The following is a 56,840-nucleotide window of genomic DNA, read 5'->3' on the forward strand; positions in this document are numbered from 1 at the left end:
GAGCGACTGCGCATCGGTGTTGGCGCAGATGAACTCCACGCCCTGCACGCTGCGCGCGATCATGTGCTCGACCGCGTTGCCGCCGCCACCGCCCACGCCAATGACCTTGATCTGGGTGCCCAGGTTGAATTCTTCGACTTCAATCATTTCGATGCTCATGGTGTGCTCCTTGTGTGCCTGTTGATGGGCGCTTGTGATTCAAAAACGTTCGGATTCGGATTCGGGTCGAGGTCGGGGTTATCCAGGCGGTCCGGTGTGTTCGGCACACCGTCCTCGTCGTCGCCTTCGAACGCCAGGGTCCAGTCCAGAGGCACCGAGGAACCGGCTTTGCCGGGCCTCAGGTGCCGCCCCCTTCAGGGGGTCACGCGCAGCGTGGCGGGGGTGTTTCATTAAAAGGTCCCCACAAACCAGTTTTTCATGCGTTCCAGTGCGCCTTGCACGGAACCTGCCTTTTGTGAAACCTTGTGCCCGCGCACACGCGCCAGGCGCGCTTCTTCGAGCAGACCCATCACCGTGGCCGCGCGGGTCTGCGCCACCATGTCGGACAGTGCGCTCGCGTAGTTGGGGATGCCACGGCGCACGGGTTTCAGAAAGATGTCTTCGCCGAGTTCCACCATGCCGGGCATGACGGCGCTGCCGCCGGTGAGCACGATGCCCGAGGACAACATTTCCTCATGGCCCGAATCGCGCAGCACCTGTTGCACCAGCGAGAAGATCTCTTCCACGCGCGGCTCGATCACGCCGGCCAGGGCCTGGCGACTGAGCATGCGCGGGGCGCGGTCGCCCAGACCGGGCACTTCCACCTGCGTGTCCGGGTCGGCCAGCAACTGCTTGGCGCAACCGCTTTCCACCTTGATGTCTTCGGCGTCTTTGGTAGGCGTGCGCAGCGCCATGGCGATGTCGCTGGTGATCAGGTCGCCCGCGATCGGGATCACCGCGGTGTGGCGGATCGCACCGCCCGAAAAGATCGCCACGTCGGTGGTGCCGGCGCCGATGTCGACCAGCGCCACGCCGAGTTCCTTTTCGTCGTCGGTCAGCACCGCTTGGCTGGAAGCCAGCGGATTGAGCATGAGCTGGTCCACCTCGAGGCCGCAGCGGCGCACGCACTTGATGATGTTTTCCGCTGCGCTCTGCGCACCGGTCACGATGTGCACCTTGGCTTCCAGCCGGATGCCGCTCATGCCGATCGGCTCCTTCACCTCCTGGCCGTCGATCACGAACTCCTGCGGCTCCACCAGCAGCAGGCGCTGGTCGGTGGAGATGTTGATCGCCTTGGCGGTCTCGATCACGCGCGCCACGTCGGTGGCGCTGACTTCGCGGTCCTTGATCGCCACCATGCCGCTGGAGTTGATGCCGCGGATGTGGCTGCCGGTGATGCCGGTGTAGACGCGTGCGATGCGGCAGTCGGCCATCAGCTCCGCCTCTTTGAGCGCTTGCTGGATGCTCTGCACGGTGGCGTCGATGTTGACCACCACGCCACGTTTCAAACCGTGGCTGGCGGCCACACCGAGGCCCGCGAGCTTGAGTTCGCCGTTGGACTGGACCTCGGCGACCACCACCATGATCTTGGCGGTGCCGATGTCGAGTCCGACCACCAAATCCTTGTATTCCTTGGCCATGATTGCTTCTTGATTACCGTGTGGGTTGCGTTGTGGTGGGGGCGATGTCGGTGACGGTGGTCACGCCGCGCAAGCGCAGGGCGTAACCGTTGGGGTAGCGCAGATCGACCGACTGCAGCGCGCCGGCGTAGCGCTCGGTGAGCTGGGACAGGGTGGCGCTGAAGCGGCGCGTGCGCGCCAGCAGTTCGTCCGGCGTGCCCCGGCCCAGTTCGACCTGCGCACCGTTGTCCAGCTGTGCGCGCCAGCCGCCGCGCTCGGTGAGTTCCAGCCGCTCCAGGCCGAGTTCGAGCGGTGCGAGTTCGGCTTGCAGCCGCTGGTACAGCGCCCACACCTGGGCCGACTGTTCAGCAGGCCCAGCGAGTTCGGGCAGGTTGTCGCTGTCGTCGGGGCTGGCTTCAAACACTTCACCGAGCTGGCTGACCAGCCGGCCCGAACCCGACTCGCCCCACCACGCCACGGCCTGGTGCTCCTGCAGCGTCACGCGCAGGCGGTTGGGAAACTCGCGCTGCACCACGGCCTGGCGCACCCAGGGCACGCCCTCGAACAGCTCGCGCACCTGCTGCAGATCCACCGTGAGGAAGCTGCTGGACAGGCGTGTCTTCATCTGCGTGGCCAGTTGGGCGCGAAAGCTCACCGCGTTCTGGTGCGTCACGTCACCCTGCACCGTGATGGCCTTCACCGTCCACACCGGGTGGCGCACCAGCCAGGTGCCTAAAGCGCCCAGGCACAGCACGGCAAACAGCACGACCAGCGCGTGCGTGAGCGCGGTCATGAGCTTGACGTCCAGGGGCATGGGTGTGGTGGCCATGGGGTGGTGCGGCGATCAGGCCGGGTTGTCCAGCGCGGCGCTGGCCAGCAGCGAGAAGCACAGGTCTTCGTACGACAGACCGGCCGCCTTGGCCGACATCGGCACCAGCGAATGACCGGTCATGCCGGGCGAGGTGTTGATCTCCAGCAGGTACGGCTTGCGCGTCTTCGCGTCGATCATCACGTCGGCACGCGCCCAGCCACGGCAGTCGAGCGTGCGGAAGGCCTTGAGCACCAGCGCCTGGATCACCGCCTCCTCACCTTCGGGCAGACCGCAGGGCACGAGGTATTTCGTGTCGTCGGTGAAGTACTTGTTCTGGTAGTCGTAGTTGCCTTCGGGCGCCACGATGCGGATCACGGGCAAGGCCTGCGCGGTGTCGCCCGTGCCCAGCACCGGGCAGGTGACCTCGTCCCCGGCGATGAACTGCTCGCACATGACCAGCGGGTCCTGCTTCGCGGCCAGCTCGTAGGCGGCAGCGCACTGTGCTTCGCTGGTGACCTTGGTCAGGCCAATGGTCGAGCCCTCGCGCACGGGCTTGACGATCATGGGCGAGCCCAGGGCGCGGTACGCGGCCACGGTTTGCTCGGCGCTGTGCACCTGGCGCCAGGCCGGCGTGGCCAGGCCTTCGGCCATCCAGATGCGCTTGGTCATGAGCTTGTCCATCGCCACGGCCGAGGCCATCACGCCGGGTCCGGTGTAGGGAATGCCCAGCAACTCAAGCGCGCCCTGCACCGTGCCGTCTTCGCCGAAGCGGCCATGCAGCGCGATGAAGCAGCGGCTGAAACCTTCGCGCTGGAGCTCGTCCATGCTGCGCTCGGCCGGGTCGAAGGCGTGGGCGTCAACGCCCTTGGACTTCAGCGCGGCCAGCACGCCGGTGCCCGACATCATCGAGACCTCGCGCTCGGCCGAACGCCCGCCCATCAAGACCGCCACCTTGCCCAGCGCCTTCGGATCGATCACCGTGTTGTCCTTTGTGTTCATGCTGCAGCTCCATCCGCCAGTTCCATCACGCGGCCAGCCACCGCGCCCACGGTTCCCGCGCCCATGCACAGGATCACGTCACCGTCCTGCGCGTTGTCCAGCACCGCCTGGGGCATGGCGTTGATGTCGTCCACGAAGACCGGCTCCAGCTTGCCGGCCACGCGCAGCGCCCGCGCCAGCGAACGGCCATCAGCCGCCACGATGGGGCTCTCGCCCGCGGCGTAGACCTCAGCCAGCAGCACCGCGTCGGCGTGGTTGATCACCTTCACGAAGTCTTCAAAACAGTCGCGCGTGCGGGTGTAGCGGTGCGGCTGGAAGGCCAGCACGAGCCGGCGGCCCGGGTAGGCGCCGCGCGCCGCCGCCAGCGTGGCCGCCATCTCCACCGGGTGGTGGCCGTAGTCGTCCACCACGGTGCAGTGGCCGCCGCGGGGCAGCGCGGCTTCGCCGTAGCGCTGGAAGCGCCGGCCCACGCCCTTGAACTCGGCGAGTGCCTTCACCACGGCGGCGTCGTCCACACCGAGCTCCACCGCGATGCCGATGGCGGCCAGTGAGTTGAGCACGTTGTGATCGCCCGGCAGGTTCAGCACCACGTCGAGATCGGGGAGCTCCACGCCGTTGCGCCGCTGCACCGTGAAGTGCATCTGCGTGCCCACCGCACGCACGTTGATGGCGCGCACCTGTGCGTCTTCAGAAAAGCCGTAGCTGGTGATGGGCCGTGCGATCAGCGGCAGGATTTCGCGGATGGCCGCGTCGTCCACACAGACCACGGCCGCGCCGTAGAACGGCATCTTGTGCAGGAACTCCACGAACGCGGCCTTGAGCTTGCCGAAGTCGTGGCCGTAGGTGTCCATGTGGTCAGCGTCGATGTTGGTGACGACCGAGAGCACCGGCAGCAGGTTCAGAAACGAGGCGTCGGACTCGTCGGCCTCGACCACGATGTACTCGCCCGAGCCCAGCGCGGCATTGACGCCCGCGCTGTTCAGGCGCCCGCCGATCACGTAGGTCGGGTCCAGTTCGGCGGCGGCCAGCACACTGGCCACCAGGCTGGTGGTGGTGGTCTTGCCGTGCGTGCCCGCGATGGCCACGCCCTTCTTCATGCGCATGAGTTCGGCCAGCATCACGGCGCGCGGCACCACCGGCACCAGCTTGGCGTGGGCGGCCACCACCTCGGGGTTGTCTTCCTTCACCGCGGTGGACGTGACGATGGCATCAGCCCCTTCGATGTGCGCGGCGTCGTGGCCGATGAACACCTCGGCACCCAGGGCCACCAGGCGGCGCGTGACCGTGCTCTCACCCAGGTCGCTGCCGGAGATGCGGTAGCCCTGGTTCAGCAGCACCTCGGCAATGCCGTTCATGCCGGCGCCGCCGATGCCGACGAAGTGGATGTGTCGAATGGCGTGTTTCATGTTGTCTGGACTTTCGCGAGTTGCTCGCAGGCGGACACCACGGCCGCCACGGCTTCTGTTTTCTGCATCTGTTTGGCCTTCTCGGCCATCGCCACCAGTTGTTCGCGCTGCACGCTTTGCAAGCGCAGAGCGAGTTGTTGGGGGCTGAGTTCGGTTTGTGGCACCAGCCAGGCCGCGCCCGCGTCCACCAGGAAGCGCGCGTTGGTGGTCTGGTGGTCGTCCACCGCCGACGGGAACGGCACGAACAGCGCGGCCGCGCCCACGGCGGCGATCTCGGTCACGGTGCTGGCGCCGCTGCGACAGACGATGAGGTCGGCATCCGCGAAGGCCTGGGCCGTGTTGTCGATGAAGGGCGTGAGTTCGGCGTGCACGCCGGCGGCGATGTAGTTGGCGCGCAGGGCGTCGATCTGCTTCTCACCGCTCTGGTGGACCACCGTGGGGCGTTGCGGCTCGGGGATCAGCGCCAGCGCCTGCGGCACCACGTCGTTGAGCGCCTTGGCGCCCAGGCTGCCGCCCACCACCAGCAGACGCAGCGGACCGCTGCGGCCGGTGAAGCGGTCGGCAGGTGGAGGCTGGTGCAGGAACGGCGCGCGCAGCGGGTTGCCGACCCACTGAGCCTTCTTGAACACGTTGGGGAAGGCGGTGAACACCCGGTCGGCCACACCGGCCAGCACCTTGTTGGCCATGCCGGCCACCGAGTTCTGCTCGTGCAGCACCAGCGGTTTGCCGGCGAGCACGCCCATCATGCCGCCAGGGAAACTGATGTAGCCACCCAGGCCCACGACCACGTCGGGCTTCACGCGGCGCACCACCTGCAGGGCCTGCCAGAAGGCGCGCAACAGGCGCAGTGGCAGCAGGGCCAGCGTGATCACGCCCTTGCCGCGCACACCACCGAAGTCGATGGTCTCCAGCACAAAGCCGCGCGGCGGTACGAGCCGGCTTTCCATGCTGGCGGGCGCGCCCAGCCAGTGCACGCGCCAGCCGCGCTCGCGCAGGGCTTCGGCCACGGCCAGACCGGGGAAGATGTGGCCGCCGGTGCCACCGGCCATGATCAACGCGCAAGGGGTCATGAACGGCCCCCCTTCATCATCTGGCGGTTTTCGTAATCGACTCTGAGAACAATGGCGATGGCGACGAGGTTCAACAAGATGGCCGAACCGCCGTAACTCATCAAAGGCAACGTCAGACCCTTGGTCGGCAAGGCACCCAGGTTCACCCCGATGTTGATGAAGGCCTGGAAGCCCATCCACAGGCCCACGCCCTGAGCCACCAGACCGGAAAACACCTGATCGAGCGCAATCGCCTGGCGACCGATGTGCATGATGCGGCGCGTGAGCCACAGGAACAGGGCGATCAACACCACCACGCCGAGCAGGCCGAACTCTTCGCCGATCACGGCCAGCAGGAAGTCGGTGTGGGCCTCGGGCAGCCAGTGCAGCTTCTCCACGCTGCCACCCAAGCCCACGCCAAAGATCTCGCCGCGGCCGAACGCGATCAACGAGTGCGAGAGCTGGTAGCCCTTGCCCAGCGCGTGCTCCACGCTCCAGGGGTCGAGGTAGGCAAACACCCGCTGGCGTCGGAACTCGCTGGTCATGACCATGAGCGCGAACGCACCCACGACGACCAGCGCCATGAGGAAGAACATGCGCGCGTTCACGCCCCCCAGGAACAGGATGCCCATGGCGATCACCACGATCACCATGAAGGCGCCCATGTCGGGCTCTGCCAGCAGCAACATGCCGACCACGGCCACGGCCACGGCCATCGGCGCCACGGCCTGGAAGAAGCGCTGCTTCACATCCATCTTGCGCACCATGTAGTCGGCGGCGTAAATCAGCACGGCCAGCTTGGCCAGCTCGGACGGCTGGAAGTTCATGATGCCCAGCGAGATCCAGCGGCGGGCACCATTCACACCCTTGCCGATGAAGGGCAGCAGCACCAGCGCCAGCAGCACCAGCGCGATGGCAAACAGGAAAGGCGCCATCTTTTCCCAGCTGCGCAAAGGGAACTGGAACGCCACCACGCCGGCCACCAACCCGATGGCCATCGAAATCGCGTGGCGCAGCACAAAATGGGTGTGGGCGTAGTTGGCAAAGCGCGGGTTGTCGGGCAGTGCGATCGAGGCCGAATACACCATCACCAGACCCCAGGCGAGCAAGGCCACCACCACCCACAGCAGGGGCTGATCGAAGCCGAGCTCGCGCACAGCGACGTTGCGCGTGCCGGCGTAGGTGCGGTTGGACAAGCGCACCGGCAGTCCATCGCGCGACGAGCCGCCCGCGAGCGCGCCTGCAAGGTCTCGACCCAACAAGCGCGGATTGAGCGCGGCCAGTCCTTCGCGCAGGCGCTGCGACCAGGTCAGCGTGGGCACGGTTCTCTTTTTCACAGCCCCCCCTCCAGGCTCATGCCCCGCTCCGCGGCCAAAGCGGCGACCGCGTCAACGAACACGCGGGCGCGGTGCTCGTAGTTGTCGAACATGTCCAGGCTGGCGCAGGCGGGCGACATGAGCACCGCGTCGCCCGAGCGGGCCTGCTCTGCGGCGAGCCCGACGGCCTCGGGCAGCGTGGCGGCATCGAGTTGGGGCACATGGTCCTCGTCCAGCGTATCGCCCACCGCTGCGCGGATGCGCGCGGCGTCGCGGCCGATGTAGACCACGGCGCGCGCAAAGCGCGCCAGCGGCTCGGCCAGCGGCGCGAAGTCCTGTCCCTTGCCGTCGCCACCCAGGATCACGACCAGCCGGCGCTCGGCGCCCAGACCGTTCACCGCCGCCAGCGTGGCGCCCACGTTGGTGCCCTTGCTGTCGTCGAAGTACTCGACCTCGTCGATGATGGCCACGGGTTCGACGCGGTGCGGTTCACCCCGGTACTCGCGCAGGCCGTGCAGCATGGGGCCGAGGGCAGCGCCGGTGGAGGTGGCCAGGGCCAGCGCGGCGAGCGCGTTGGCCGCGTTGTGGCGGCCGCGGATGCGCAGCGCGTCGACGGGCATCAAACGCTGGAAATAGATTTCCTCGGCGTCATCGGAGGCACGACCCCGTTTGCGCGTTTCGTCCAACGCCAGGGCACGCACCAGCCAGGCCATGCCGTTGAGCGACTCGATGCCCCAGTCGCCGGCGCGCGTGGGTGCGTCCAGCCCGAAGCTGGCCCAGGGCCGTGCGCTCTGCTGGCGGTTGCGGTTGCCCACCTTCACCGTCACCAGGCCAGGTTGCAGCGCCATGACCTGCGGGTCGTCGCGGTTGAGCAGCATGAGGGCCTGGGTACCGAACACGGCGGCCTTGGCCTGCGTGTAGGCGGCCATGCTGCCGTGCCAGTCCAGGTGGTCTTCGGTGATGTTGAGCACGCTGGCGGCGGTGGGTACGCGATCCCAGTCGGTCCCGGCCGTGCCGTCGAGCTGGAAGCTGGAGAGTTCAAGCACCCACACGCGGGGCAGGTGCACCGGCTGCGGTGGCTCGATGGGGGGCGGCACGAGCATGACCGGGCCCTCTTCATCGGCTTCGGCAGCAGGCGCTGGTGCTTCGTCATCAGCGGGTTCAGACTCGTCGACATCACCTGGTTCCGCGTCCATCACCGCGTCTGCCAACGGTGCAACGGCCAATGGTGCTTCGACCAAAACCTCGGCGGCTGCGCGCTCGTCGTCGGCCTGCTGGGCCACGGCTTCCGCGTCGAGCGCGGCGGACAACACGTCCAGCAGCGCCGGTCCGATGTTGCCGGCCATGGCCACGTGCACACCTGCGCGCTGCAGCAGCAGGGTGGTGAGCGAGGTGACGGTGGTCTTGCCGTTGGTGCCGGTGATGGCCAGCACCTTGGGGCGGTAGGGCAGGCGCTCGCGCTCGGCGAGGGCCTTCAAGGCGCGTGCAAACAGGCCCAGCTCGCCGAGCACGGCCACGTTGTGGGTCTGTGCCCAGCCGAACACCGCCCGCAGCGAGGCCGGGGCCAGGCCGGGGCTGCGCGCGATCAGCGTCCAGTCCTGGCGCGCCAGGAGCGAATCGTCGAAGGCGCCGCTCACGAAGTTGGCCCCCGGGCATTCGGTGCGCAGAGCAGCCAGCTGCGGCGGCTGTTCGCGTGTGTCGGCCACGGTCACGCTCGCACCCTGGCGCACGCACCAGCGCGCCATGGCCAGGCCGGAGGCGCCCAGGCCGAGGATGAGGACGTGTTGGTCGTGCATGTTCAGCGCAGCTTCAGCGTGGACAGGCCCACGAGGCACAACAGCATGGTGATGATCCAGAAGCGCACGACGACCTGCGTCTCCTTCCAGCCCTTTTTCTCGAAGTGGTGGTGCAGCGGTGCCATCTGGAACAACCGGCGACCAGTGCCATGGCGGCGCTTGGTGTACTTGAACCAGGTCACCTGCAGCATCACCGAGAGCGCTTCCACCACGAAGATGCCGCCCATGATGGCCAGCACGATTTCCTGGCGCACGATGACGGCGATGGTGCCCAGGGCGCCGCCGAGCGCGAGCGCGCCCACGTCACCCATGAAGACCTGGGCCGGGTGGGTGTTGAACCACAGGAAGGCCAGGCCCGCGCCGGCCATGGCGGCGCAGAAGATCAACAGCTCACCGGCGCCCGGGATGTGCGGCAGCAGCAGGTACTTGGCGAACACCGCGTTGCCGGTGACGTAGGCGAACACGCCCAGGGCCGAGCCCACCATCACCACCGGCATGATGGCCAGGCCATCGAGACCATCGGTGAGGTTGACCGCGTTGCTCGACCCGACGATGACGAGATACGTCATGACCACGAAGCCGAACACGCCCAGCGGGTAGCTGATCTCTTTGAAGAAGGGCACGAGCAAACCGGCTTGTGGCGGCAGGTCGAGCGTGAAGCCGGACGAGACCCAGGCAAAGAACAACTGCAGCACCCGCAGGTTGCTGGTCTCGGACACGCTGAACACCAGATAGAACGCAGCGACCAGACCGATGATCGACTGCCACATGTACTTCTCGCGCGAGCGCATGCCCTCCGGGTCCTTGTTCACCACCTTGCGCCAGTCGTCCACCCAGCCGATGGCGCCAAAACCCAGCGTGACCAGCAGCACGATCCACACGAAGCGGTTGGACAGGTCGAACCACAGGATGGTGGAGAGCGCAATGGAAAACAGGATCAGCACACCGCCCATCGTGGGCGTGCCGCCCTTGCTGATGTGCGTCTGCATCGCGTATTCGCGGATCGGTTGGCCGATCTTGAGCGCCGCGAGACGACGGATGAAGTAAGGGCCGACCGCCAGACCCACGAGCAGCGCGGTGAGCGCGGCCATGACGGCTCGGAACGTGAGGTACTGGAACACCCGCAGGAAACCGAAATCGGGCGACAGGCCTTGCAGCCACAGGGCCAGGCTAGGCAGCATGGGCGTTGTCCTTCTTGTTGTTGTGTTGTGCGGGATCGAGCGCCAGCAAAGCCTGCACCACGCGCTCGGTGCGCATGAAGCGCGAGCCCTTGACCAGCACGCTCTGGAACACGGGGCGGTCGTCGCTCACGGCGGCGCACACCGCGCCGGCCATGGCGGGCACTTCGTTCCAGTGCGTGACGGCGGGCCACACCTTGGCGGCCTGGCCCATCCAGTCACCAGCCACGTGCACAGCTTCTATGCCGCGTTGGCGCGCGTGAAGCAGCACCTCTTCGTGGAACGCGAGGCCTTGTTCACCCACTTCGCCCATGTCGCCCAGCACCAGCAGGCGCGGCGCGGGCAACTCGGCCAGCACATCGATGGCGGCGCGCACCGAGTCGGGGTTCGCGTTGTAGGTGTCGTCGATCAAGGTGAGGGTGCGGCCGTCGAGATGCAGCGCCAGCGCGCGCGAGCGTCCGCCCACCGGCTCGAACGCGTCGAGCCCGCGCACCACGGCATCCAGCGTCACGCCAGCGGCCAGCGCGCAGGCGGTGGCGGCCAGAGCGTTGCGCACGTTGTGCCGGCCGGCGATCTTCAGGTGCACCGTGCCCTTGCCGGCGGGCGAAGTGAAGCACAGCGTCCAGGCGCCGTCCTGCCACTCGGTCTTGAGCGCCATCACGTCGGCTGCCGGATCGGTGTCGCTGAAGGTCATCACGCGGCGGCCCGCGGCAAGGCCGCGCCACAGTGGCGTGTAGGTGTCGTCAGAGGGGAACACGGCCACGCCCTCGCCCGCCAGCGCCTGGATGACCTGCCCGTTTTCGAGCGCCACGGCTTCCACCGTGGCCATGAATTCCTGATGCTCGCGCTGCGCGTTGTTGACCAAGGCCACCGTGGGCAGCGTGAGTGCAGCGAGTTCGGCGATCTCACCGGGGTGGTTCATGCCCAGCTCAACCACCGAGAGCTTGTGCGTGGCGCTCAGGCGCAGCAAGGTGAGCGGCACACCGATGTCGTTGTTGAAATTGCCCTGCGTTGCGTGAGCCGCATCGCCCACCGCCGCACGCAGGATGAACGCGATCATCTGCGTCACCGTGGTCTTGCCGTTGCTGCCGGTCACGGCGATCAGCGGCAGATTGAACTGGGCGCGCCACAGACGGCCGAGCTCGCCGAGGGCGCGGCGCGTGTCGGGCACTTCCACACCGGGCAGGCCGGCCTGCGCCAGGCCGCTGTGCGCGATGGCCGCCACGGCGCCCTGCGCTGCTGCCTGTGGCAGGAAGTCGTGCGCATCGAAACGCTCACCCTTGAGCGCGACGAACAGATCGCCCGGCTGCAGACTGCGGGTGTCGGTGTGCACGCGGGTGATGGCCACATCGGGCTGGCCCACAACGCGGGCGCCGCTGAGTTGGGTGAGCAACTGACCGAGCGTCTTCATGCGTGGACTCCCTGCGCTGCGCGATCGGCCAGCGCCTGGCGTGCGTGAACCAGATCGGAGAACGGTTTCTTCACACCCATCACCTCCTGGTAGTCCTCGTGACCCTTGCCGGCGATCAGCACGACGTCAGCTGCCTGGGCACGCGCCACGGCCATCGCGATGGCCCCAGCACGGTCGGGCTCAACCAGCGCAGCACCGGGGTGGGCGAGGCCTGCGACCATCTGGCCCAGGATGCGGATCGGGTCTTCGCTGCGCGGGTTGTCGCTGGTGAGCACGGCATGCGCCGCTTCGCGTTCGGCCACGGCGGCCATGATCGGGCGCTTGCCGGCATCGCGGTCGCCGCCGCAGCCCACCACCACCCACAGTGCACCGCCCCGTTGGGCCGCCAGGGGCTGCAGGGCCTGCAGCGCTTTTTCCAGCGCATCGGGCGTGTGCGCGTAGTCCACCAGCACCAGCGGCTGATCGATGGCGGCGGCTTCGGCCTGCTCCATGCGCCCGGGCACTGGTGTAAGCGCGCCGCAGGCCTTCACGGCTTGTTGCAGCGAGATACCCAAGCTGCGGGCCGCCGCGAGCACGCACAACAAGTTGGACACGTTGTAGCGACCCACCAAAGGCACTTGCAAGGTGTGGCGTTCGAGCTCGACGCCCTGCAGATCCCGCTCCACAACGCCGAAGGCCATGCCGGCGCGGGTGAAGGTGATGTCCACGGCGTTCAGCCGGGCCGTTGAATCGATGCCCACGGTCCACAGGTCCAGCCCGTGTCCATTCGCACGAGACGCCAGTTGCTCGCTTCGGGCATCGTCGGTATTGACCACCGCTGCGCCCAGACCAGGCCAGTCGAACAGCGCGGCCTTGGCCTCCCAGTAGGCGTCCATGCTGCCGTGGAAGTCGAGGTGGTCCTGGGTGAAATTGGTGAACACGGCCACGCGCACCTGCGTGGCGTTCAGGCGTCCTTCGATCAAGCCGATGGACGAGGCTTCGATCGCACAGGCTTTCATGCCTTCGTCCACGAACCGGCGCAACTGCTGCTGCAGCATCACCGGGTCGGGCGTGGTGAGACCAGTGGGCACCAGCGTCGAGCCCGGCTGACCCATGCCCAGGGTACCGACCACGGCGCAGGGCCGCGCGCAGACCGAGAGCAACTGCGCGGTCCACCATGCGCACGAGGTCTTGCCGTTGGTGCCGGTGATGGCCACCACATCGAGCGCTGCGCTCGGGTGGTCGCAAAACCCGCTGGCAATGGCGCCGGCCTGCGCCTTGAGACCACGCACAGCCAGCACGCGTTCATCGTCCAGCGCAAAGGCCTCGACACCATCCCGCTCGACCAACGCCGCCACGGCGCCAGACGCCAGGGCACCGCCCACGTAGCGGCGCCCGTCGGTGGCCGCACCGGGCCAGGCGACGAAACCATCACCTGCCTGCAAGCGGCGGCTGTCGCAATGCAGCGCGCCGGTCACGCTCGCACGCAGCCAGGCGGCGACGTCAAGGGGTTGGTCCTGCGTCTTCATCAAAACGACTCCTCGACCACTTCGGTGACGATCTGCGGCTTCACGCTCATGTCGGGTTGCACACCGAGGATGCGCAAGGTCTGCTGCACCGTTTCGCTGAACACGGGCGCCGCCACCAGACCACCGTAGTACTGACCGTTGGTGGGTTCGTCGACCATCACGGCCACCACGATGCGTGGCGCCTCCACCGGCGCCAGCCCCACGAAGAAGCTGCGGTACTTCTTGTCGGCGTAGCCCTTGCCTTCCTGTTTTCGCGCGGTGCCCGACTTGCCACCCACCGAGTAGCCCATGGTCTGTGCACGCGAGCCCGTGCCGCCGGGGCCGGCCGCGAGTTGCAGCATGGCGCGCACGGCGACCGCGTTCTTCTCGCTGAACACGCGAACGCCACCCACCGGCTCCTCGGCCTTCTGCAGCGTGACCGGGATCAACTCGCCGTCGCGCGCGAAGATGGTGTAGGCCTGCGCGAGCTGGAACAACGAGGCCGAGAGGCCGTAGCCGTAGCTCATGGTGGCCTGCTCGATCGGACGCCAGGACTTGTAGGGACGCAGGCGGCCGGTCACGGCACCGGGGAAAGGCACCTGGGGCTTCTGCCCGAAGCCGGCCTGGGCGTAGGTCTCCCACATCTCGCGCGGGCTCATCTGCATGGCCAGCTTGACGGTGCCCACGTTGCTCGACTTCTGGATGACCTGGGCCACGGTCAACACATCGTTGGGATGTGAATCGCTGATGGTGGAGCCACCGATCGTGATGCGGCCGGGCGCCGTGTTGATGGGTGTGGTGGGCTTGACCAGCCCCTTGTCCAGCGCGAGTGCGGTGATGAAGGGCTTCATTGTCGAGCCGGGCTCGAAGCTGTCGGTGAGCACGCGGTTGCGCAACTGCTCGCCGCTGAGGTTCATGCGCCGGTTGGGGTTGTAGCTGGGGTAGTTGGCCAAGGCGAGCACCTCGCCGGTCTGGGTGTCGAGCACCACCACGCTGCCCGCGCGCGCCTTGTGGGTCAGCACCGCTTCCTTGAGCTTCTGGTAGGCGAAGTACTGCACCTTGCTGTCGATCGAGAGCTGCAGGTCCGGGCCGTCCACCGGCGGCACCACGTCGCGCACGTCTTCGACCACGCGGCCCAGTCGGTCCTTGATGACGCGGCGCGAACCGTTCTTGCCCGAGAGTTGCTGGTTGAACGCCAGCTCCACGCCTTCCTGACCCCGGTCTTCCACGTTGGTGAAACCGACCACGTGCGCGGCCGCTTCACCTTCGGGGTATTGGCGCTTGTACTCGCGGCGCTGGTAGACGCCCTTGATGCCCAGCGCGGCGATCTCCTTGGCCACCGGCTCGTCCACCTGGCGCTTGACCCACACAAAGGTCTTGTCGTCCACCAGCAGGCGCTTGCGCAGCTCGGCCAGGGGCATGTCCAGCAGCTTGGCCAGCTGCTTCAGCTTGGGATCGGCGCGGTCCACGTCTTCGGGGATGGCCCAGATGCTTTGCGCCACCACGCTGGAGGCAAGGATCAGACCATTGCGATCGAGCACACGGCCCCGGTTGGCCGGCAGCTCCAGGGTGCGCGCAAAACGCACCTCACCCTGGCGCTGGAAAAAGTCGTTGCCGAACACCTGCACATACGCCGCACGGCCGCCAAGGCCTGCGAACGCCACCGCCAGCGCAGCGACGATGAACTTGCTGCGCCACACCGGCGTCTTGCTGGCCAGCAACGGGCTGGCGCTGTAGTTGATGCTGCGGCTCATTTCGCCACCTCCGCAGGTGCTGCGGGCTCGAACACCGTCACGTACTGCGTGATGCCCGGTGTAACCGGGCGCATCTGCAACTGGCGAGTGGCGAGCTGCTGCACCCGCGCCGGCGTGGCCTGCGCGCGCTTTTGCACCTGCAGCTGTTCGTGCTCGGATTCCAGCTTGCGCGACTGCGCCTGCGCCTTGTCGAGCGCGGCGTACAGCCGGCGCGACTCGTACTGGGTGTGCACGAGGTAGAAGGCGCTGGCGACCACGGCCAGCAGCAGGACGAGGTTGAGGCGAATCACGGCAAAGCCCCCACGCTTGTCACTGCGTGGACTACGCTGCCCCCCGAGGGGGCGCGAGCTTGCTTGGGGCGGCCCTGCGCTGCGCTCATGCCTGCGCCTCCGTGCGCTCAGCCACTCGCATCACTGCACTGCGGGATCGCGCGTTGGCCTTGACCTCTTCATCCGACGGCATCACACGCTTGAGCCCCCGAAGCGCCATGGGCGCGGGCTCGGCAAACGGCACGCGACGGTCCACCACGGCGCGCGAATGGCGCGCCATGAACTGCTTGACCATGCGGTCTTCGAGCGAGTGGAAGCTGATCACCACCAGATTTCCTCCGGGACGCAACACCTGCAGGCTGGCCTCTAGCGCTTGTTGCAGCTCTTCAAGCTCGGCGTTGATGAAAATCCGAAAAGCCTGAAATGTGCGCGTTGCAGGGTCCTTGCCCGGCTCGCGGGTTTTGACCGCGCCAGCCACGACTTCGGCCAGCTCGCGGGTGGTTCGAAAAGGGCCCCGTTCCTGTCGGCGACGATCAATCGCCTTTGCAACCTGTTGAGCAAACCGTTCTTCGCCATATTCACGGATGACCTCCGACAGGGTGGATACATCGGCCGTTTCCAGCCACTGAGCCACGCTCTGGCCGCGCGTGGTATCCATGCGCATGTCCAGAGGACCATCGTGGCGAAAAGAAAAACCCCTCTCGGGGTCGTCGATCTGCGGCGAACTCACGCCGAGGTCCATGAGCACACCATCCACACTGGTCGCCCCCAGTTCGCCCAGGTGGGAAAAGCCCTCGTGGCGGATGGAAAGGCGTGCATCGCTGGCGGCGAGCGCCTGCGCCGCTTCCACGGCTTGAGGATCCTTGTCGAAGACAGTCAGCCGCCCTTGACGGGACAGCTGCTCGAGAATCAATCGAGAGTGGCCGCCGCGCCCGAAGGTGGCGTCCACATAGTGACCGTCCGGGTTGATCGCCAGTGCTTGCACGGCTTCGTTCAACAGGACGGTGTGGTGAATCCATGTGCCTTGCACCATCACCCTTAGAAAGAGAAGTCCTTGAAGACATCGGGCATGTCGGCCTTCATGGCTTCGGCTTCCTGGGCGGCGTAGACCTGCGCGTCCCACAGTTCGAAATAGGCGCCCATGCCGAGCAGCACCACGTCCTTGCTGATGCCGGCGGCCGCGCGCAGCTCGGGCGAGACAAGCACGCGACCGGTGCCGTCCATCTCCACGTCCATGGCATTGCCCAGGAAGATGCGCTTCCACCACTGGGCCTGCATGGGCAAGGAGGCGATACGTTCGCGGAACTGCTCCCACGCGGTGCGCGGGAAAATCATCAGACAGCCGTGGGGGTGTTTGGTGATGGTGAGCTGACTCGCGCCCGCGCTCAGGACGTCACGGTGCCGGGTTGGCACCGAGAGCCGACCCTTGGCGTCGAGACTGAGAGAAGAAGCACCCTGAAACACCGCGATCAATCCTTGGAAAACACTTTTCACCACTTAAATGCACTTTTTTCCACTTTATCAGGAAAACCAAGGCGTGCAACTCAGCGGAGACAAATTTTTTCCAATGAAATCAACCACTTAGGATCGATTTTGAAGATCGCGACGAGTCAAAACTGCATTAAAAGCAAGCACTTACAACCGGCTTTGCATGTGAAGCTTCAAAACCCTGTCGGGTCCGGGGTCGTCCGAACGGGCCCAGGGATCGGCATGGGCCGACCAACGGCTTGCGTCGGTGGCCGTCGGCGTCAATGGACCGGCGTGCAGCCCCGTGACGGTCAGAGGATGTAGCGCGAGAGGTCTTCGTTGCGGCTGAGCGCGGCCAGGCGCCCGTTCACGTAGGCCGCATCGATGGTGATGGTCTGGCCTTGCAGCTTCGTGGCGTCGAAACTCACCTCATCCAGCAGGTGCTCCATCACGGTGGCCAGGCGGCGCGCGCCAATGTTCTCGGTCCGCTCGTTCACGTCGCAGGCGATCTGTGCCAGCTGACGGATCCCCTCGGGTGAAAACTCGAGCGTGACGCCTTCGGTGGCCAGCAACGCCTGGTACTGGCGCACCAGCGACGCATGGGTCTGCGTGAGAATCGCCTCGAAGTCGTCAACCGAGAGCGACTGCAGTTCGACGCGGATAGGAAAGCGCCCCTGCAGTTCAGGAATCAAATCGCTCGGCTTGCTCAGGTGGAACGCGCCGCTGGCGATGAAGAGAATGTGGTCGGTCTTGATCACGCCGTACTTGGTGGACACGGTCGTGCCTTCCACCAGGGGCAGCAGGTCGCGCTGCACACCCTGACGCGACACCTCGGCACTGCCGGAGTCGTTGCGCGAGGTCACCTTGTCGATCTCGTCAATGAACACGATGCCGTTCTGCTCCGCGTTGTGAAGCGCACGTGTCTTGATCTCGTCGTCGTTGACCAGCTTGCCCGCCTCTTCGTCGATGAGGAGCCTCATCGCCTCTGCGATCTTGAGTTTGCGGGTCTGGCGCTTGCCGGCACCGATCTGACTGAACATGCCGCGCAATTGCTCGGCCATGTCCTCCATACCGGCCGGACCCATGATCTCCATGGTCGGGCGGGGCTCCAGCAAATCGATCTCGATCTCGCGGTCGTTCAAGTCGCCTTCGCGCAGCTTCTTGCGGAAGTTCTGCCGGGCCGTGCTCTCGGGCAGCGGGACCACATTGGTCACTGGCTCGGCACTGCGGGCCGGGGGGATCAGGATGTCGAGAATGCGGTCTTCGGCAGCGTCTTCGGCACGCACGCGCTGCTTGCGCATTTCCACCTCGCGCGTCTGCTTGATCGCGATCTCGGCGAGGTCGCGGATGATGCTGTCCACATCCTTGCCCACGTAGCCCACTTCGGTGAACTTGGTGGCCTCGACCTTGATGAAGGGCGCATCAGCCAAACGCGCCAGGCGGCGCGCAATCTCGGTCTTGCCCACGCCGGTGGGGCCGATCATTAGGATGTTCTTGGGCGTGATCTCGGGGCGCAACTTTTCGTCGACCTGCTGGCGCCGCCAGCGGTTGCGCAGCGCAATGGCCACGGCGCGCTTGGCGCCCTTCTGGCCAATGATGAAACGGTCGAGTTCGGAAACGATTTCCTGAGGGGTCATTGAGGACATGGAACCCCCACGCTCGTCACTGCGTGTACTTCGCTGCCCCCCGAGGGGGCGCGAGCTTGCTTGGGACGGCCCGGCGCTGCGCTCATGGTGTTCATTCCAATGTTTCGATGGTGTGGTTCATGTTGGTGTAAATGCACAATTCACCCGCAATGCCGAGGGAGCGCCGCACGATGTCTTCTGCGCTGAGTTCGGTGTGATCGAGCAGGGCCTTGGCCGCAGCCTGCGCATAGGCGCCACCCGATCCGATGGCCACAATGCCGTGCTCGGGCTCCAGCACATCACCGTTGCCGGTGATGATCAGCGAGGCACTGTGGTCGGCCACGGCGAGCATGGCCTCCAGACGGCGCAGCACGCGGTCGGTGCGCCAGTCGCGCGTGAGTTCGATGGCCGCGCGCACCAAGTGGCCCTGGTGCTTCTCCAGCTTGGCTTCGAAACGCTCGAACAGCGTGAAGGCATCTGCCGTGGCGCCGGCGAAGCCGGCCAGCACCTTGTCGTGGTGCAGCTTGCGCACCTTGCGGGCCGTGCCCTTGACGATGATGTTGCCCAGCGTGACTTGGCCATCCCCACCGATGGCGACCTGCACCCCGGCGGGTGTCTGGCGGCGCACGCAGATGATGGTGGTTCCGTGAAATGATTCCATGGCGTTCAATTGGGGTTGATCGGGAGCCATGCAACAGCACCCGGCATCGTTGTTTGAAACAACGTGTAGGACCCGCTCAGCGCAGATCAGTCGTTGCGGACCACGACCTTGGCGTATTCGGTGATGCCGATCACGTGAAAGAACGCCGACACCAGGCGGTGGGCGTCCACGAACTGCACCAGCCGACGTTCAGCGTGGTGCTGAGACACCCAGTTGAGCAAGGTGCCCGCCGCAGAAAAGTCCACCCGAATCAGGTTGCGACAGGAGATGATCAGCACGTCTGCGCCCATCAGGCGGCGCTCAAGCATGTCCAGTGTGGCTTGCGGGTCGCCCCGGATCTCCCCCGAGAGTTCAACCAGGCCGAGCTGGTTGAACTCGGAGGTCTGACCTTCAAGCACCGATTCGCTCGGATAGGCCGAAGGCACCGACTCCAGCACAGCTTCGCTCAGGACGGACTGCCCCGCGTCTTCGGGCCGATCGGCCGCGATGGACGTGACGTGGCAGCGTGGACGCTCCCAACCCGGTGGTGACACTTCGTAGGTCACGCAAAAATCCAGAGCTGTCAGCTCGAATTCGTCCGGCCGGTTCATGACCCGAAGCACGGCCATGCGCAGTTCCCACCAGAGCTGCTCGACATCCCGCCGACCCGATGGGGTGAAGTGCTTGAGCAGATCGCGGAACACGGCCGAACCCAGAAATCGCAGTTCCACGTCCTGGTCGCCCCAGAGCGTGAAGATGCCGAGCAACGCCCGTGCCGCCTTGAGGTCCATGGACTCCATGGGCGTCCAGTCGAGCACCCAGGGTTGTTTGGCACGCAGCAAGACGTTTTGCAAGGTGCCCACCGCATGGGCATCGAGTTCGGCCTCGCTGACCCAGACCGCCCGGTTGTTGCTGGTCGTGGGCGTGAAGGTCTTGCCGGTCATGGACGACACCGTTTCGGGCATGTCGTACCACTGGGGGGCAGACCGGTTGAAGCGGTTGGCAAAGTCGACCGCGCGGCTCTCGAAGGGAGCCAGCTGACCGGTGGCCCGGTACAGATCGAAGAGGGCGAGCCAGTCGTCGATCTGGTCGACTTTCGAACCGCCTTCACCCAACACCTCCATGAGGCCTTGCTCGGCACCGGCATCATCGCCATTGGCAAACCGGATGGCGGCTTCTTCGACATCCGGATCCTGAACGATTTCCTGCACGTCGAGCGAGAAAAAATGGGATGCGGAAAAACCGCCTCCGCGAGAATTCGAACTGGAGAGTTCGCTGGGCTGTGTCGGCGCCATCAAGCCGGTGCGGGACGGGCTGGCAGGCGTGGTCTTGCCGAACTCCACGATGTCCCTCGCATTGACAGCCGGATTGCGTGTGTCCAGCGGATTGATCGCAGCCAGTGAGGGCGTTGCGTTCGCTGCAACGGGCAGCGGAGCGGGCTCGGTCTCGTCGTACTGCGCCTTGCGCTGACGGGCCACGGCATCTGGCGCAGCGCCCATCACCGGAACGTCTTCCTTGTTCTTGAGCGGCGTGCCCCCCGTGCTGTGCGCACCGGTATTGAGGCTGGATCCGGTGCTGACCAGAGAATCCGGGCCCTTGGTTTTCCACCACTGCATCGACATCTGGGCTTCGATTTCGTCGATCTTCTTCAGCGTCTCGGCGCGATCGTCCGGCTTGGAGGGCAGGCTGCTCTGGAAGAAAGAAGGCCGCATGCCCGGACCCTCGGGGCTCGTGCCCTCGCGGCTGCGAATCTTGCGCAGCATGTCGAACTCGCGCTTGCGCACGAAGTCGTTGCGCCGCTTGCGCTCGATCATCTCCTTGAGCGCGGCCTTGCTGTACTCACTTTCGCGATCGGCCTGACGGGTGTCCAGATCGGCCCAGCTCGTGGTCGGATGACGCACGAACTTCACCACCTTGGAGAGGAAGCCGCCGTTGGAATCGTCCTTGGACATGGGTCAGTGGTTGCCGAAAATGAGTCGGATCGGGATCGATGGAGGTCGTTCAGTCCCCGAACATTTTCTGCTTGAGCTCGCGCCGCTGCTGGGCTTCGAGCGAAAGGCTGGCGGTCGGCCGGGCCATCAGGCGGCCAACGCCGATGGGCTCACCGGTTTCTTCGCAATAACCGTAGTCACCGGAGTCGATGCGCACGATCGCCTGTTCGATCTTCTTGAGCAGCTTGCGCTCGCGGTCACGGGTGCGCAACTCCAGGGCGTGCTCTTCTTCGATGGTGGCGCGGTCTGCTGGATCGGGCACCACCACGGTATCTTCACGCAGATGCTCGGTGGTCTCGCCCGCGTTGGCGAGCATGTCGGCCTTGAGCTGCGACAGCTTGCGGCGGAAATAGGCCAGCTGCAGGTCGCTCATGTATTCGCTGTCAGGCATGGCCTGAACATCCTGATCGGTCAATTGATCGGCAGGCAGGGTTTTCCAGTTGTTGGCCCGCTTGGGGTCCTTCTGGACGGATGAGGGGACGGGAGGGGTCATGACGGCACGTTCGTTCATATGAGAAAAAGTCGCCTTGGCGGCATCGGGTGCATGGGTCGGCACCACCGCAGCCTGGGTCATCTGCTCCATCATGACTTTTTTCGCGGCCCGCTTGCCCAATGGGCGAGGGGTGGGCTCAACAACCACGGGAGCAGACGCCGGGGCGCGCTTGGCGCTGGCAGCTTTGGAGACAGGAGCGGCGGACGCCGCCCGGGGAGCAGAAGAAGTCACGGTGGGGACAGCCGCCTTGGCGGCGGGCTGTGCCTTGGATTTGGCGGTACTCGCCGGAATGGGCTTGACCGCGGGTGTGCGGGAAGGCGTGGGCTTGCTCGCAACAGTGGGCTTGCCCACTGGCTTGGATGCGGCTTTCGCGGGAGGCGAAGCGGTTTTCTTGGACGGCGCGGGTACTTTCGATGGGGCAGGTGCCTTGGCCACTGGTTTGGCCGCGGCTTTCACTGGCAGCTTGGCCGCGGTTTTCATGACGGGCTTGGATGACGCCTTGGTGGCTGCTTTCGCTGGCACCCGGGCAGCCGGCTTCGCGGCGCTCTTGGCTGCGGGCTTGCGCGCCGCAGACACCACGGCCTTGGCCGCCGACGTGCGCCCCTTCGTGGCCGAAGCGGCGGGCTTGGCTGATTTTGCTGACTTGGTAGCCGGGGCTTTCACAACGGGTCTCCTCTCAGTGCCTGACGGTGCTTGATCTGGGTCCGGTGTGCGGGTTTGGCCGCATCAACCTGTGTCGGCGTGGCCGACGGATGCGTGGTTATACCCTTACCGGAACCGAGATTCAGCCGTGGGCGAACACCAGTTATGGAAGACCGCCGGGCCACCGGCATGGGGCGCGATTGTAACGAGATGGCGGCGGCACTCCCGGAATCCGGTCGGATGGGAAAACCCATGCGTTGGAGAAGCGAGACAAACAGCACGGCGCGCCGGCTTCAGACCAGGCTCTGGTCCAGCCCCTGCACCAGGATGTCGCGCGGCAGGTCGATGCCGATGAACACCATCTTGCTGGTGCGCTGCTCGCCCTCGGCCCACGGTGGACCGAGATCGCTGCCCATCAGCTGGTGCACGCCCTGGAAAATCACCTTGCGGTCGGTGCCCTCCATATCGAGCACGCCCTTGTAGCGCAGCATGCGCGGGCCGTACACCTGCACGATGGCGCCCAGGAAGTCCTCGAGCTTGGCGGGGTTGAACGGACGGGTAGCACGGTAGACGAAGCTCTTCACATCGTCGTCATGGTGATGGTGGTGACCCTGCCCTTCGTGGCCATGGTCGTGATCGGGTTGGTGCGAAGGGTGGTCGCAGTGCTCGCCGTGCTCGTGCTCATGGTGTTCGTGACCATGGTCGTGCTCGTCGGTCTTGAGGAAATCGGGGTCGATGTCGAGCTTGGCGTTGAGATTGAAACCCCGCAGGTCGAACACCTCCTTGAGCGCCACTTCGCCGAAATGCACCGGGCGCATGGGTGCGCGCGGATTCATGTGTTTGAGTCGGTGCGTCAGCGCGTCGAGGTCTTCGGCGCTCACCAGGTCGGCCTTGCTGATGAAGATCTGGTCGGCAAAGCCCACCTGGCGGCGCGCTTCCTGGCGGTCATTGAGCTGCTCGGCCGCGTGCTTGGCGTCCACCAGCGTGAGGATGGAGTCCAGCAGGTACTGCTCGGCCACCTCGTCGTCCATGAAGAAGGTCTGAGCCACCGGGCCAGGATCGGCCAGGCCGGTGGTCTCGATCACCACACGATCAAAGTCCAGCTCGCCCTTGCGCTTCTTCTCGGCCAGGTCGTGCAGCGTGGCGCGCAGGTCGTCACGGATGGTGCAGCAGATGCAGCCATTGCTCATCTGGATGATGTTTTCGGTGGTGTCGGCCACCAGAATCTCGTTGTCGATGTTCTCTTCACCGAACTCGTTTTCGATCACCGCGATCTTCTGTCCATGCGCCTCGCTGAGCACGCGTTTGAGCAGCGTGGTTTTGCCCGAGCCGAGGAAACCGGTGAGGATGGTGGCAGGGATGAGGGACATGGCGGGCGCGACGGTGTCGGAGGTGGACAGAAGGTGGGCAATCGAAAGAAGCGCGCAAGTGTATGCGAGCCCTCCAAGGTCTGCACACCCTACTGTTTTTTCATGACGATCAGGCCCTTGAGGTACTCGCCCTCAGGGAAATTCACGGTCATGGGGTGGTCGCTGGCGCCCCCCAGGCGCTGCAGGATGGCACCATCCACACCAGCATCTAGTCCGGCAGAAGCAACGATCTTGTGGAACAGCTCCACCCCGATGCCGCCCGAGCAGGAAAAAGTGAACAGCACGCCGCCGGGTGTGAGCAGTTTGAAGGCCAGGCGGTTGATGTCCTTGTAGGCGCGGGCGGCGCGTTCGGCGTGCGCCACGGTGGGGGCGAGCTTGGGCGGGTCGAGCACGATGGCGTCGAACTGGCGCCCCTCAGTCACGAACTGGCGCAGCGAGGCGTTCACATCGGCGTCCATGAAGGTGGCACGCGCGGCGTCGAAGCCGTTGAGCGCCACATTGGCCGCCGCCTGCTGCAAGGCGGGCGCCGACGAATCGATGGAAGTGACGTGCCCCGCCCCGCCCGCCAGCGCGGCCACGGTGAAACCGCCGGTGTAGCTGTAGCAGTTGAGAACCTGCTCAAAGTTCAGACGGCGGGCGTACTGGCTGCAGGCCAACCGGCTGTCGCGCTGGTCCAGATAGAAGCCGGTCTTGTGGCCCTGGGCGATGTCCAGGCCGAGTTGCCAGCCGTGTTCTCGCACGACCAGCGCGGTGGGGCCGGTGCCGCGCAGCCAACCGGTGACCTCGGGCAGGCCTTCGAGCTTGCGGCTGCTGGTGTCGGAGCGCTCGTACAGGCGCGGACAGCCGGTGAGTTCGATCAAGGCGTCGGCGATCACTGCCTTGTGGCGCTCCACGCCGCAGGCGGTGAACTGGGCCACCAGCGTGTCGCCATAGCGGTCGACGATGAGTCCGGGCACGCCGTCGGACTCGCCGTGCACCAACCGCACACCGTCGCTCTCGATGCCCAGACGCGTGCGCAGCGCAATGGCGCGCGCCAGGGTGGCGCGCAGGAAGTCGGCATCGATGCGTTGGGTTTCGTCAAAACTCCAGGCACGCACGCGGATGCGTGATTCGGGCGAGAAAGCACCCCAGGCGAGAAACTGCCCCTCGGCACTCTCCACGCGCACGGTTTCACCGGCATCGCCACCGCCTTTGGCAATGGCGCCGTCGAACACCCAGGGGTGGCGTCGCAGGAGAGAACGGTCTTTGCCGGGCTTGAGGCGGATGGTTTTCATGCGGGTATTGTCGGCCCCGCCTTCAAGCTCCTCAGCCCTTGGGCGGTTTGCCCTTGGCGTGCGCACGCGGGTGCGCCGCGTCGTACACCTTGGCCAGGTGCTGGAAATCCAGCCGGGTATACACCTGCGTCGTGCTGATGCTGGCGTGGCCCAGCAATTCCTGCACTGCTCGCAAATCGCCGCTGGACTGCAGCACGTGACTGGCGAACGAGTGGCGCAACATGTGCGGATGCACCGGTGTGGCGAGACCCGCCAGGCGCGAGCGCCGCTTGAGGCGCACGCGGATGTGCTGCGGCGTGAGGCGCTGCCCGCGCGAGCCGATGAACAGGGCGGCGTCGGATCCCGCCCAGGTGGCGCGTTGTTCAAGCCAACGCGCCAGCGCCGCCAGAGCGGCCTTGCCCACCGGCACGCTGCGCCGCTTCGAGCCCTTGCCCAGCACGTGCGCTTCGCCGTCCTGCACATCGATCCAGCCGCGGGCGCCCCCGCTGGCCACCACGTCCAGGCCCACGAGCTCGCCAATGCGCAGGCCGCAGCCGTACAGCAGTTCGGTGATACAGGCGTCGCGCGCTTCCAGCGCGGGGTGGTCGGCCTCTTCCACGTGGGAGGCGAGTTGCACCGACTCGTCCACGCCCAGCGCCTTGGGCAGTGGCTTGCCGGCCTTGGGGGCGCGCACGTCCTGCACCGGGTTGTGAGCGATCAGACCTTGTCGTCCGAGCCAGACATAGAAACCGCGCCACCCGGAGAGGATGAGCGCAATGCCGCGCGCGCTGCGCCCGGCGCTGTGCATCTGCGCAATCCAGCGCCGGATGTGCGCGTTCTGGATGTCCTTGAGGCCGACACGGGCCTCTGCGGCGTGTGAGCAAAGCCGCTGCAGATCGAGTGTGTAGAGCACCACCGTGCGCTCGGCCAGGCGCTTTTCCACCTTGACGTGGTTCAGATACGCCTGCACCAGCGCGCCATCGTCACCCGTCGGGGCGTCGATGGCGGCTGGCACAGGCAGGTCCATTGAGAACTTACTCGGGGCGCAGGCGCGAGAGTGCCGCGCTGGTGATCTCGCCGATGCGCTCCAGGAAGTCGGTGCCCATGTCGCTGGCGAAACGCTGTTGGTCAGCCGAGGCCAGCACCAGCAGGCCAAAAGCCTGTGGCGAAATGCCGGCGCGCAGCGGAATGAGCGCGAGCGACACGGCGCTTGAGGGATCGTCCAACCAGCCTGCGGCTTCCAGCCCCGGGTTGGCGCCGCAGTAGGGTCGGGTGAGCGACGAGGCAAAGGCTTTCACGTCATCGCTGGCCCCTTGAGCAAACGGCTGGTCTTCGAACGCCGGTGCCACGCCCCAGACTTTGATGGCGACCTGCGGCACCATGAACTGGTTGGCGATCTCGCGCACCGCCACCACAGGCAGCGCGGCAGGCTCGCGGGTCAGCAGCAGCGCGCGGGTCCAGAGCTGCAGTTTGTCGGCGATGGTGGTGTTTTCGTGACCGTTGCGGATCATCTCGGCCGCCTTGAGCTCCAGCCCCTTGATCTTTTCGCGCAGCATTTCGGCCTGGCGCTCCTGCAGGCTCACCGCGCGGTGTCCGTGCGGGCTGGTGAGCTGCACGGCGGCCAGCAGGCTGGCGTGGCGCTCGAAGAAGTCGGGCGTGTTGGCCAGGTAGTTGGCAATGTCGTCTTCGGTGATGGGTGGGATGCTGTTGGTGTTCATGGGTCTTTGGATTCGGAGCTGGGTTCAGCCGATGTCGGGAATGTCGATCTCGCCTTCGAACACGGTGGTGGCCGGTCCGGTCATGAAGACGGCGTTGTCGTGGCGGCGGCTGTCCTGCCATTCGATGGTGAGCACGCCGCCCTGGGTGTGAACGTGGACGCGTGCATCGAGCAGACCCAGCCGGATGCCGGCCACCACCGCCGCGCAGGCCCCGGTGCCGCAGGCCAGGGTTTCGCCGGCACCGCGCTCGAACACACGCAGCTTCACCTCGGTGCGGCTCACCACCTGCAAAAAGCCGGCGTTGACGCGCTGGGGAAAACGATCATGCCGCTCGATCATGGGCCCCCAAGCCTGCACCGGTGCGCTCTTGACATCGTCCACCATCAGCACCGCGTGCGGGTTGCCCATGGACAACACGGCTACCGGCACATCGCCCGCATAGGGCAGCGCCAGTGGCCAGCGCTCGAAGTTGCCCATTGCCTGGGGTTGCAGGTCGTGGGCCAGGAAGGGCACGCGGTCCAGGGCAAACACCGGCGGCCCCATGTCCACGGTCACCCCACCGTCCTGGTGGGCATGCAGCTCCAGCTCGCCATTGGCGACCTTCACCCGCAGGGGATTGCGCTGGCTCAGGCCCTTGTCGTGCACGAAGCGCACGAAGCAGCGCGCGCCGTTGCCGCAGTGCTCCACCTCGCCGCCATCGGCGTTGTGGATCACGTACTCGAAGTCCAGCTCGGGCTCCATGGAGGCCCGTACGCTGAGGATCTGGTCGGCGCCCACGCCGAAGTGCCGGTCGGCGAGGAAGCGGTATTGGGCCGCGGAGAGGCCCAATCGGCCGCGCGTCTCGTCGAGCACCACGAAGTCGTTGCCCGCGCCCTGCATCTTGGTGAATCGAATGTGCATCGTTCAATTATCGGCGCAGGTCTGCAGCCGAGACCACAAGTACCCTGGCTTCCCGCAAAATGCTTCCATGGTCAGACCCACCCAACTCCTGCATTCACAACGCCCACCCGCACCGCTGCGTGCGGCCGCCACCGTCCTGCTGCTGCGTGACAGCTCCGATCCCACCCACCCGGGCATTGAAGTTTTGATGACACGCCGCTCCCTGACGGCGAGCTTCGCGCCAGGGGCTTACGTGTTTCCGGGCGGTGGCATCGACGCGGCAGATGCCCAGTCGCACGGCATTGCCACGCGCCGCGCCACGCAGAGCGACCTGCACCTCACGCAGGCCATTGCGGCCATCCGCGAGAGTTTTGAAGAGCTGGGGGTGCTGCTGGCCCACCGGGCCGATGGTTCGCCGGTGGACGACAGCGACATCGCCACGCTGGACCGCCAAGCCCCGTTTGCCGCGCAATGCCAGGCCAAGGGTCTCACGCTCGACGGCGCAGGCGTGTTCGTGCTGGCCCACTGGATCACCGACCGCGACCTGCCGCGCCGCTTCGACGTGCCTTTTCTCGTGGCCCGCATGCCCGAGGGTCAGGCTCCCGTGGCCGATGAGGCGGAGCAGTTCGAGGCGGTGTGGGTGCGTGCGGCCGATGCGCTGGCGCGCCACGAGGCCGGCGACTTCTTCATCATCTTTCCCACCATCCGCACGCTGGAGCGCCTGAAGGCCTACGCAACGGTGCAGGACGTGCTGGAGGCGTGCGCCGTGAACGATCAACCGCTTTGGACGAGCTGTCCCAGAGCAGGCATGCTGGCCGGGCGCGAATCTCGCCACATGGAACACGAGCCGCCGTTCGGCGAACTCGCGATGGTGTGCCCAGACGGGCTCATCGCGCACAGCCTGGACTGGCAGCACGAACAGCCCGTGCAGTTGCTCAAAAACGTGCAACGCCTGACCGCGCCCAACCCCGGCTTCATGACCGGTCCGGGCACCAACAGCTACGTGGTGGGTGACCCCGCCAGTGGCCACATCGTGATCGATCCGGGCCCGGACGATCCGGCTCACATCGAGCGGCTGTGGCGCGCCGCGGGTGGCCGCATCCAGGCGATTGTTTGCACCCACTCGCATCCCGACCATTCGCCGGGGGCACCCAGGCTGCAAGCCCTGTGTGTGTCCGCCGGGTTGGAACGGCCGCCCATCCTGGGACTGCCCAGTCAGCCGACCGCACGCGAAAACAGCCGCTTCGTGCCCGAACGCTCGCTGGCCGATGGCGAACAACTCGTGTTGCTCGGCCCGTCGGGCGAATCGACCATCGCCCACACGCTGGAAGTGGTGCACACCCCCGGCCATGCGGCCAACCACCTGTGCCTGCTGCTGGTCGAAGACGGCCTGCTGTTCACCGGCGATCACATCCTCAACGGCAGCACCACGGTGATCGACCCGCCCGACGGCAGCATGGGTGCCTACCTCGATTCACTCGACAAGCTGGCCGAGCGTTGCCGGACGCATGGGGTTGAGTTCATCCTGCCCGCGCACGGCTACGTGCTGGGGGATCTGCGGGCCAGCGCCGAGAACACCAGCGCACCGGCCGAGGGTGGCGCGCTGGTGGCCATTGCGCATCTCAAGGCCCACCGGCTGCAGCGCGAAGCCAAGGTGGCGCGCGCGTTGCAAAAGGCACCCGAAGGTACGCCCGACGACTGGGTGAGGCTGGCCTACGACGACGTGCCCGAGCGGCTCTGGCCGGTGGCCAAACGCTCCCTGATGGCGCATGTGGAGCGCCTGCAAAGCTTGAGTGGCTTCAATCTGTAGAGGCCGAACGAATGAAGATCGCGATCCTCTCCGACGTCCACGGGAATTTCTCGGCTCTTGAAGCCGTGATCGCCGACATGGACCGGCGCGGCGGCGTGGACGAGGTGATCAACCTGGGCAACATGGTCAGCGGGCCTTTGATGCCCTTGCAGACCGCGCACTTCCTGATGCGGCAGAACTGGCTGCAGATTGCCGGCAACCACGATCCCCAGGTGCTGCATGAGACCACGGGCGTGCGCAGCGCATCAGACGCTTTTGCCGCCGGTGAGCTCGACGATCCGTCCCGGTGGTGGCTCACCTCGCTGAATGACTCTCTGGATGCACGCCTGCACACGGGCGAACTGTGGGCGGATCGTCTGGGCGGAGATGTGGCGGTGTGCCATGGCACCCCCCGCAGCCCGGTTGAATACCTGCTTGAGACAGCTGAAGGAGAGGGCATCCGTCTGGCGCTGGCGCCAGAGATTGCCGAGCGGCTGGGTGAACACGTGCCCGACAACATCCGGCTGCTGGCCTGCGGTCACAGCCACATCCAGCGAGCCTTGCGCCTGCCGGGCGGCATGCTGGTCGTGAACCCGGGTGCCGTGGGCATGCCCGCCTACGATGTCAGCCGCGCTCACCCGCTTTCCAATTACCACCGGGTCGAAAACGGCAGTCCCGATGCACGGTATGCGATCGCAGAGACCCTGGACGGCCAATGGCAGGTCGACCTGATCTCGGTGCCCTACGATTTCGAATCCACCGCTCAGCTCGCGATCAAAAACGGCCGGCCCGATTGGGCCCACGCCCTGCGCACAGGCTACATGCCACGCTTGCTCTGAGACAGAGCGTGGCAGTCGCACGCCTGCGCCTGCAGCACCGCGCGGTCCAGGAGCCGCAACCGACCTGGCTCGCATGCCAGCGCCCCCAGGCGGACCAACTGCTCTGCCGCGCCAGCCAGCGCATCGAGCGGCGCATCGAGTTGCGCCGTCAGGTCGCTCAAGTCGATGGCCAGCGCATCGTCGGGCAGGCGGTTGAAGGCCATCAGCAACCAGCGGCACAGGCGCTGTTCAACGCTGTGGGTCCGTTGGCACAGGGCCGTTTGCGACATCTGGTCCGTGAGCGCCTGCAGGTAGCCGAGCACTGCCTGGGTCACCCGTACCGAATCGGGTCCGTGGGCTGTCAAGGCGCTGACGGGCAGTGTCCAGGCAGCGCCGGGGTGCAGCACCACCGCCCGGCCGGATTCGAAAAAATCGCCCATGAATGCCGCCAAACCCAACATGCCATCGTTGCCGACCAAGGCCACCGACACATCGCCTCCACCCGGCATGGGCTGCATCAAGGCGACGAGCGCCGTCGTGGGGAAATACACGTGGGCGGTTGCGGTGCCAGGCGCATGCACCTCGTGTCCGGCCGGCAGGTTCACCCACTGAAGATGTTCACTCCAGGGCACTTGGCCATCACCGGACAGCGCGGCAAGTATCCGGTTGGAAGGGTGATCTTCTGACAATGTCGGAACTCCCGCCCGGAGGCGATCGAGGGTGCGTGGCCGGCAGTTCCGGGGGGTGCGCCAGTGTAGGTGCAAAGACGATTCAATATGTTCGATATCGAACACATCCACCCCGAACGAACCGGAAATGCTTTCCCCTCCAACTGGAACGTCGGTGCGCACCGGCTTTCGAAAGCCACGACAAGATTGGCGTTTGGGGGCCCCTGCCCCGTACACTTGCCTGTAACAGACCTTCGCTCGCCCCGGCCATTCCGCCATGGACCTCTCGTCGCAGTGTCGTTCTTCGACCATCCTCGGGAGCCCCATTGACCCTGATGCACAACGGCCTCGTGGCCCAGTTGTCCAATGACGACCAGCGCTTGCTTGAGAGCCGCTGCAAGCCCGTGGAGCTGGGCACAGGCGACATCCTGGCGGCCCCCCACCAGCCCAACGGACACATTCACTTCCTGACCAGTGCCAGCGTGGCGCTGGTGGTTCGCCACACCGACGGCAGTGGCTTGGCCGTGGGGCTGACAGGCCAGGAAGGCGCCGTGGGCCTGCAGCATGCGCTGGGGCTCGGCGCGGGCAACCTGACACTGCATGTCCAGCGCGGCGGCACGGCTTTTCGCGCCGAGGGCGAGGCCCTGCGGCGGCTGGTGGCGCGACGCGGCAGCATGCTGCGGGTGTTCGCCATCTACATGTGGGTGTTCTCGCAGGAAGTGGCGTCCATGGCCGCTGCATCCCAGTCGCACGACATCAAGGCACGGCTTGCGAACTGGATCCTGCTGAGCCACGCCCGCAACGGACAAACGGATCTCTACCTGACCCACGCGCATCTGGCCGACATGCTGGGCGTGCGCCGTGCGGGCGTGACGCTGGCCGCCGTCGAACTCAAGGAGATGGGTCTGGTGGATTACCAGCGAGGGCGCATCCACATCCTCGATATGGATGGGCTGCGCGCCGTGGCCAAGCGACCCGCCTTGAACAATGGCCTGCCGCAAGCAAAAGTGTGAAGCGCGCCGTTACGCCGGATTCTGTGCATCCGGAACCCTCTTGCGAAGGCCCGGATGTGACCGCCATTCATCTGGGCCGGGGGTTGCCCACCCGGCTCGGTGCTACCTACCCGCCAGCTCTCCTCGCGGAACCACGAGGATCGTCAACACGGCGAACCATGTCGCCTCAGGCTGGCCTATTTGGTATTGCTGCGCGTAGAGATTGCCCGTTTCACCCGAACTGAATCGGCTCGTCTCTGTTGCTCTGATCCTCACCTTAGGGCCCGTCGAGCGAACTCGCCGGGCTTGTCGGTGGAGAGGTGTTACCTCCTACGCTGTCCTGTGCAGTCCGGACGTTCCTCCAGCACCCCCTTTCGGGTCCTCTTGCGAGGCAGTGCCAGCGACGGCCTGGCGCGCTTCACCGGGCGATTATCCCCCGCCTCAGACAAGCCGCTCGATCTTGCGGTGGCGCCAGACCAGCCGGTAGTAGGCGGTCTGCAGCGCCAGCATGGCGATGTAGGCGATGGGGAAGGCCACCCACACGCCGGGCAGGCCCAGATGTGCATCGAGCACATAAGCCGCCGGCAGCTGGATGCCGAGGATGCAGAAGACGGAGATCGCCATCGGCACCAGCACCACGCCGCTGGCGCGCATGAGACCGCCCACCACCGCCTGGAAACCGAACACCAGGATGCTCCACAACATGATGTGCAACAACTGCTCGGCCTGCACGCGCACCTCGGGCTGCGTCAGGAACAGGCCCAGCAGGCGGTGCGAGAGCGCGTAACCCAGCAGCACCAGGGCGCCGGTGAGCGCGGCATTGAGCCACAGGCCGGTGCGCAGGATCGCACCCAGGCGGTCAACGCGGCCCGCGCCGATGGATTGCGCCGCGAGGATGGAGGCGGTGATCGCGATCGAGAGCGCGGGGAACTGCACGTAGTTCACGATCTGCGTGACCGCGCCATACGCGGCCGTGGCCTGCGAACCGTGGCCGTTCACCAGCGCCAGGATCACGAGCTCGGACAGCGAGATCACCACCATCTGCAGGCCGGTCGGCAGGCCGATGCGCATCACCTTGGCCAGGATGGCGCGGTCCAGCCGCAGCGCGTGCAGCAGTTCGCGGTCAAAGGCCAGCACATGTTTACGGCGGCCCAGCCGCCAGACCAGGAAACCCAGCGCCGCCGCGTAGGACACCAGCCCCGCGTAGGCCGCGCTCTGGATGCCCAGGCGCGGCAGGCCGAGCCAGCCCTGGATCAGCGCCGGCGTGAGCACCAGGCCGAGCGCGGTGGACAGCAGCAGGGCCACCAGCGGCGAGACCGTGTCGCTCACGCCGCGCAGCAGCTGCGTGAACAGGATGAACACCAGCAGCAGAGGCATGATGAGCAGCATCACGCGCGCATACGCCACCGCGTCGTCGATCACGTCCACGGGGGTGCCCAGCGCCTGCATCGCTGGCCGTGCGAACACCACGCCCAGCACGGCGGCCACGAGGCCGATCAAGGCGCCCAGCATCAGCGCCGTGCCCGCGATGGCTTTGACCTTGTGCGGCTCGCGCGCGCCCCAGGCCTGGCCGATCAGCACCGAAGCGCCTGCGCCGATGCCGATCACCAGCGAGATGAAGAAGAAGACGATGGGGAACATGCCCGAGACCGCCGCCAGCGCGTGGGTGCCCAGCATCTGGCCGATGTAGATGCCGTTGAGCGTGCCCGACAGTCCTTGCAGGATGTTGGACAGCACCATGGGCACGAGGAACACGAGGTAGACGCGCCAGAGCGGGCCTTGGGGAGCGTTGGGCATACGGATTCCGTGGAAAGAAGAAGCGAAGGGTCAGGCAGATGGTGGGGCGGCTTCGGGCGCGAAGGCGTCCCGTGCCAGCCAGGCCAGGTGGGCCTGCACATCCGGTGGCCAACCGGCGATGCAGCGCGCGAACGCGTCGGCGTCGTGCGCAAACAGCGCGCGCGAGGCTTCCTCGAAGCCCGCGAAGCCGCCCGCGATGGCGCTCATGAAACGGTAGGTGCGCTCCTTGGCCTGACGCCAGCCATCGCGCCCGGCGTGGCTGCGGCGGGCTTCCTCGACCAGGCGCCGCAAGGCCGCCGACGCACCGCCGGGCTGCTGCGCCAGCCACTCCCAGTGGCGCGGCAACAGCGTCACCTCGCGCGCCACCACGCCCATGCGCGGCCGGCCCACCTGAGGCGCGGCGGCCGGGGCCGCGCGGGTGGCTGCCGCTGCGGGCGCGGAGGGATGGCCCGCAGGCCAAGGGTGATCGACCAACGCGCCGGTAGCGTCGTCGAACACCAGCAGGCCACCGGCCGAGAGGTCGAGCGCGGCCAGCGCCCGTGCCACCTCGTCGTAAGTGCCGAAAGCCACACGCCGGGCACCCAGAAACGCGGTGCAGGCAGGGGAAGATGGAGAAGACATGTGGCGCATTTTACCCGGATTTAATAGTTTTACCCGGGTTATTTAAATCCACCACCGTTCGCCCCCGCCGCGCATTGACGACAATACGCGGGCTCCGTCTTCTGCTTGATCAACACAAGCCCCCACGACACATGATCCGCCTCTCCGAACTCAAACTTCCCTTGGCCGAGGTGCCGGCCGAACACCGCCGTGCCGCCGACGCGCCCACCGAAACGGACATCGACCGGCAACCGCCGCCGCATCCGGTTGACGCCCTCACCCGCCTCGCGGCGGCGGCTCTGGGCATCGAGCCTCGGCAGATCGCCCACTTGCACGTCTTCAAGCGCAGCTTTGACGCGCGCAAGGCCGATCTGCTCGCGGTCTACATCGTCGACGTCACATTGGCCGACCCGACACACGAAGCCGACCTGCTCGCGCAGCACGCCGGCAAGCCGCACACCCAGCCCACGCCCGACATGGCCTGGCACCCACCCGGCCATGCCCCGACCGACTGGCCCGCCGACGAGCGAGAGCGCCCGGTGGTGGTGGGGCTGGGTCCGTGCGGCCTGTTCACCGCACTGGCGCTGGCGCAGATGGGTTTCAAGCCCATCGTGCTCGAGCGCGGCAAGCCGGTGCGCGAGCGCACCAAGGACACCTGGGGCCTGTGGCGCAAACACGTTCTCAACCCCGAGAGCAACGTGCAATACGGCGAGGGCGGTGCGGGCCTGTTCTCCGACGGCAAGCTCTACAGCCAGATCAAGGACCCGCGCTTCCTCGGCCGCAAGGTCATGCAGGAGTTTGTCGATGCAGGCGCACCGGCTGAAATCCTCTACACCGCGCACCCGCACATCGGCACCTTCAAGCTGGTGCGTGTGGTGGAGGCCATGCGCGAGAAGATCACCGCGCTCGGCGGCGAGATCCGCTTTCAGCACCTGGTGTGTGGCCTCACCCTCTCCAGCGAAGGTGGCGAGCAACGCATCGCATCGCTGAAGGTGCGACGACTGGACGTCGGAGACACCATCGACATGCCGGTGCAGCGCGTGGTGTTCGCGCTGGGCCACAGTTCGCGCGACACCTTCGCGCAGCTGTGGGACGCGGGCGTTTTCATGGAAGCCAAACCGTTCTCCATCGGCTTTCGCATCGAGCACCCGCAGGGCGTGATCGACCGTGCGCGCTGGGGCCGCCACACCGGTCACCCGCTGCTGGGCGCGGCCGACTACAAGCTGGTGCACCACGCGAAGAACGGCCGCGCGGTCTACAGCTTCTGCATGTGCCCGGGCGGCACCGTGGTGGCCGCCACCTGCGAGCCCGGCCGCGTGGTCACCAACGGCATGAGCCAGTACTCGCGCAACGAGCGCAACGCCAACGCCGGTCTGGTGGTGGGCATCGAGCCAGCCGATTTCCCACAAACCTTCCCGCGCGATGCGCCGCTGTGGACTGCAGCCTTCGGCGAATCGGACGGCCCGCGCTACGCCACACAGGCCGCACAACTCGCCGCCACGGGCCAGAACCATCCGTTGGCGGGCATCGTGCTGCAGCGCGAACTCGAAGCCCGCGCTTACCAGCTCGGTGGCGGCACTTACGAGGCACCAGGGCAACTGGTGGGGGATTTTCTGGCGCAGCGCCCGTCCAGCGCACTGGGCGAGGTGGTGCCTTCGTACCAGCCGGGCGTGAAGCTGGGCGATCTGGCGCCGGCCCTGCCCGCCTACGCCATTGAAGCCATGCGCGAAGCGCTGCCGGTGTTCGGCCGCAAACTCAAGGGCTACGACATGGCCGACGCTGTGCTCACCGGCGTGGAGACCCGCACCTCCGCACCCCTGCGCATCACCCGCGGCGACGACTTTCAGAGTCTGAACACACGCGGGCTGTACCCGGCCGGTGAAGGCGCTGGCTACGCGGGGGGCATCCTTTCTGCAGGGGTCGACGGTTTGAAAGTCGCCGAAGCGCTGGTGCTGGATCTGCTCCGGGACGCGACCACGTCAACAATCGCTGCAGAACTTCCGGCGTTGTGACGATTCTTTACACACGGTGCATCATGGGTTGACAGCGCCGGAGCACACTTCAAGCTACCCTCATCAGGAGTTGTCCATGAAGACCCCAGCCCTCATTCCCTTCGCGGCCGGCCTGCTTGCCCTGGCCGGTAGCGGCGTGGCGCACGCGCAGGAAGAACAAGGCCGCGTGATCAGCAGCACGCCAGTGGTGCAACAGGTGGCCGTGCCGCGCGAAGTGTGCAGCGACGAGCGCGTGACCTACCAAGGGCAACCATCGGGCGCGGGCGCCCTGCTCGGTGGCATCGCTGGCGGTGCCGCGGGCAACGCCATCGGCAACGGCAGCGGCCGCGCCGCCGCCACGGTGATCGGCCTCATCGGCGGAGCCATGATCGGCAACCGCGTTGAAGGCCCTGGCCAGCCCTACACCGAAACCTATCGGCAGTGCGGCACGCAGACGTTTTACGAAAACCGCACTGTGGCCTACAACGTGGTCTATGAATACGCCGGGCGCCAGTACAACGTGCAGACGCCCCAAGACCCGGGCCGCTACATTCGCCTGAACGTGTCACCGGTGGATGTGCTGCCACCGCCCGTCTACAACAACGCACCCGTGTACCAGCCGCAGGTCGAGTACTACCCACAAAACACCCGCATCACCATCGGCACGCAGTACTACCCGCGTTACCAGGTCTCACCGGGCGTGATCTACATCAATGGCATCCGCTCTGGTCACCACCGCCATGACGACCGCCGCTACAGGGACGGTCATCGCGATGGTCATCGAGGCAACGACGGCTGGGACCGCAACCGCTGATTCCAGTGCACACCAACAAAAAAGCGACCAGAAGGTCGCTTTTTTTTCGTGTCGGAGACCGTGCTCTGACCCAGGGACACCGAGGAACCGGCTTTGCCGGGCCTCAGGTGTCGCCCCCCTCAGGGGGGTGGCGCCGAAGGCGACGCGGGGGGCAACCCAACCTGTGGGGGGTTAGTTCTTCTGCAGCGCCGCGATACGCTCTTCAATAGGCGGGTGGGTCGAGAACAACTTGCCCAGGCTGCCCGTGATGCCGAGTGCCTGCATGGTCTTGGGCAGCTCTCCGGGTGTAAGGCCACCCAGGCGGGCCAGCGCGTTGATCATGGGCTGCTTGCGGCCCATGAGGCCAGCAGCACCGGCGTCGGCACGGAACTCGCGCTGGCGGCTGAACCAGGCCACGATGATGGCCGCCACGAAGCCCAGCACGATGTCCATCACGATGGTCGTGATCATGTAGCCGATGCCGGGACCGCTGCTGTTGCTGTCGCCCTTGCGCAGGAAGCCGTCCACCGCGTAGCCGATCACGCGGCTGAGGAACACCACGAAGGTGTTCATCACGCCCTGGATCAGCGTCATGGTGACCATGTCGCCGTTGGCCACGTGGGCCACCTCGTGGCCGATCACGGCCTCGACTTCTTCCTTCGTCATGTTCTGCAGCAAGCCGGTGGACACCGCCACCAGCGCCGAGTTCTTGAAGGCACCGGTGGCAAACGCGTTGGGCGCGCCTTCAAAGATGGCGACCTCGGGCATGCCGATGCCGGCCTTCTCAGCGAAGCGGCGCACGGTCTCCACGATCCAGGCTTCGTCCGATGTCTGCGGCTGGTTGATCACGCGCGCACCCGTGCTGAACTTGGCCATGGGCTTGCTGATCAGCAACGAGATGATGGCGCCGCCAAAGCCGATGACGAGCGAGAACCCGGCCAGCGCCGTCATGTTCAGGCCGTTGGCGGTGAGAAAGCGGTCCACGCCCAGGATGCGGGTGGTGATCAACAGCACCGCCATCACGGCGAAGTTGGTCAGGACGAACAGCAGGATGCGTTTCATGGGGACTCCGGGTAGTGTCAAAGACAACGGGATGATAAGTGGGGCTCGCTGTGCGGTTCTTCAAGCCACGCAAGCTTCAGGCAATCACCAATGATCAGACTTGCGGCAGCAGAAACCGCCGTTCCCAGGCACTGATCTCGTTCAGGAAGCTGTCGTGCTCCATCGCCTTGACCGCGAGATAGGCCCGCACGAAGCGCTCACCCAACAGGCGTGGCGCGTGTTCACTCTGGGCCATTTGTTCGTGGGCGGTTGAAAAAGTTCGCGGCAGACCGCGCGGCAGGTCGTAGCCGTTGCCTTGCACCGGATCGCCCGGCAGACAGCGCGTTTGCAGCCCCGCCAGGCCGGCGGCCAGCGTGGCGGCCATGGCCAGGTAGGGGTTGGCATCGGCGCCGGCCAGACGGTTCTCCACCCGGCGCGCCGCAGCGGGGCTCACGGGCACGCGCAGGCCGGCGGTGCGGTTGTCGTAGCCCCAGGCCACATTGGTGGGCGCCTGACTGCCGCTCACATAGCGGCGGTACGAATTGACCGTGGGCGCATAGATGAGGGTGAGGTCGGGCGTGAAGGCCTGCAAGCCGCCGATGTAGTGCAGGAAAGCGTCGCTGGCGGAGCCATCGGGCTGGCTGAAGATGTTGCGACCTTCGGCATCCACCACGCTCTGGTGCAGGTGCATGGAGCTGCCCGCCTCGCCCGCGATGGGCTTGGCCATGAACACCGCGTTCAAACCGTGCTGCAGGGCGATCTCGCGCGCCGCCGTCTTGAACAGAAAAGCCTGATCGGCCACCACCACCGGGTCGCCGTGCAGAAGGTTGATCTCGTACTGGCACGGCCCCACCTCGTGCAGCCAGGTATCGGCCCGGATGCCCAGCGCATCGATGGCGGCGTGGAACGCGTCCCAGAACGGCGCCAACTCATTGAGCGCGTTCAGGCTGAAAGCCGATTGCCCCACCTCGGGCCGGCCACCGCGCCCCAGCGGCGCGGTCAGCGGCAGGGCCGGGTCGGTCATGGCGGCGGTCAGGTAGAACTCGATCTCGGGCGCCACCACGGGTGTGAGGCCCATGGTTTGGTAACGCGCGACCACGTTCTTGAGCACCGAGCGCGGGGCAAATTCACACAGGCTGCCGTCGAGCTCCACGCAGTCGTGCACCGCCAGGTAGCGCGGCACGCTGGCCCAGGGTGCAAGCTTGAGCGTGGCCAGGTCGGGCACCAGTCGCACGTCGGGGTCGCTGTCGGGAAAGATCGGGTCGTAGGAGTACTCCCCCGTCACGCATTGCATGGGGATGGCCTGGCAGATGCGCAGTTCGCCACCCACCGCGAAGCTGCCCGCGGGCATGAGCTTGCCGCGCGGGTAACCGGTGACGTCGGCAAAGAGGCACTCGACGTCGCGCACGCCGCTGGCCCGGAAATGGGCGGCGAGTTCGGCGCGGTCGGCGTCCAGTGCCAGATTCAGGTGGGACCAGGAGGGCGATGTCGGCAGGGTCATGGGTTGTCCAATGGAACATCAGGACGCCGGGGGCGGAACACGCCGGCGTCGGCATAGTAAGTGGGATCGTCGTTGGCGGGCCACCAGCCCGGCACACCCAGCACCGGCAAGGGCGTGAACGGCTTGGCCGCCAACACCGGCGCGCTCAGGCCCTGGGCCAGCCAGGCGTCCCAGGCAGCGAGGTCGTCACCCAAGTCCATGGGCACAGGCTCACGCAACACATGGGCGGTGATGGATTTGTAGGGCGTGACCAGTTTTTCGAGCAGCGCGTGGCCGAACAGCACCAGCCGCGCCTGGGTCCACAGCGGGCGCAGCGTGACGAACAGCCGCTGCCAGTCGCGCCCCGTCAAAGCATCCCACAGCGGCTCGGGTGCTTGCAGCAGCGCCGCGTTTTCGTCGAACAGTGTGAGCGCATCGCGCACCGGACCGCGCACCTCGCGCACGCCAGCCCGTGCGATTTCGGTCGCCTGCAGCTGGTTGAGGCGCTGCTTGGTGAGTGGAAAACGCAACCAGCACAAGCCGTTGAAAAAATCGTGCAGGTTCTCGCGTGTGGGAACCTGGCCGGTGTCGAAGATGAACTGCTCGTACGCCGTGCCGGGGGACAAATCGGCTTGCGGCACGAAGCGCACCGGACACTGGCCTCTGAGTTGCAGCGCTTGCGGCAAAGTCTCGCCACGCGCGAGTGCCTGGGCCACCGCCCTCCCCTCGGGCGCCACGGGCGCAAACCAGGGTTCGTTCCAGTCGGGTGACAAGCCCAATGGCTCAGGCCTGCAACCGCCAGGGCAAGGCCTCGCCGCCGCGCAGTGGCTTGAGATCGGCCTCGCCGAAGCGGAAGCTCTCGGGTGTGGTCCAGCTCTCTCTCAACAGCGTCACGGTGCCGCTGTTGCGCGGCAGGCCGTAGAAGGCCGGGCCGTTGAAGCTGGCAAAAGCTTCGAGCTTGTCGAGCGCGCCCACCGTGTCAAAGGCCTCGGCGTACATCTCGATCGCAGCGTGCGCGGTGTAGCAACCGGCGCAGCCCATGGCGTGTTCCTTCAGGTGCGCGGGGTGCGGTGCGCTGTCGGTGCCGAGGAAGAAGCGGTCGCTGCCGCTGGTGGCCGCGGCCAGCAGGGCCTGGCGGTGCGTTTCGCGCTTGAGCACCGGGAGGCAGTAATAGTGCGGGCGCACGCCACCAGTGAAGATGGCGTTGCGGTTGTAGAGCAGGTGGTGCGCCGTGAGCGTGGCTGCGGTGAACGGGCTGGCCTCGGCCACGTACTGCGCGGCTTCCTTGGTGGTGATGTGCTCGAACACCACCTTCAGCTCGGGGAAGTCGCGCCGCAGCGGGATCATCTGCTGGTCAATGAACGCGGCTTCGCGGTCGAACAGGTCAATGTCGGGCGAGGTGACCTCGCCATGCACCAGCAGCAGCAGGCCGGCGCGCTGCATGGCCTCCAGCGTCTTGTAGGTCTTGCGGATGTCGGTCACGCCGGCGTCGCTGTTGGTGGTGGCGCCGGCAGGGTAGAGCTTGAGGGCCACCACGCCGGCGTCCCTGGCGCGCGCGATTTCGTCGGCGGGCAGGTTGTCGGTGAGGTAGAGCGTCATCAGCGGTTCGAAAGTCACGCCCTCGGGCACGGCAGCCCGGATGCGGTCGCGGTAGGCCACGGCCTGCGCCGCGGTGGTCACCGGCGGCTTGAGGTTGGGCATGATGATGGCGCGGCCAAACTGGGCAGCGGTGTGCGGCACCACCGTGCGCAGCGCATCGCCGTCGCGCACGTGCAGGTGCCAGTCGTCCGGCCGGGTGATGGTGAGGATGTTGGTGGGGGTGACAGTCGCAGCGTTCATGCCCCGATTGTCGCAAACCGCCTGGCCTACAGCGGCACCTTGTCCGTGGGGTACTTCCAGAAGTCGCGCAACAGGTAGCTGATGGGCAGGTTCAGCGGCACGCCCTTGGGCGGAATCGGTTTTTCGAACCAGGTGGCGTAGATGGCATGGATCTCGCCGCTGTAGATGAGGCGGCGCATTTCTTCGTCAATGATCTTCTTGAAAGCGGGGTCGTCCTTGGGCAACATGATGGCCAGGGCCTCGGTGGTGAAGAAGCGACCCACCACCTTGAGCGCCTTGGGATCGGGGCGCCCCGCGGCCAGGCCAAAGAGCAGCACGTCGTCCATGGCAAAGGCGTCGGCTTCGCCGTTCTCGACCATGGTCACCGCCTGTTGGTGGTCCTCGGCTTCCAGAATCCGCAACTTGAGGAAACGCTCCAGATCCAGGCGCCTCAAGGCCGCCAGCGGCGTGGTGTTGCGGGTGGACACCACGGTCTTGAGGGCGGGATGGTCCACCCGGTCCACGGGGCTGTCGGCCTTGACCAGCAGGCGCGCACCGGTGATGAAGTGTGGAATGGTGAAGGCCACTTTGTCGCGGCGGGCAGCGTTGTTGGTGGTGGAGCCGCACTCCATGTGGACCTTGCCCTGCGCCACCATGTCGATGCGGTTGGCCGGCGTGACCTGCACATACTCCACTGCCAACTGGGTCAGACCGATCTTCTGCTGCACCGCCAGAGCCAGCCGACGGCAGATGTCCAGTGCATAGCCCACCGGCTTCTTCTGGTCGTCCACGTAGGAGAACGGCACCGCCGACTCCCGATGGGCCAGCACCAGTTTTCCCTGAGAACGAATCTGGTCCAGCACCGGACCCGACTGCGCCTGGGCCAGACCTGTCAGGCCAATGACTGACGCAAGAACATACCGCGCCAATGAAGACACATGTGCCATGAGAAGCCCCCAAGTCGATCAATGCCCTGTCGGCACAAGAAGGTGTGTGCGTCCTCTCATCCACGACTGCATGAAGCATAAGCACGTCTTGCGACGGCGTATCTAAGCTTCCAGCCGTATTTGAAGAGGATCGCGGGCGCTTCAGTGCGCCAGGATCTTGTTGAGGAAGTCCTTGGTGCGCGGTTGGCGGTCTTCGGGCTTGCCGAAGAAATCGTCTTTGGAGCAGTCTTCCAGGATCTTGCCACCCACGTCCATGAAGATCACACGGTTGCTGACCTTGCGCGCAAAACCCATTTCATGCGTCACGCACATCATGGTCATGCCTTCGTTGGCCAGACCGACCATCACGTCGAGCACCTCGCCGACCATCTCGGGGTCGAGCGCCGAGGTGGGTTCGTCGAACAGCATCACGATCGGGTCCATCGACAGCGCGCGCGCAATCGCCACACGCTGCTGCTGGCCGCCCGAGAGCTGGCCCGGGAACTTGTCCTTGTGCAGCGACAGGCCCACGCGGTCGAGCATCTTGAGGCCGCGCTTCTTGGCCTCGTCCGGGTTGCGGCCGAGCACCTTGATCTGCGCGATGGTGAGGTTCTCGGTCACCGACAGGTGCGGGAACAGCTCGAAGTGCTGGAACACCATGCCCACGCGGCTGCGCAGCTTGGGCAGGTCGGTCTTGGGGTCGTGCACCGGCACGCCATCGACCGTGATCTCGCCCTTCTGGAAGGGCTCGAGCGCGTTGATGGTCTTGATGAGCGTCGACTTGCCCGAGCCGGACGGGCCGCAGACCACGACGACTTCACCCTTCTGGATGTCGGTGGAGCAATCGGTCAGCACCTGGACGCTGCCGTACCACTTGGAGACGTTCTTGAGTTCAATCATGGCAATTCCTGGTTTTCGGTTGCATCAACGGATGATGGCGATCTTCTTGTGCAGCTGCTTGACGGACCACGACAGCGCGTAACACATGACGAAATAGACCACGGCGGCGGCGAGGTAGGCCTCGATCGGACGACCGAAGTTCTTGCCCGCGACCTCGAAGCCCTTGAGCATGTCGTAGGCGCCGATGGCGTACACGAGCGAGGTGTCCTGGAACAGGATGATGGTCTGTGTGAGCAGCACCGGCAGCATGTTTCGGAAGGCCTGTGGCAACACCACCAGCTTCATGTTCTGCCCGTAGCTCATGCCCAGCGCCTGCCCCGCGTGCACCTGGCCACGCGGGATCGACTGGATGCCCGCGCGCATGATCTCGCTGAAGTAGGCCGCCTCGAAGGCAATGAACGTGACCACCGCCGACACCTCGGCACCGATCGGCCGCCCGATCAACAGCGGCACCAGCAGGAAAAACCACAGGATCACCATCACCAGCGGAATGCTGCGCATGCCGTTGACGTAGATCGTGGCCGGCGTGTCGAGCCACTTCTTGCCCGACAGGCGCATGAGCGCGAGCACGGTGCCGAAGATGATGCCGCCGATGGTGGCCACGATGGTCAGCATCAGGCTGAAGTAGAGGCCCTTCAGCACGAAGTTGCTGATGAGGTCCCAGTTGTAGAAGGAAAAGTCGAGATTGAGGTTCATGTCAGTGACCTCCCGTCCCGCCGGCCACGACGAAGCCCGGTATGCGCGCGCGCTTCTCGATGACCGCCATGATGCGGTTGATCGCGAAGGCCGAGATGATGTACAGGCCGGTCACCGCCAGGTACACCTCGACGCCGCGCGAAGTCTCTTCCTGCGCCTGCATCGCGAACATGGTGAGCTCGGACACCGACACCGCGAACGCCACCGAGGAGTTCTTGAAGATGTTCATGGTCTCGCTGGTCAGCGGCGGGATGATGATGCGAAAGGCCATGGGCAGCAGCACATAGCGGTAGTACTGGAAGGTGGTGAAGCCCATCGCCATGCCCGCGTAGCGCTGGCCGCGCGGCAGGGCCTGGATGCCCGAGCGCACCTGCTCGGCAATGCGGGCCGAGGTGAAGAAACCGAGGGCGAACACCACGAGCACGAAGCCGGGAATGCCCTGCAACACCGGAAACATCGAGGGCAGCACGTGGTACCAGAGGAATATCTGCACCAACAACGGGATGTTGCGGAACAGTTCGACCCAGGCATTGCCCAGGCGCACCACCATGGGCCGGTCGGGCAGCGTGCGCAGCGTGCCGATCACGATGCCCAGCACCAGCGCCAGCAGCAAGGCCAGCAACGACACGGACACCGTCCAGCCCCAAGCCGACAGCATCCAGTCGAGGTAGGTGATGTCGCCCCCCTTGCCAAAGCAGCTCTGTGCAGGCTGCCGTTCGATGGTGTCCTCGCAGAACACCTGCCAATCCCACGCCATAAAAACCCCTTCTTGTTATCGCCTCGCCACCGCATGGCGGTTCACGGGCGTCTACGAAAACGCCCCTTCAAATGGTCCACTTGAAGGGGCGTGCCGGAAGCGCCTGCAGCTTACTTCTTGACGTAGTCTTCCATCGGCTTGTCGTTCGGGCTGGCCCAGGCGGCCTTGGTGGCGTCGGAGATCGGCAGGCCGATCTTCACGTTCGCCGGCGGGATCGGCTGCATGAACCACTTGTCGTACAGCTTGGCGAGCGAACCGTCAGCGATCTGGCGCTTGATGCTGTCGTCCACGGCTTTCTTGAACGCCGGGTCGTCCTTGCGCAACATGCAGGCGATGGGCTCGACCGACAGCACTTCACCGACGATCTTGTAGTCGGCCGGATTCTTGGACTTGGAGATGTTGCCGGCCAGGATCTGGCCGTCCATCACGAAGGCATCGGCGCGGCCCGATTCCAGCAGCAGGAAGCTGTCGGCGTGGTCCTTGCCCATGACTTCCTTGAAGTCGATGCCGCCGGCGCGCTCGTTTTTGCGCAGGGTCTGCACCGAGGTGGTGCCGGTGGTGGTGGCCACGGACTTGCCGTTCAGGTCCTTGATGGCGTTGATGCCCGAGCTCGCCTTGACGGCGATGCGCACTTCTTCCACGTAGGTGGTCATGGCAAAGGCCACGTCCTTCTGGCGCGTGGCGTTGTTGGTGGTGGAGCCGCATTCCAGATCAACCGTGCCGTTCTGCACCAGGGGGATGCGGTTCTGCGAGGTGACCGGCTGGTACTTCACTTCCAGCGAGGTCAGACCCAACTGCTTGCGAATGTCGGACAGGATGATCTCGCCCATCTCGGTGTGAAAGCCGACGTACTTGCCGCCACCCAGGGTGAAGCCCAGGCCACCCGAGGACTCGCGCACGCCCAGGGACACACTGCCGGACGCCTTGATCTTGGCCAGCGTATCGCCGGTCTGGGCCAAGGCGCTGCTGGCGGCCAATGCGGTCACGGCCCATGCGAGCAGGTGCTTCTTCATAACTATCTCCTTGTTTGTGAATAAAACGATAAACCCAACGATTTTCAGCTTGATGTGCGTCTCTTCAGGCCTGCGCACATGAATCGCATGATGCTACGCACGCAAACTCCGTTCCACCCGGGAATTCCCACCCTGTGTGGAGCGAAGCCCGTGAATGTAACGAGCGCCCCGAACAAACGCCAATGCTGATTCCAGCGCCGATCATGCAAACCGTTCATGTCCGAATTTACCCCAATGGTTCCGACCGACGATCCACGCTAGCAATCACCTGCAAACGAAAAAATCAGGCGGTCTCCAAGCGCTGGCGCAGGTCGTTCCAGAACTTCTCGACCGGTCCTTTGGCCTTGCGTGCCAACGGCCGCTCACGGTAGATGCGGATGTCCAGGGCCGTCTCCAACCCGCCGCCGGCCGACACCAGCTTGCGTGCGGCGACTTCGTTGCGCACCGCGCTGGCGGGCAGGAAAGCGATGCCGTGGCCTTCCAGGGCCATGGCTTTGAGGCCTTCGGCCATGTCGGTCTCATAGATGCGGTCCAGGTGCACGGGCACGCTGCTTTGTTTGAGCATCTGGTCCACCGCCCGGCCCAGGTAGGCACCAGGAGCATAGGCCAGGTAAGGCTGCGGCTGGCCGGCCAGTCCGGGCAACGCGTAAGTGGGCGCACCGGCGGCGGTGGGCTTCACATAGGGCGCCAGCAGCTCGCGGCCCAGGGGCAGCATCTCGTAGCGGTTGGCATCGAGCTGGATCGGTTGCGACTCGTGGTGATAGGCGATGAGCAGGTCGCAGCTGCCTTCGACCAGACGCAACACCGCGTCGTGCACGTTCAGGGCGATGAGTCGGCTCTTGATCGGTCCGCAGGTCTCGCGCAGGCTGGAGAGCCAGGAGGGGAAAAACGTGAACGCCAGCGTGTGCGGCACGGCGAACTCGATCACGTCCTGCGCCGCCGCCGTGTGGGCCCTGAGCATGGCCCGCGTGCTTTGCATCGCCTGCAGCATTTCCAGCGCTTGGTCGTACAAGGTCTGGCCCGCCGGCGTGAGACGCGTGGGATACGAGGAGCGATCGACCAGGTCCGTGCCGGCCCAGGCCTCCAGCGACTGGATGCGGCGCGAGAACGCAGGCTGCGTCACGTGGCGCAGTTGGGCCGAGCGGCTGAAGCTGCGGGTCTCAGCCAGACTGACAAAATCTTCGAGCCACTTGGTTTCCATGGGGCGCGATTATGGCTTGACCCTAACCCTCAAGCACCAACCGCACGGAGGCAACGTACAGCCGCTCCATGGCATCAAGCGGTTGCACCGCCGCGGCGCGATCCTGGAGGTGGCGCGCCTCTTCCATCCGTTTGTGCCCCTCCAGCATGAGCAGTCCATTGGCGTGCTCCGACAAGGTGATGGCCGAGTCGGGGTTGAGGGCGAGTGCCTTCTGGTACAGCGCCAGACCGGCTTCCTTGCTGGCGCCGTGCGTCATGCCGCCCACCAACGCACCCACCTTGTCGATCACTTCGGCGTGGTAGCCGGCCAACGCGAGATGGGCATCGGCATGGCGTGGCGACAGCGCGATGGTGGTCTCCAGCGCCTGGCGGATCTTCCCACCCAGGCCTTGTGTGAGCGCCTTGGCCACGCTGATGCACTGGCTGTAGCGAGCCAGGGCATAAGCCTGCCAGTACCAGGCACCGGCGTTGTTCGGCTCTCGCTTCTGCAGGGCTTCGGCGCGCGCCGCAGCCTCCAGCAACAGTTGCTGGCGCACGTGTTCGCGTGGTTCGAGGTAGTTGGCGTAGATGCAGGCGGCCTTGTTGGCCACATTCAAGCCCGCATCGCCCAGCGCGATGCCACTGAGGGCAGCACGCTGGAACTCGCCGTTGTGAAACTGAACCCAGGCCTCCAGCACATCGGAGCGCTCGGGCCAGGGCTCTGCGTCGCCCATGTGCAGTCGGTTCCACTGGTGCTGCAGGTGGGTGCGGTCCCACCGGGGTGTCACGGTCCAGGGAAAAGGGGTCCATGTGTCCATCGTTGTCTCCTCGTGCGTCAGGCGCTGGGGCTGTAAGCCGCGGTGAGATGGATCAGGTGCTGTCGCTGCGAGCTCTCAAGGTAGGGAGCCAGCAGGTTGAGCACATGGTAGGCGCCGCGCATCAAAGCCTGTTGCGCGTTGTCCGGCTCCAGCGCGTGACGCGGGTCGCGCACGTACTCGAAGCTCAGCCAGTAGGTGAGCACCACCACCATGCTGTCCGCGGTGGGCTCCATTTCGCGCGCGTCCATCGTCACCGCGCTGTTGCGGCTGAGGGCCGCGAGCAGGTTGCGGATGGCGCGCGTCTTGTCTTTCAACACGGTCTGAAAATGGGTCTCCAGCATGCGGTTCTTCGACAGCAGGTCGTTGAGGTCGCGGTACAGGAAACGGTACTCCCAGATGATCTCGAACAGCGAGTGCAGGAAGAACCAGGCGTCTTCCACGTTGCGCACGCCTTCGCTGGCACCCAGCAACTCACCCAGGGCTTTTTCATAGCGCTCGAACAACGAGTTGATCAGCTCGTCCTTGGCCGGGTAGTGGTAATACAGGTTGCCCGGGCTGATGCCCAGCTCGGCCGAGATCAGCGTGGTGGACACGTTGGGCTCGCCGAACCGGTTGAAGAGTTCGAGCGTGACCTCGAGGATGCGCTCGGCGGTGCGGCGCGGGGCTTTTTTGGCCATGGCGCTCAGCGGCCCGCAGCCGCGGTGCCAAGCTGGCGTTGCAGATCGTCCAGCGTGGCGTGCAACTGCCGGCCCAAGGTGGTTTGCGCCGGCACCGACGGCTCGTTCACCAGGCGGAGGTCGGGGTTGCGAAGCGAGGCCAAGTTCAGCGTCACGCCGTGGCGTGCCAGCTTGGGCGCCAGTTCGGCCTGTCGTTCGAGCAGCAGCTTGCGCGTCTGCTGGTAGGCGTGCTCGGCCAGTTCGCGCCGCTGGCGGTAGCTGAAGGTGTTGGCCGTGAAGAGCTTGGCGTCGCGCTGATCGGGCTCGATGAGCACGATGTCGCTGCCCGGATACAGGCGCTCGTAGTTCTTCATGCCGAGCTCAAGCCGTGAATGGATCATGGAGCGGAACGTCTGGCTCATCACCGCCGGGAAGCCGCCCTCGACCAGCGAAGGAATGTGGTCGGTGTGTTCGCCCAAAGCATGGGCCCTGAATGGCACGAGGGGGTTCAGGCACAGCAGCAGCGCCGCGCCGTCGTCGAGCGCCACGGTCGCGTGCAAGGTTTTCTTCAGCGCACCGTCCACGTAGTGCTCTCCGTCGATCTCCACCGGCGGGAACAGCCCGGGCAAGGCGGCGCTGGCCTGGATCGCCCGTGAAATCGGCACGTGGTCCCAGCCCGGTTGGCCAAACGGTGCCGCCTCGCCGGAGTCGAGCTGCGTGGCCACCAGCGTGAGGCGGGCGCGCAGCTGGCGGAAGTCGTTGGTGCGCCCGGGCTGGCTGAACAGCCGTTCGATCTGGTGGTGGATGCCTTCGTTGTCCAGCACGCCGGTGGGCAGCGCCGCACCGAGCCGCTCGAACGCGTTGGTGAACGCCCTGCCCTGCACGCCCCACGCCCACAGGGCACTGCCCAACAGACCGGGCAGGCGTTGCAGCCGACCAGCGAATTCGGTCCACGCGGGCTTGAGCAGCCAGGCGGGATCAAAGTTGTCGTTGCCCTTGTCCTTGCCGTCTTCGATGAAGGCTTCGCACAGCTCGCGCGGGCTGATGCCGTTGGCCAGGCCCGCGGCGATGAAACCGCCGGCCGAGACACCCACGTAGTGATCACAGTGGTTGAGGTCCAGGCCGCGGAGGCTGTCGGCCAACGCGCACAACGCACCGATTTCGTAGATCGCGCCGAGCGGCCCACCACCGGCCAGGGCCAGTGCGATGCGGGGGCGTTGCGACTTGAGCGAGCGGCTCTTCGCTGGCCTTGGGGAGGGCACGGGTCGGGCTTCGCGCGGTGTCGTCATGCGTTTGAGTGTAGACCGCTGGTGTGGCCGAACTTGCTGCGTTGCAGCATGGGCAACAGGCGCAAAAAAGGGGCGCGATCGCCCCTGTTTCGTGTGATGCCCTCAGGCCTCACGGTGCTTACGCGGTGGCCGCCTTGCGGGCGGTCTTGCGGGCAGCGGGCCTGGCTGCAACATTCTTGGCGGCAGGCTTGCTGGCGGATTTCTTTGCGGGCGCGGCCTTGCGGGCTGCGGTCTTGGCGGGGGCCTTGCCACCGAGCTCCTGCACATGCTGGTTGAGTGCATCGATGCGCTTGATCAGTGCGTCCACATCGCGCGCTGAAGGCACGCCCAGTTTGTTCAGGGCCTTGGCCACACGCTCTTCGAAGATCGACTCGAGCTTGTCCCACTGGCCGGAGGCTTTGGAGGAGATGTCGGTGGCCATGCTGCTGACCTTGTTGGTGGCTTCGGAGATGCGCTCTTCGGCCACAGCCTGGGTCTTGCGCTGAATCGACAGGCCTTCCTTCACCAGAGATTCGAAGGCCTTGCCGCCTTCTTCCTGTGCCTTGGAAAAGGCGCCGAGGCCAGCCAGCCAGATCTGCTGTGCCGAGTCCTTGATGGCGCCGGACAGCGGGGAGTTGAACGCCTGCGCAGCGGCTTTCTTGTCGCTGCCGTTTTTCTGGATCTTCTTGACCATGGGGTGCTCCTGTTGATTGAAATGGATGGACAGGCTTGTGGCCCGAGTGCAGCCACTGTACGGGCAGGGCGCATGCCCTGTGTAGGGGCGCAAGACTAATGCCGGCGCGGCGTACGCGGGTTTTTGCGGAATGGGCCGCGCCGCTTCGTGGACAAGAATGGAAGGCGTTTCGCATCGCTCACACCACCATCTGTTTCAGGAGACCTTCATGCATTACTTCGTCACCGGTGCCACCGGCTTCATCGGCAAGCGCCTGGTGGGCAAGCTGCTCCAGCGCAAGGGCGCGGTGGTGCACTTCCTCATTCGCAAGGAAAGCGAAGGCAAGGTGGCGGGGCTGCGGGAGACCTGGGGTGTGAGCGCGGCGCGCGCCGTGCCGGTGTTTGGCGACCTCACCTCCAAGAAGCTGGGCGTCTCGGCCGACGAGACCAAATCGCTCAAGGGCCAGATCGATCACTTCTACCATCTGGCTGCTGTGTATGACCTCGAAGCCGATGCCGAAAGCCAGATCGCGGTGAACGTCGACGGCACGCGCAACACGGTGGAGTTCGCGAAGGCCATTGGCGCAGGCCACTTCCACCACGTGTCGTCGATTGCCGCGGCCGGCCTCTATGAAGGTGTGTTCCGCGAAGACATGTTCGACGAGGCCGAGGGCCTGGACCACCCCTACTTCATGACCAAGCACGAGAGCGAGAAGATCGTGCGCGAAGAATGCAAGGTGCCTTGGAGCGTGTACCGCCCGGCCGCCGTGGTGGGCGACAGCCAGACCGGCGAGATGGACAAGATCGACGGGCCTTACTACTTCTTCAAACTGATCCAGCGCCTGCGCCAGATCCTGCCGCCCTGGATGCCCAGCGTGGGCCTGGAGGGTGGTCGCATCAACATCGTGCCGGTGGATTTCGTGGTCGACGCGCTCGACCACATCAGCCACCAGAAGCGCAACAGCGGCGCCTGCTTCCACCTGGTGGACCCGATGGGCTACCGCGTCGGCGACGTGCTCGACATCCTGAGCAAGGCCGCGCACGCGCCCAAGATGAACCTGTTCATCAACGCCGCGCTGATGGGCTTCATTCCCAAGAGCGTCAAAAAGGGACTCATGGCGCTGGCACCGGTGCGCCGCGTCTACAAGGCCATCATGCAGGACCTCGGCTTGCCCGAGGACATGATGACCTTCGTCAACTACCCGACGCGCTTCGACTGCCGCGAGACGCTGGCTGCGCTCAAGGGCAGCGGCATCGCCTGCCCCAACTTCAAGGACTACGCTTGGCGCCTGTGGGACTACTGGGAGCGCCACCTCGACCCGGACCTGCACATCGACCGCAGCCTCAAGGGCACGGTGGCCGGCAAGGTGGTGCTGGTCACTGGCGGCAGCTCGGGCATCGGCCTGGCCGCGGCGCACAAGTTCGCCGAGGCGGGTGCCACCACCCTCATCTGTGGGCGGGACCAGGACAAGCTGGATGAAGCCTGCAAGGAGGCGAAAGACAAGGGTTACCAGTTCATCGCCTACCCGGCCGACATCGCCGACATGGCGGACGCCGACCGCTTCGTGCAACTGCTGGTGGCCAACCATGGCGGCGTGGACTTCCTGATCAACAACGCGGGCCGCTCGATCCGCCGCGCGATTGAAGGCAGCTACGACCGCTTCCACGACTTCGAGCGCACCATGCAGCTCAACTACTTCGGCTGCCTGCGCGTGACCATGGGCCTGCTGCCCGGCATGGTGGCCAAACGCAAGGGGCATGTGGTCAACATCAGTTCCATCGGTGTGCTCACCAACGCGCCGCGCTTCAGCGCCTACGTGGCGAGCAAGGCCGCGCTGGACGCGTGGACGCGCTGCGCTTCCAGCGAGTTCGCCGACCAGGGCATCAGCTTCACGACCATCAACATGCCGCTGGTGCGCACACCCATGATCGCGCCGACCCAGATCTACAAGAACGTGCCGACGCTGGCGCCCGAAGAAGCGGCCGACATGATTGCCCAGGCCTGCATCTTCAAGCCGGTGCGCATCGCCACGCGCCTGGGCGTGACGGGCCAGATGATGCATGCGATGGTGCCGCGGGTTGCGCAGATCGTGATGAACACGAGCTTCCGGATGTTCCCGGATTCATCGGCGGCGAAGGGGGACAAGGGGGCGAAGTCGCAGTTGTCGGCTGAGGCTGTGGCGATGCAGCAGATGATGCGGGGGATTCACTTCTGATTTTGGTTTCTTTGTCGTGAGGTTTTTTCTTTCGTGGCGAGCCGGGTCTCGGCCCGGCGGCCGAGCTACTTTTCTTTGCTTCGCCAAAGAAAAGTAGCCAAAAGAAAGGCGAGCCGAAGTCCGGGGCCCTTCGGGCTTCCTTGCGCTGCTCGTGTCGCGGGGGATGTCCGCAAACTTGTCCGCTTCGCGGCCTTCGGACATGCGGACCTCTGATCCCCGCGCCCCTGCGCTGCTCAGCCCGGCCACACGGCAACAAGCGGGATCGGGATCGGACTTCCCCTCCGGCGTGCGTGTCTTGCTCCCTCTCCCTCTGGGAGAGGGCCGGGGTGAGGGCTCCCCCGCCGTCATTCGCTGGCGAGTAGCGCAGGAGCGCCCGGACAAGGGGCGCACATGTCCGAAGGCTGCGTAGCAGACAAGTTTGTGCGCACCCCGGGCGATCCGAGCAACGCAGCGTGCCCGAAGGGCCAGCGAATTCGGCTCGCCTTTCTTTTGCTTACTTTTCTTTGGCGAAGCAAAGAAAAGTGAGTCGGCCGCCGGGCCGAGACCCGGCTAACCACGACAGAAAAACCATCACATCAAGAGAACTCAATCCGAACCACTCTGCTGCAAAGCCCACATCCCCGAATAAACCCCACCCCTCGATACAAGCTCCGAATGCGTCCCCCGTTCAACAATCTCCCCATTCACCAAAACGAGGATTTCGTGAGCATCCACCACCGTGGACAACCGGTGCGCAATCACCAGCGTGGTCTTGTTGCGGGCCGCCGACTTCAGCTCCGCTTGAATGGCCCGCTCATTGGCCGAATCCAGCGCTGAGGTGGCCTCATCAAAAATCACGATGGGTGGGTTCTTCAGCAGAGTGCGGGCAATCGCCACGCGCTGCTTTTCACCGCCCGACAGCTTGAGGCCACGTTCGCCCACCATCGTGCGGTAGCCCAGCGGCAGCCGCTCGATGAAGCTGTGGATGTGCGCCGCCTGCGCGGCCTGCACCGCTGCGTCGTGCCCGGCCTCGGGGCGGCCGTAGAGGATGTTGTATTCGATGGTGTCGTTGAACAGCACCGTGTCTTGCGGCACGATGCCGATGGCCTGGCGCACGCTGGACTGCGTCACCGCCTTGATGTCCTGGCCGTCGATGGTGATGTGACCAAATCCGTGCGGTCCCGCCTCATCGCCACTCGACGCATTCGTCACGTCATAGAAGCGGTACAGCAACCGCGCCAGCGTGCTCTTGCCAGAACCCGAAGGCCCCACCACCGCCACCGTCTTGCCGGGCGGTATTTCAAAGCTGATGCCGTGCAGGATCTCGCGTGCTGGCTCGTATGAGAAACGCACGTTCTCGAACTTCACCGCCGGCGGACCGTCCAGCAGCAACGGCTGGGCGCCGGGCTCATCGGCGATCTCGCGTTCTTTCTCGAGCAACACGAACATCTTGTCCAGATCGGTCAGGCTCTGCTTGATCTCGCGGTACAGCACGCCCAGGAAACCCAGCGGAATGTAGAGCTGGATCATGAAGGCGTTGACCATCACCAGATCGCCCAGCGTCATCTCGCCGCTCACCACGCCCTGCGTGGCGCGGTAGAGCATGAGCACCAGCGCCACCGCAATCACCACCTGTTGCCCGGCGTTGAGCATGGACAACGTGGTCTGGCTCTTGATGCGGGCGCGGCGCAGTTTCTCCAGCGCCTCGTCGTAGCGGCGGCCTTCAAACGCTTCGTTGTTGAAGTACTTCACCGTCTCGTAGTTCAGCAGCGAGTCCATGGCGCGCGTCTGGCTGGTGGACTCCAGCTCGTTCATCTCGCGGCGGAACTTGGTGCGCCACTCGGTCACGACCACGGTGAAGGTGATGTAGAGCACCAGCGCCACCAGGGTGATCCACACGTAGCCCATGTCGAACTTGGTGCCCAGCAGCGTGAGCACCATGGCCACCTCGATCAGCGTGGGGAAGATGCTGTAGAGCGAGTAGGAGATGAGCGACTGCACGCCGCGCGTGCCGCGTTCGATGTCGCGCGTCATGCCCCCGGTCTGGCGCTCCAGGTGAAAACGCAGGCTGAGCGCGTGCAAATGGCCGAACACCTGCAGCGCAATGCTGCGGGTGGCGCCCTCGGTGGCCTTGGCAAACACCAACTCGCGCAGCTCGGTGAAGATGCTGGTGGACAAGCGCAGACCGCCGTAAGCCAGGAGCAACCCCAGCGGAACCACAAGCATGGCTTCGACGCTGCCGGGCTTGATGCTCATGGCGTCGACCAGTTCCTTCAGCAGCAGCGGCACGCTCACGTTGGCCATCTTGGCCCCCACCATGAAGGCCAGCGCCAACACCACGCGCACCTTGTATTGCCAGAGGTAGGGCAACAGACGTTTGAGCGTGGCCCAGTCGGAGCGCTGGGCGGGTTTGCCGCCCGCTGCACCAGGGGTGGCGGGCAGGGTGATGGAGGCTTGGGAAGGGTTGTCGGGGCGCATGCGGGAGAATGGACGGCTACTGTCCTGAGATTGTGACCATGTCAAACAAAACAAGCCCGAACCCCGAAACCACCCTGCCCCGCGACAGGGAACTGGTCATGAAGGTCATTCCCATGCCCGCTGACTGCAATGCCAACGGCGACATCTTCGGCGGCTGGGTCATGGCGCAGGTCGACCTGGCCGGTGCCGTGCTCCCGGCGCGCCACGTGCGCGGGCGCATGGTCACGGTGGCGGTGAACCAGTTCGTCTTCAAGCAGCCGGTGCGCGTGGGCGACATCCTGAGCTTCTTCTCGCATGTCACGCGCGTGGGAAACACCTCGATCACGGTGGAAGTCGAGGTGTTTGCCGAGCGCATCCTGGCCCAGGGCGAGTACCTGAAGGTGACCGAAGCCAGCCTGACCTACGTGGCCATTGACGCGGAAGGTCGACCCCAGCCGATCCCGCGCGAGGATGTGAAGTCGCCCAGCTGATCGCGGGCGGGCGTCTTGCGGCGCGCTAACATTGTCCCTGGACAAAACGTCCGAGGAGTCTCGCGTCCCATGCCCGCCGAATCCAGAATACCCAGACAGCCTGCTCCAGCCGCAAAGAAGGGCGTGCGCGTGCGCGACGTGCCCGCCGTGACCCGGTCGATTGCCATCCTGCGTTTGCTCGGACGGACCAAGCAGGCACTGGGGGTCAAGGCCATCGCCGACGAACTCGGTTTGGTCCCGAGCACCTGCCTGCACATCCTGCGCGTGTTGGTGAGCGAAGAACTCGTGAAGGTGGAGCCCGGCACCAAACACTACGCGCTGGGCAGCGGCATGATCAGCCTGGCCCGCAGCGTGCTCAAGGGCGGCAGCTTTGCCCAGCTCGCCCAACCAGGGCTGGACCGCCTGGCGTCTTCGTTTGGTGTTACGGCGATGGGCGTGGAGGTGACGCCCAAGCAGACCGTGGTGGTGCTCGCCCTGTCCCGTTCGGACCAGCCGTTTCGCATGCACACCGACGTGGGCAGCCAGTTTTCTTCACTGGTGAGCGCCACCGGGCGCCTGATCGCCGCCTACAGCGGTGACAACTGGACCGTGCTGCGCCAGAAGTTTGCCGCCATCGAATGGGACAAGGCGCCGAGCTTTGCGCAGTGGAAGAAGGAAATCGAAGAGACCCGGGCCCGCGGCTGGAGTTCGGATCGCGACAACTTCATGAGCGGGATCACGGTCGTTGCCGTGCCGATCTTCGAGCCGTCCGGCCGACTCATGCACACACTGGTGGCCGTCGGTCTCTCCAGTCAGCTCCACGCCACGGCCATGGTGCAACTGGCAGCCGCCATGCGGCAGGAAGCTGAATCGATTTCGGACCTGCTGCTCGATCGCCACTGAACCGGGCAGCTGCCGCAGCCCCGCTCAATCAACCTGGATGCCGGCACGTTTGATGACCGGCTCCCACTTCCTGCGCTCGTTGACCGCGAAGGCGGCCAGTCGGGCCGGTGTGCCGCCCGCCGGGTCAAACCCCAGATCGAGCAGGCGCTGACGGCTTTCGGGCTGCGCCAGCACCTTGTTGAGGGCCGCGTTCAGTGTATTGATGATCGCTGGTGGCGTGCCTTTGGGGGCGTACAGAGCATTCCAGGCCACCACCTCGAAGTCTTTGAAACCCTGCTCAGCCACGGTCTTGACGCCGGGCATCAGGCCGCTGGGCTGAGCGGACGTGACCGCCAGCGCGCGCAACTTGCCCGAGGCCAGCATCGGCCGCAGCGCGGTCGGGGTGTCGACAATCGCCGGCACCTGACCGCCCAACAAGTCCGACATGGCATTGGCAGACCCTTTGTAGGGAATGCCGAAGAGCGGCACCGACGTGCGGTCTTTCAGCAGTTCGACCACGAGCCGTGCGGTGGTGCTCGGCATGGCAATGTCGGCGCTGCGGGGATTGCGCTGCGCCAGGCTCACGAGTTCGGCAGCGGATGTCAGCGGCGACGCGGCGTTCACCGCCATCACCATGGGAAAGGTGCCCACGAGTGCAATGGGCTCAAAATCCTGCGCCGGGTCGAACGGGAGTTTGGCGTAGAGAAACTGGTTGAGCACATGGGTGGCGTTGGTGCCCATGGTCAGGGTGTAGCCGTCCGGCGCGGCCTGTTTGGCCAGATCGGTGCCCAGGTTGCCGCCGGCCCCCGCCTTGTTCTCGATGACGATGGGCTGGCCCAGATCGACCGCCATCTGGGCGGCGAGGTAGCGAGTGGCGATGTCGGTGCCCTGCCCCGCGGCATAGGCCACGATGATCTTGATGGGCCGTTGCGGATAGGTCTGCGCGTTGGCGGCCATCGAGGTCGTCAGCGTGAAGGCGGCGGTGATGATGAGGTTCAGAAATCGCATGTTT

50 protein-coding genes, 1 other RNA gene and 1 pseudogene are annotated in these 56,840 nt (G+C 65.6%); 8 read left to right on the forward strand and 44 right to left on the reverse strand.

What is annotated here, in order from left to right; all coding sequences use genetic code 11:
* The 24 genes and pseudogenes from IV113_RS21285 to dapF form a co-directional block, all read right to left on the reverse strand.
* A pseudogene (locus IV113_RS21285) lies at positions 1-159 on the reverse strand (cell division protein FtsZ); the annotation flags it as partial.
* Positions 160-389: 230 nt separating this feature from the next.
* Positions 390-1,619 (reverse strand): cell division protein FtsA, encoded by a 1,230-nt coding sequence (gene ftsA, locus IV113_RS21290; RefSeq protein WP_291089194.1) that lies wholly within the window; start codon positions 1,617-1,619, stop codon positions 390-392.
* 13 nt (positions 1,620-1,632) lie between these two features.
* The gene (locus IV113_RS21295) at positions 1,633-2,427 is read right to left on the reverse strand and encodes a cell division protein FtsQ/DivIB (protein WP_291089197.1); all 795 of its coding nucleotides are present in this window, start codon (positions 2,425-2,427) and stop codon (positions 1,633-1,635) included.
* 15 nt (positions 2,428-2,442) lie between these two features.
* Positions 2,443-3,408 carry a D-alanine--D-alanine ligase gene (locus IV113_RS21300; protein ID WP_291089200.1) on the reverse strand — a complete coding sequence of 322 codons (966 nt, stop codon included), beginning with the start codon at positions 3,406-3,408 and terminating at the stop codon, positions 2,443-2,445.
* Positions 3,405-4,814 (reverse strand): UDP-N-acetylmuramate--L-alanine ligase, encoded by a 1,410-nt coding sequence (murC, locus tag IV113_RS21305; protein WP_291089202.1) that lies wholly within the window; start codon positions 4,812-4,814, stop codon positions 3,405-3,407. The genes IV113_RS21300 and murC overlap by 4 nt, the downstream gene beginning before the upstream one ends.
* On the reverse strand, positions 4,811-5,884 hold the full coding sequence (gene murG / locus IV113_RS21310) for an undecaprenyldiphospho-muramoylpentapeptide beta-N-acetylglucosaminyltransferase (RefSeq protein WP_291089205.1): 1,074 nt from the start codon (positions 5,882-5,884) through the stop codon (positions 4,811-4,813). The genes murC and murG overlap by 4 nt, the downstream gene beginning before the upstream one ends.
* A complete protein-coding gene (gene ftsW / locus IV113_RS21315) occupies positions 5,881-7,071 on the reverse strand; it encodes a putative lipid II flippase FtsW (RefSeq protein ID WP_291089344.1) in 1,191 nt (396 codons plus the stop codon). Before ftsW ends, murG begins: the two co-directional genes overlap by 4 nt.
* Before the next feature lie 125 nt (positions 7,072-7,196).
* On the reverse strand, positions 7,197-8,975 hold the full coding sequence (murD, locus tag IV113_RS21320) for a UDP-N-acetylmuramoyl-L-alanine--D-glutamate ligase (RefSeq protein ID WP_291089209.1): 1,779 nt from the start codon (positions 8,973-8,975) through the stop codon (positions 7,197-7,199).
* A gap of 2 nt (positions 8,976-8,977) precedes the next feature.
* Positions 8,978-10,156, reverse strand: a complete 1,179-nt coding sequence (gene mraY / locus IV113_RS21325) for a phospho-N-acetylmuramoyl-pentapeptide-transferase (RefSeq protein ID WP_291089211.1) — start codon at positions 10,154-10,156, stop codon at positions 8,978-8,980.
* Positions 10,146-11,564, reverse strand: coding sequence for a UDP-N-acetylmuramoyl-tripeptide--D-alanyl-D-alanine ligase (murF, locus tag IV113_RS21330; protein WP_291089214.1), 1,419 nt, complete (start codon positions 11,562-11,564; stop codon positions 10,146-10,148). Before murF ends, mraY begins: the two co-directional genes overlap by 11 nt.
* Positions 11,561-13,072, reverse strand: a complete 1,512-nt coding sequence (locus IV113_RS21335; RefSeq protein WP_291089217.1) for a UDP-N-acetylmuramoyl-L-alanyl-D-glutamate--2,6-diaminopimelate ligase — start codon at positions 13,070-13,072, stop codon at positions 11,561-11,563. The genes murF and IV113_RS21335 overlap by 4 nt, the downstream gene beginning before the upstream one ends.
* On the reverse strand, positions 13,072-14,805 hold the full coding sequence (locus tag IV113_RS21340) for a penicillin-binding protein 2 (protein WP_291089220.1): 1,734 nt from the start codon (positions 14,803-14,805) through the stop codon (positions 13,072-13,074). The genes IV113_RS21335 and IV113_RS21340 overlap by 1 nt, the downstream gene beginning before the upstream one ends.
* Positions 14,802-15,095 carry a cell division protein FtsL gene (ftsL, locus tag IV113_RS21345; protein WP_291089223.1) on the reverse strand — a complete coding sequence of 98 codons (294 nt, stop codon included), beginning with the start codon at positions 15,093-15,095 and terminating at the stop codon, positions 14,802-14,804. The genes IV113_RS21340 and ftsL overlap by 4 nt, the downstream gene beginning before the upstream one ends.
* Positions 15,096-15,180: 85 nt before the next feature.
* Complete coding sequence (gene rsmH / locus IV113_RS21350; RefSeq protein WP_291089347.1) at positions 15,181-16,107, reverse strand: 16S rRNA (cytosine(1402)-N(4))-methyltransferase RsmH; 927 nt, start codon at positions 16,105-16,107, stop codon at positions 15,181-15,183.
* 5 nt (positions 16,108-16,112) lie between these two features.
* Positions 16,113-16,538 (reverse strand): division/cell wall cluster transcriptional repressor MraZ, encoded by a 426-nt coding sequence (gene mraZ / locus IV113_RS21355; RefSeq protein ID WP_291089349.1) that lies wholly within the window; start codon positions 16,536-16,538, stop codon positions 16,113-16,115.
* A gap of 314 nt (positions 16,539-16,852) precedes the next feature.
* Positions 16,853-18,187, reverse strand: coding sequence for an ATP-dependent protease ATPase subunit HslU (gene hslU, locus IV113_RS21360; RefSeq protein ID WP_291089226.1), 1,335 nt, complete (start codon positions 18,185-18,187; stop codon positions 16,853-16,855).
* A gap of 91 nt (positions 18,188-18,278) precedes the next feature.
* Positions 18,279-18,827 carry an ATP-dependent protease subunit HslV gene (hslV, locus tag IV113_RS21365; RefSeq protein ID WP_291089228.1) on the reverse strand — a complete coding sequence of 183 codons (549 nt, stop codon included), beginning with the start codon at positions 18,825-18,827 and terminating at the stop codon, positions 18,279-18,281.
* 86 nt (positions 18,828-18,913) lie between these two features.
* Positions 18,914-20,758: an STAS domain-containing protein gene (locus tag IV113_RS21370; protein ID WP_291089231.1), complete on the reverse strand. Its 1,845-nt coding sequence runs from the start codon at positions 20,756-20,758 to the stop codon at positions 18,914-18,916.
* 49 nt (positions 20,759-20,807) lie between these two features.
* Positions 20,808-21,953, reverse strand: coding sequence for an RNA polymerase-binding protein DksA (gene dksA / locus IV113_RS21375; protein ID WP_291089234.1), 1,146 nt, complete (start codon positions 21,951-21,953; stop codon positions 20,808-20,810).
* 272 nt (positions 21,954-22,225) lie between these two features.
* On the reverse strand, positions 22,226-23,302 hold the full coding sequence (locus IV113_RS21380; protein ID WP_291089237.1) for a GTP-binding protein: 1,077 nt from the start codon (positions 23,300-23,302) through the stop codon (positions 22,226-22,228).
* Between the two features lie 89 nt (positions 23,303-23,391).
* Positions 23,392-24,576: a class I SAM-dependent methyltransferase gene (locus IV113_RS21385; RefSeq protein WP_291089240.1), complete on the reverse strand. Its 1,185-nt coding sequence runs from the start codon at positions 24,574-24,576 to the stop codon at positions 23,392-23,394.
* Positions 24,577-24,607: 31 nt separating this feature from the next.
* Positions 24,608-25,582 (reverse strand): tyrosine recombinase XerC, encoded by a 975-nt coding sequence (locus IV113_RS21390; RefSeq protein WP_291089243.1) that lies wholly within the window; start codon positions 25,580-25,582, stop codon positions 24,608-24,610.
* A gap of 7 nt (positions 25,583-25,589) precedes the next feature.
* Positions 25,590-26,273, reverse strand: a complete 684-nt coding sequence (locus IV113_RS21395; protein ID WP_291089247.1) for a DUF484 family protein — start codon at positions 26,271-26,273, stop codon at positions 25,590-25,592.
* A gap of 24 nt (positions 26,274-26,297) precedes the next feature.
* Positions 26,298-27,173: a diaminopimelate epimerase gene (dapF, locus tag IV113_RS21400; protein WP_291089249.1), complete on the reverse strand. Its 876-nt coding sequence runs from the start codon at positions 27,171-27,173 to the stop codon at positions 26,298-26,300.
* Positions 27,174-27,240: 67 nt separating this feature from the next.
* Between dapF and IV113_RS21405 the strand changes: the two genes are divergently transcribed.
* Complete coding sequence (locus IV113_RS21405) at positions 27,241-28,962, forward strand: MBL fold metallo-hydrolase (RefSeq protein ID WP_291089252.1); 1,722 nt, start codon at positions 27,241-27,243, stop codon at positions 28,960-28,962.
* An 11-nt stretch (positions 28,963-28,973) separates the two neighbouring features.
* Entirely contained in the window at positions 28,974-29,780 is an 807-nt protein-coding gene (locus IV113_RS21410) for a metallophosphoesterase family protein (protein ID WP_291089254.1), read from the forward strand.
* Here the strand turns inward: IV113_RS21410 and IV113_RS21415 are convergent.
* Positions 29,759-30,364: a Crp/Fnr family transcriptional regulator gene (locus IV113_RS21415; protein WP_291089257.1), complete on the reverse strand. Its 606-nt coding sequence runs from the start codon at positions 30,362-30,364 to the stop codon at positions 29,759-29,761. The two genes, IV113_RS21410 and IV113_RS21415, sit on opposite strands and share 22 nt — an antisense overlap.
* Before the next feature lie 398 nt (positions 30,365-30,762).
* Between IV113_RS21415 and IV113_RS21420 the strand changes: the two genes are divergently transcribed.
* Positions 30,763-31,440, forward strand: coding sequence for a Crp/Fnr family transcriptional regulator (locus tag IV113_RS21420; protein ID WP_291089352.1), 678 nt, complete (start codon positions 30,763-30,765; stop codon positions 31,438-31,440).
* On the opposite strand, the gene rnpB is transcribed toward IV113_RS21420, so the two are convergent.
* From rnpB to IV113_RS21435, 3 genes are all read right to left on the reverse strand, one after another.
* An RNA gene (rnpB, locus tag IV113_RS21425) (RNase P RNA component class A) lies at positions 31,435-31,839 on the reverse strand. The genes IV113_RS21420 and rnpB overlap by 6 nt on opposite strands.
* A gap of 21 nt (positions 31,840-31,860) precedes the next feature.
* Positions 31,861-33,216 carry an MATE family efflux transporter gene (locus IV113_RS21430; RefSeq protein ID WP_291089259.1) on the reverse strand — a complete coding sequence of 452 codons (1,356 nt, stop codon included), beginning with the start codon at positions 33,214-33,216 and terminating at the stop codon, positions 31,861-31,863.
* Positions 33,217-33,246: 30 nt separating this feature from the next.
* Positions 33,247-33,837: a DUF2239 family protein gene (locus tag IV113_RS21435; protein ID WP_291089262.1), complete on the reverse strand. Its 591-nt coding sequence runs from the start codon at positions 33,835-33,837 to the stop codon at positions 33,247-33,249.
* Between the two features lie 131 nt (positions 33,838-33,968).
* Between IV113_RS21435 and IV113_RS21440 the strand changes: the two genes are divergently transcribed.
* Together IV113_RS21440 and IV113_RS21445 are read left to right on the forward strand one after the other, a co-directional pair.
* Entirely contained in the window at positions 33,969-35,828 is a 1,860-nt protein-coding gene (locus IV113_RS21440) for an FAD-dependent protein (RefSeq protein ID WP_291089264.1), read from the forward strand.
* A 76-nt stretch (positions 35,829-35,904) separates the two neighbouring features.
* Positions 35,905-36,621: a glycine zipper 2TM domain-containing protein gene (locus IV113_RS21445; protein ID WP_291089267.1), complete on the forward strand. Its 717-nt coding sequence runs from the start codon at positions 35,905-35,907 to the stop codon at positions 36,619-36,621.
* A gap of 171 nt (positions 36,622-36,792) precedes the next feature.
* On the opposite strand, the gene htpX is transcribed toward IV113_RS21445, so the two are convergent.
* The 14 genes from htpX to IV113_RS21515 form a co-directional block, all read right to left on the reverse strand.
* Positions 36,793-37,662 carry a protease HtpX gene (htpX, locus tag IV113_RS21450; protein WP_291089269.1) on the reverse strand — a complete coding sequence of 290 codons (870 nt, stop codon included), beginning with the start codon at positions 37,660-37,662 and terminating at the stop codon, positions 36,793-36,795.
* Between the two features lie 94 nt (positions 37,663-37,756).
* Positions 37,757-39,142: a glutamine synthetase family protein gene (locus IV113_RS21455; protein WP_291089272.1), complete on the reverse strand. Its 1,386-nt coding sequence runs from the start codon at positions 39,140-39,142 to the stop codon at positions 37,757-37,759.
* Positions 39,139-39,894, reverse strand: coding sequence for a DUF3025 domain-containing protein (locus IV113_RS21460; RefSeq protein WP_291089277.1), 756 nt, complete (start codon positions 39,892-39,894; stop codon positions 39,139-39,141). The genes IV113_RS21455 and IV113_RS21460 overlap by 4 nt, the downstream gene beginning before the upstream one ends.
* Before the next feature lie 10 nt (positions 39,895-39,904).
* Positions 39,905-40,960 carry a dihydroorotase gene (pyrC, locus tag IV113_RS21465; protein WP_291089280.1) on the reverse strand — a complete coding sequence of 352 codons (1,056 nt, stop codon included), beginning with the start codon at positions 40,958-40,960 and terminating at the stop codon, positions 39,905-39,907.
* 26 nt (positions 40,961-40,986) lie between these two features.
* Positions 40,987-41,886, reverse strand: coding sequence for an amino acid ABC transporter substrate-binding protein (locus IV113_RS21470; RefSeq protein WP_291089283.1), 900 nt, complete (start codon positions 41,884-41,886; stop codon positions 40,987-40,989).
* A 141-nt stretch (positions 41,887-42,027) separates the two neighbouring features.
* Positions 42,028-42,765: an amino acid ABC transporter ATP-binding protein gene (locus IV113_RS21475; protein WP_056270113.1), complete on the reverse strand. Its 738-nt coding sequence runs from the start codon at positions 42,763-42,765 to the stop codon at positions 42,028-42,030.
* 24 nt (positions 42,766-42,789) lie between these two features.
* Positions 42,790-43,461 (reverse strand): amino acid ABC transporter permease, encoded by a 672-nt coding sequence (locus IV113_RS21480; RefSeq protein ID WP_056270116.1) that lies wholly within the window; start codon positions 43,459-43,461, stop codon positions 42,790-42,792.
* 1 nt (position 43,462) lies between these two features.
* Complete coding sequence (locus IV113_RS21485) at positions 43,463-44,218, reverse strand: amino acid ABC transporter permease (RefSeq protein ID WP_291089290.1); 756 nt, start codon at positions 44,216-44,218, stop codon at positions 43,463-43,465.
* Between the two features lie 110 nt (positions 44,219-44,328).
* On the reverse strand, positions 44,329-45,231 hold the full coding sequence (locus IV113_RS21490; protein WP_291089292.1) for a transporter substrate-binding domain-containing protein: 903 nt from the start codon (positions 45,229-45,231) through the stop codon (positions 44,329-44,331).
* Positions 45,232-45,514: 283 nt separating this feature from the next.
* Positions 45,515-46,432, reverse strand: a complete 918-nt coding sequence (locus IV113_RS21495) for a LysR substrate-binding domain-containing protein (RefSeq protein ID WP_291089295.1) — start codon at positions 46,430-46,432, stop codon at positions 45,515-45,517.
* A gap of 22 nt (positions 46,433-46,454) precedes the next feature.
* Complete coding sequence (locus IV113_RS21500; RefSeq protein ID WP_291089298.1) at positions 46,455-47,228, reverse strand: hypothetical protein; 774 nt, start codon at positions 47,226-47,228, stop codon at positions 46,455-46,457.
* A 17-nt stretch (positions 47,229-47,245) separates the two neighbouring features.
* The gene (locus IV113_RS21505; protein ID WP_291089301.1) at positions 47,246-47,905 is read right to left on the reverse strand and encodes a TetR/AcrR family transcriptional regulator; all 660 of its coding nucleotides are present in this window, start codon (positions 47,903-47,905) and stop codon (positions 47,246-47,248) included.
* Between the two features lie 5 nt (positions 47,906-47,910).
* Entirely contained in the window at positions 47,911-49,173 is a 1,263-nt protein-coding gene (locus IV113_RS21510; RefSeq protein WP_291089304.1) for a patatin-like phospholipase family protein, read from the reverse strand.
* A 118-nt stretch (positions 49,174-49,291) separates the two neighbouring features.
* Complete coding sequence (locus IV113_RS21515; RefSeq protein ID WP_291089307.1) at positions 49,292-49,846, reverse strand: phasin family protein; 555 nt, start codon at positions 49,844-49,846, stop codon at positions 49,292-49,294.
* A 208-nt stretch (positions 49,847-50,054) separates the two neighbouring features.
* On the opposite strand from IV113_RS21515, the gene IV113_RS21520 reads away from it, so the two are divergent.
* Positions 50,055-52,040, forward strand: coding sequence for an SDR family oxidoreductase (locus IV113_RS21520; protein WP_291089310.1), 1,986 nt, complete (start codon positions 50,055-50,057; stop codon positions 52,038-52,040).
* Positions 52,041-52,625: 585 nt separating this feature from the next.
* On the opposite strand, the gene IV113_RS21525 is transcribed toward IV113_RS21520, so the two are convergent.
* On the reverse strand, positions 52,626-54,497 hold the full coding sequence (locus IV113_RS21525) for an ABC transporter ATP-binding protein/permease (protein ID WP_291089313.1): 1,872 nt from the start codon (positions 54,495-54,497) through the stop codon (positions 52,626-52,628).
* Positions 54,498-54,535: 38 nt separating this feature from the next.
* Here IV113_RS21525 and IV113_RS21530 point away from each other — a divergent pair, with 38 nt between their 5' ends.
* A complete protein-coding gene (locus tag IV113_RS21530) occupies positions 54,536-54,967 on the forward strand; it encodes an acyl-CoA thioesterase (RefSeq protein ID WP_291089316.1) in 432 nt (143 codons plus the stop codon).
* A 69-nt stretch (positions 54,968-55,036) separates the two neighbouring features.
* Positions 55,037-55,849 (forward strand): IclR family transcriptional regulator, encoded by an 813-nt coding sequence (locus IV113_RS21535; RefSeq protein WP_291089319.1) that lies wholly within the window; start codon positions 55,037-55,039, stop codon positions 55,847-55,849.
* A 24-nt stretch (positions 55,850-55,873) separates the two neighbouring features.
* Here IV113_RS21535 and IV113_RS21540 read toward each other — a convergent pair whose 3' ends face one another.
* On the reverse strand, positions 55,874-56,836 hold the full coding sequence (locus IV113_RS21540) for a tripartite tricarboxylate transporter substrate binding protein (protein WP_291089322.1): 963 nt from the start codon (positions 56,834-56,836) through the stop codon (positions 55,874-55,876).
* Between the last annotated feature and the right edge of the window lie 4 nt (positions 56,837-56,840).

This window comes from Hydrogenophaga sp., assembly GCF_018780385.1.
In the GTDB taxonomy this organism is placed as follows: domain Bacteria; phylum Pseudomonadota; class Gammaproteobacteria; order Burkholderiales; family Burkholderiaceae_C; genus Hydrogenophaga.

What these genes read in the sequence shown, in the direction of transcription:
- murD (WP_291089209.1), bottom strand. Translation starts at nt 8,975, where the DNA reads ATGCACGACCAACACGTCCTCATCCTCGGCCTGGGCGCCTCCGGCCTG.
- mraY (WP_291089211.1), bottom strand. Translation starts at nt 10,156, where the DNA reads ATGCTGCCTAGCCTGGCCCTGTGGCTGCAAGGCCTGTCGCCCGATTTC.
- IV113_RS21300 (WP_291089200.1), bottom strand. Translation starts at nt 3,408, where the DNA reads ATGAACACAAAGGACAACACGGTGATCGATCCGAAGGCGCTGGGCAAG.
- IV113_RS21535 (WP_291089319.1), top strand. Translation starts at nt 55,037, where the DNA reads ATGCCCGCCGAATCCAGAATACCCAGACAGCCTGCTCCAGCCGCAAAG.
- hslV (WP_291089228.1), bottom strand. Translation starts at nt 18,827, where the DNA reads ATGGAATCATTTCACGGAACCACCATCATCTGCGTGCGCCGCCAGACA.
- IV113_RS21380 (WP_291089237.1), bottom strand. Translation starts at nt 23,302, where the DNA reads ATGTCCCTCATCCCTGCCACCATCCTCACCGGTTTCCTCGGCTCGGGC.
- IV113_RS21485 (WP_291089290.1), bottom strand. Translation starts at nt 44,218, where the DNA reads ATGGCGTGGGATTGGCAGGTGTTCTGCGAGGACACCATCGAACGGCAG.
- hslU (WP_291089226.1), bottom strand. Translation starts at nt 18,187, where the DNA reads ATGTCCTCAATGACCCCTCAGGAAATCGTTTCCGAACTCGACCGTTTC.
- rsmH (WP_291089347.1), bottom strand. Translation starts at nt 16,107, where the DNA reads ATGGTGCAAGGCACATGGATTCACCACACCGTCCTGTTGAACGAAGCC.
- IV113_RS21420 (WP_291089352.1), top strand. Translation starts at nt 30,763, where the DNA reads ATGCACAACGGCCTCGTGGCCCAGTTGTCCAATGACGACCAGCGCTTG.
- murF (WP_291089214.1), bottom strand. Translation starts at nt 11,564, where the DNA reads ATGAAGACGCTCGGTCAGTTGCTCACCCAACTCAGCGGCGCCCGCGTT.
- IV113_RS21390 (WP_291089243.1), bottom strand. Translation starts at nt 25,582, where the DNA reads ATGGACCTGCCTGTGCCAGCCGCCATCGACGCCCCGACGGGTGACGAT.
- IV113_RS21480 (WP_056270116.1), bottom strand. Translation starts at nt 43,461, where the DNA reads ATGAACCTCAATCTCGACTTTTCCTTCTACAACTGGGACCTCATCAGC.
- IV113_RS21540 (WP_291089322.1), bottom strand. Translation starts at nt 56,836, where the DNA reads ATGCGATTTCTGAACCTCATCATCACCGCCGCCTTCACGCTGACGACC.
- IV113_RS21430 (WP_291089259.1), bottom strand. Translation starts at nt 33,216, where the DNA reads ATGCCCAACGCTCCCCAAGGCCCGCTCTGGCGCGTCTACCTCGTGTTC.
- murC (WP_291089202.1), bottom strand. Translation starts at nt 4,814, where the DNA reads ATGAAACACGCCATTCGACACATCCACTTCGTCGGCATCGGCGGCGCC.
- IV113_RS21445 (WP_291089267.1), top strand. Translation starts at nt 35,905, where the DNA reads ATGAAGACCCCAGCCCTCATTCCCTTCGCGGCCGGCCTGCTTGCCCTG.
- IV113_RS21410 (WP_291089254.1), top strand. Translation starts at nt 28,974, where the DNA reads ATGAAGATCGCGATCCTCTCCGACGTCCACGGGAATTTCTCGGCTCTT.
- IV113_RS21405 (WP_291089252.1), top strand. Translation starts at nt 27,241, where the DNA reads ATGGTCAGACCCACCCAACTCCTGCATTCACAACGCCCACCCGCACCG.
- IV113_RS21525 (WP_291089313.1), bottom strand. Translation starts at nt 54,497, where the DNA reads ATGCGCCCCGACAACCCTTCCCAAGCCTCCATCACCCTGCCCGCCACC.
- htpX (WP_291089269.1), bottom strand. Translation starts at nt 37,662, where the DNA reads ATGAAACGCATCCTGCTGTTCGTCCTGACCAACTTCGCCGTGATGGCG.
- IV113_RS21510 (WP_291089304.1), bottom strand. Translation starts at nt 49,173, where the DNA reads ATGACGACACCGCGCGAAGCCCGACCCGTGCCCTCCCCAAGGCCAGCG.
- IV113_RS21500 (WP_291089298.1), bottom strand. Translation starts at nt 47,228, where the DNA reads ATGGACACATGGACCCCTTTTCCCTGGACCGTGACACCCCGGTGGGAC.
- IV113_RS21490 (WP_291089292.1), bottom strand. Translation starts at nt 45,231, where the DNA reads ATGAAGAAGCACCTGCTCGCATGGGCCGTGACCGCATTGGCCGCCAGC.
- IV113_RS21395 (WP_291089247.1), bottom strand. Translation starts at nt 26,273, where the DNA reads ATGAACACCAACAGCATCCCACCCATCACCGAAGACGACATTGCCAAC.
- IV113_RS21505 (WP_291089301.1), bottom strand. Translation starts at nt 47,905, where the DNA reads ATGGCCAAAAAAGCCCCGCGCCGCACCGCCGAGCGCATCCTCGAGGTC.
- IV113_RS21470 (WP_291089283.1), bottom strand. Translation starts at nt 41,886, where the DNA reads ATGGCACATGTGTCTTCATTGGCGCGGTATGTTCTTGCGTCAGTCATT.
- IV113_RS21530 (WP_291089316.1), top strand. Translation starts at nt 54,536, where the DNA reads ATGTCAAACAAAACAAGCCCGAACCCCGAAACCACCCTGCCCCGCGAC.
- IV113_RS21515 (WP_291089307.1), bottom strand. Translation starts at nt 49,846, where the DNA reads ATGGTCAAGAAGATCCAGAAAAACGGCAGCGACAAGAAAGCCGCTGCG.
- pyrC (WP_291089280.1), bottom strand. Translation starts at nt 40,960, where the DNA reads ATGAACGCTGCGACTGTCACCCCCACCAACATCCTCACCATCACCCGG.
- IV113_RS21295 (WP_291089197.1), bottom strand. Translation starts at nt 2,427, where the DNA reads ATGGCCACCACACCCATGCCCCTGGACGTCAAGCTCATGACCGCGCTC.
- ftsA (WP_291089194.1), bottom strand. Translation starts at nt 1,619, where the DNA reads ATGGCCAAGGAATACAAGGATTTGGTGGTCGGACTCGACATCGGCACC.
- dapF (WP_291089249.1), bottom strand. Translation starts at nt 27,173, where the DNA reads ATGCACATTCGATTCACCAAGATGCAGGGCGCGGGCAACGACTTCGTG.
- murG (WP_291089205.1), bottom strand. Translation starts at nt 5,884, where the DNA reads ATGACCCCTTGCGCGTTGATCATGGCCGGTGGCACCGGCGGCCACATC.
- IV113_RS21335 (WP_291089217.1), bottom strand. Translation starts at nt 13,072, where the DNA reads ATGAAGACGCAGGACCAACCCCTTGACGTCGCCGCCTGGCTGCGTGCG.
- IV113_RS21475 (WP_056270113.1), bottom strand. Translation starts at nt 42,765, where the DNA reads ATGATTGAACTCAAGAACGTCTCCAAGTGGTACGGCAGCGTCCAGGTG.
- IV113_RS21435 (WP_291089262.1), bottom strand. Translation starts at nt 33,837, where the DNA reads ATGTCTTCTCCATCTTCCCCTGCCTGCACCGCGTTTCTGGGTGCCCGG.
- IV113_RS21520 (WP_291089310.1), top strand. Translation starts at nt 50,055, where the DNA reads ATGCATTACTTCGTCACCGGTGCCACCGGCTTCATCGGCAAGCGCCTG.
- IV113_RS21370 (WP_291089231.1), bottom strand. Translation starts at nt 20,758, where the DNA reads ATGTCCAAGGACGATTCCAACGGCGGCTTCCTCTCCAAGGTGGTGAAG.
- IV113_RS21340 (WP_291089220.1), bottom strand. Translation starts at nt 14,805, where the DNA reads ATGAGCCGCAGCATCAACTACAGCGCCAGCCCGTTGCTGGCCAGCAAG.
- IV113_RS21495 (WP_291089295.1), bottom strand. Translation starts at nt 46,432, where the DNA reads ATGGAAACCAAGTGGCTCGAAGATTTTGTCAGTCTGGCTGAGACCCGC.
- IV113_RS21385 (WP_291089240.1), bottom strand. Translation starts at nt 24,576, where the DNA reads ATGAAAACCATCCGCCTCAAGCCCGGCAAAGACCGTTCTCTCCTGCGA.
- IV113_RS21455 (WP_291089272.1), bottom strand. Translation starts at nt 39,142, where the DNA reads ATGACCCTGCCGACATCGCCCTCCTGGTCCCACCTGAATCTGGCACTG.
- IV113_RS21440 (WP_291089264.1), top strand. Translation starts at nt 33,969, where the DNA reads ATGATCCGCCTCTCCGAACTCAAACTTCCCTTGGCCGAGGTGCCGGCC.